The sequence below is a fragment of the Thermaerobacter sp. PB12/4term genome, from assembly GCF_003403315.2.
GTDB lineage: Bacteria > Bacillota > Sulfobacillia > Thermaerobacterales > Thermaerobacteraceae > Thermaerobacter.
Genome location: NZ_CP048407.1, coordinates 346,029 through 403,699 on the forward strand (window position 1 = coordinate 346,029; position 57,671 = coordinate 403,699).

The 57,671-nt window shown below is 72.3% G+C and carries 47 protein-coding genes and 1 tRNA gene (2 of these 48 cut by a window edge); 30 read left to right on the top strand and 18 right to left on the bottom strand.

Features of this window, described 5'->3' with window-relative positions:
- Positions 1-452, bottom strand: partial view of a DMT family transporter gene (locus DYI95_RS01460; RefSeq protein WP_116901286.1) — the 5' portion only. Its footprint begins 454 nt before the window's first position; the window shows 452 of its 906 coding nt (coding positions 1-452); the start codon lies at positions 450-452; the stop codon falls past the left edge of the window.
- A 281-nt stretch (positions 453-733) separates the two neighbouring features.
- Here DYI95_RS01460 and DYI95_RS01465 point away from each other — a divergent pair, with 281 nt between their 5' ends.
- The gene (locus DYI95_RS01465) at positions 734-1,168 is read left to right on the top strand and encodes a CBS domain-containing protein (protein ID WP_243149793.1); all 435 of its coding nucleotides are present in this window, start codon (positions 734-736) and stop codon (positions 1,166-1,168) included.
- Positions 1,169-1,303: 135 nt separating this feature from the next.
- On the opposite strand, the gene DYI95_RS01470 is transcribed toward DYI95_RS01465, so the two are convergent.
- From DYI95_RS01470 to DYI95_RS01495, 6 genes are all read right to left on the bottom strand, one after another.
- Complete coding sequence (locus tag DYI95_RS01470; protein ID WP_203530674.1) at positions 1,304-2,620, bottom strand: tetraprenyl-beta-curcumene synthase family protein; 1,317 nt, start codon at positions 2,618-2,620, stop codon at positions 1,304-1,306.
- Positions 2,621-2,893: 273 nt separating this feature from the next.
- Positions 2,894-3,127 (bottom strand): hypothetical protein, encoded by a 234-nt coding sequence (locus tag DYI95_RS01475; protein ID WP_116901153.1) that lies wholly within the window; start codon positions 3,125-3,127, stop codon positions 2,894-2,896.
- Positions 3,128-3,240: 113 nt separating this feature from the next.
- Positions 3,241-3,894, bottom strand: a complete 654-nt coding sequence (gene hpt / locus DYI95_RS01480; protein ID WP_116901152.1) for a hypoxanthine phosphoribosyltransferase — start codon at positions 3,892-3,894, stop codon at positions 3,241-3,243.
- 201 nt (positions 3,895-4,095) lie between these two features.
- On the bottom strand, positions 4,096-6,675 hold the full coding sequence (locus tag DYI95_RS01485) for a transglutaminase domain-containing protein (RefSeq protein ID WP_116901284.1): 2,580 nt from the start codon (positions 6,673-6,675) through the stop codon (positions 4,096-4,098).
- Positions 6,672-8,591: a DUF58 domain-containing protein gene (locus DYI95_RS01490; RefSeq protein WP_116901151.1), complete on the bottom strand. Its 1,920-nt coding sequence runs from the start codon at positions 8,589-8,591 to the stop codon at positions 6,672-6,674. Before DYI95_RS01490 ends, DYI95_RS01485 begins: the two co-directional genes overlap by 4 nt.
- 34 nt (positions 8,592-8,625) lie before the next feature.
- A complete protein-coding gene (locus tag DYI95_RS01495; protein WP_116901150.1) occupies positions 8,626-9,618 on the bottom strand; it encodes a MoxR family ATPase in 993 nt (330 codons plus the stop codon).
- A gap of 268 nt (positions 9,619-9,886) precedes the next feature.
- Here DYI95_RS01495 and DYI95_RS01500 point away from each other — a divergent pair, with 268 nt between their 5' ends.
- The 4 genes from DYI95_RS01500 (at position 9,887) to DYI95_RS01515 (ending at position 13,257) form a co-directional block, all read left to right on the top strand.
- Positions 9,887-11,104 carry a DUF309 domain-containing protein gene (locus tag DYI95_RS01500; protein WP_116901149.1) on the top strand — a complete coding sequence of 406 codons (1,218 nt, stop codon included), beginning with the start codon at positions 9,887-9,889 and terminating at the stop codon, positions 11,102-11,104.
- Between the two features lie 194 nt (positions 11,105-11,298).
- Positions 11,299-11,760: a thioredoxin-dependent thiol peroxidase gene (gene bcp / locus DYI95_RS01505; RefSeq protein WP_116901148.1), complete on the top strand. Its 462-nt coding sequence runs from the start codon at positions 11,299-11,301 to the stop codon at positions 11,758-11,760.
- Between the two features lie 512 nt (positions 11,761-12,272).
- Positions 12,273-12,366 (top strand) — tRNA-Sec (locus DYI95_RS01510).
- Between the two features lie 210 nt (positions 12,367-12,576).
- Complete coding sequence (locus DYI95_RS01515; RefSeq protein WP_116901147.1) at positions 12,577-13,257, top strand: TIGR00266 family protein; 681 nt, start codon at positions 12,577-12,579, stop codon at positions 13,255-13,257.
- Positions 13,258-13,414: 157 nt separating this feature from the next.
- On the opposite strand, the gene DYI95_RS01520 is transcribed toward DYI95_RS01515, so the two are convergent.
- From DYI95_RS01520 to DYI95_RS01530, 3 genes are all read right to left on the bottom strand, one after another.
- The gene (locus tag DYI95_RS01520) at positions 13,415-14,338 is read right to left on the bottom strand and encodes an alpha/beta fold hydrolase (protein ID WP_203530675.1); all 924 of its coding nucleotides are present in this window, start codon (positions 14,336-14,338) and stop codon (positions 13,415-13,417) included.
- A gap of 190 nt (positions 14,339-14,528) precedes the next feature.
- Positions 14,529-15,563, bottom strand: coding sequence for a DUF1002 domain-containing protein (locus DYI95_RS01525; RefSeq protein ID WP_116901282.1), 1,035 nt, complete (start codon positions 15,561-15,563; stop codon positions 14,529-14,531).
- A 221-nt stretch (positions 15,564-15,784) separates the two neighbouring features.
- Positions 15,785-16,390 carry a DedA family protein gene (locus DYI95_RS01530; protein ID WP_006904493.1) on the bottom strand — a complete coding sequence of 202 codons (606 nt, stop codon included), beginning with the start codon at positions 16,388-16,390 and terminating at the stop codon, positions 15,785-15,787.
- 773 nt (positions 16,391-17,163) lie between these two features.
- On the opposite strand from DYI95_RS01530, the gene DYI95_RS01535 reads away from it, so the two are divergent.
- On the top strand, positions 17,164-17,763 hold the full coding sequence (locus DYI95_RS01535; RefSeq protein WP_116901146.1) for a hypothetical protein: 600 nt from the start codon (positions 17,164-17,166) through the stop codon (positions 17,761-17,763).
- A gap of 164 nt (positions 17,764-17,927) precedes the next feature.
- Here DYI95_RS01535 and DYI95_RS01540 read toward each other — a convergent pair whose 3' ends face one another.
- On the bottom strand, positions 17,928-18,977 hold the full coding sequence (locus DYI95_RS01540) for a SpoIID/LytB domain-containing protein (RefSeq protein ID WP_116901145.1): 1,050 nt from the start codon (positions 18,975-18,977) through the stop codon (positions 17,928-17,930).
- A gap of 296 nt (positions 18,978-19,273) precedes the next feature.
- Positions 19,274-20,179, bottom strand: coding sequence for a stage II sporulation protein P (gene spoIIP / locus DYI95_RS01545; protein ID WP_116901144.1), 906 nt, complete (start codon positions 20,177-20,179; stop codon positions 19,274-19,276).
- A gap of 156 nt (positions 20,180-20,335) precedes the next feature.
- Here spoIIP and DYI95_RS12890 point away from each other — a divergent pair, with 156 nt between their 5' ends.
- From DYI95_RS12890 to murD, 4 genes are all read left to right on the top strand, one after another.
- Positions 20,336-21,001 carry a small, acid-soluble spore protein, alpha/beta type gene (locus DYI95_RS12890; RefSeq protein WP_116901143.1) on the top strand — a complete coding sequence of 222 codons (666 nt, stop codon included), beginning with the start codon at positions 20,336-20,338 and terminating at the stop codon, positions 20,999-21,001.
- A gap of 128 nt (positions 21,002-21,129) precedes the next feature.
- The gene (locus DYI95_RS01555) at positions 21,130-21,870 is read left to right on the top strand and encodes an MBL fold metallo-hydrolase (protein ID WP_116901142.1); all 741 of its coding nucleotides are present in this window, start codon (positions 21,130-21,132) and stop codon (positions 21,868-21,870) included.
- A gap of 95 nt (positions 21,871-21,965) precedes the next feature.
- Complete coding sequence (locus DYI95_RS01560; RefSeq protein WP_116901141.1) at positions 21,966-23,153, top strand: pyridoxal phosphate-dependent aminotransferase; 1,188 nt, start codon at positions 21,966-21,968, stop codon at positions 23,151-23,153.
- Positions 23,154-24,803: a UDP-N-acetylmuramoyl-L-alanine--D-glutamate ligase gene (gene murD, locus DYI95_RS01565; RefSeq protein ID WP_116901140.1), complete on the top strand. Its 1,650-nt coding sequence runs from the start codon at positions 23,154-23,156 to the stop codon at positions 24,801-24,803.
- A 48-nt stretch (positions 24,804-24,851) separates the two neighbouring features.
- Here the strand turns inward: murD and DYI95_RS01570 are convergent, their stop codons facing one another.
- Together DYI95_RS01570 and DYI95_RS01575 are read right to left on the bottom strand one after the other, a co-directional pair.
- The gene (locus tag DYI95_RS01570) at positions 24,852-25,343 is read right to left on the bottom strand and encodes a hypothetical protein (RefSeq protein WP_116901139.1); all 492 of its coding nucleotides are present in this window, start codon (positions 25,341-25,343) and stop codon (positions 24,852-24,854) included.
- A gap of 36 nt (positions 25,344-25,379) precedes the next feature.
- Entirely contained in the window at positions 25,380-25,739 is a 360-nt protein-coding gene (locus DYI95_RS01575) for a YtrH family sporulation protein (RefSeq protein ID WP_116901138.1), read from the bottom strand.
- A 1,541-nt stretch (positions 25,740-27,280) separates the two neighbouring features.
- On the opposite strand from DYI95_RS01575, the gene DYI95_RS01580 reads away from it, so the two are divergent.
- From DYI95_RS01580 to DYI95_RS01595, 4 genes are all read left to right on the top strand, one after another.
- Complete coding sequence (locus tag DYI95_RS01580) at positions 27,281-28,384, top strand: hypothetical protein (RefSeq protein ID WP_147308132.1); 1,104 nt, start codon at positions 27,281-27,283, stop codon at positions 28,382-28,384.
- A 675-nt stretch (positions 28,385-29,059) separates the two neighbouring features.
- Positions 29,060-30,130, top strand: a complete 1,071-nt coding sequence (gene hemE, locus DYI95_RS01585) for a uroporphyrinogen decarboxylase (protein WP_116901137.1) — start codon at positions 29,060-29,062, stop codon at positions 30,128-30,130.
- A 144-nt stretch (positions 30,131-30,274) separates the two neighbouring features.
- Positions 30,275-30,706, top strand: coding sequence for a BrxA/BrxB family bacilliredoxin (locus tag DYI95_RS01590; protein ID WP_116901136.1), 432 nt, complete (start codon positions 30,275-30,277; stop codon positions 30,704-30,706).
- A 13-nt stretch (positions 30,707-30,719) separates the two neighbouring features.
- Positions 30,720-31,193 carry an OsmC family protein gene (locus DYI95_RS01595; protein WP_116901135.1) on the top strand — a complete coding sequence of 158 codons (474 nt, stop codon included), beginning with the start codon at positions 30,720-30,722 and terminating at the stop codon, positions 31,191-31,193.
- A 405-nt stretch (positions 31,194-31,598) separates the two neighbouring features.
- Here the strand turns inward: DYI95_RS01595 and DYI95_RS01600 are convergent, their stop codons facing one another.
- Entirely contained in the window at positions 31,599-32,489 is an 891-nt protein-coding gene (locus tag DYI95_RS01600) for a sulfite exporter TauE/SafE family protein (protein WP_116901134.1), read from the bottom strand.
- A gap of 414 nt (positions 32,490-32,903) precedes the next feature.
- Between DYI95_RS01600 and DYI95_RS01605 the strand changes: the two genes are divergently transcribed.
- The 9 genes from DYI95_RS01605 (at position 32,904) to DYI95_RS01640 (ending at position 45,972) form a co-directional block, all read left to right on the top strand.
- On the top strand, positions 32,904-36,497 hold the full coding sequence (locus tag DYI95_RS01605; RefSeq protein ID WP_116901133.1) for a DNA polymerase III subunit alpha: 3,594 nt from the start codon (positions 32,904-32,906) through the stop codon (positions 36,495-36,497).
- 199 nt (positions 36,498-36,696) lie between these two features.
- Entirely contained in the window at positions 36,697-37,215 is a 519-nt protein-coding gene (locus DYI95_RS01610; RefSeq protein WP_116901132.1) for a phosphatidylglycerophosphatase A, read from the top strand.
- A gap of 774 nt (positions 37,216-37,989) precedes the next feature.
- A complete protein-coding gene (locus tag DYI95_RS12895; protein WP_305849865.1) occupies positions 37,990-38,598 on the top strand; it encodes a hypothetical protein in 609 nt (202 codons plus the stop codon).
- Entirely contained in the window at positions 38,484-39,044 is a 561-nt protein-coding gene (locus tag DYI95_RS12120) for a DUF2520 domain-containing protein (protein ID WP_243149903.1), read from the top strand. Before DYI95_RS12895 ends, DYI95_RS12120 begins: the two co-directional genes overlap by 115 nt.
- 62 nt (positions 39,045-39,106) lie before the next feature.
- Positions 39,107-40,075 carry a 3-methyl-2-oxobutanoate hydroxymethyltransferase gene (gene panB, locus DYI95_RS01620; protein ID WP_243149794.1) on the top strand — a complete coding sequence of 323 codons (969 nt, stop codon included), beginning with the start codon at positions 39,107-39,109 and terminating at the stop codon, positions 40,073-40,075.
- A 118-nt stretch (positions 40,076-40,193) separates the two neighbouring features.
- Positions 40,194-41,078: a pantoate--beta-alanine ligase gene (panC, locus tag DYI95_RS01625; RefSeq protein WP_116901122.1), complete on the top strand. Its 885-nt coding sequence runs from the start codon at positions 40,194-40,196 to the stop codon at positions 41,076-41,078.
- Positions 41,079-41,588: 510 nt separating this feature from the next.
- Positions 41,589-42,785 carry a sporulation protein YhbH gene (gene yhbH / locus DYI95_RS01630; protein ID WP_116901120.1) on the top strand — a complete coding sequence of 399 codons (1,197 nt, stop codon included), beginning with the start codon at positions 41,589-41,591 and terminating at the stop codon, positions 42,783-42,785.
- The gene (locus tag DYI95_RS01635) at positions 42,782-44,044 is read left to right on the top strand and encodes a SpoVR family protein (RefSeq protein WP_116901119.1); all 1,263 of its coding nucleotides are present in this window, start codon (positions 42,782-42,784) and stop codon (positions 44,042-44,044) included. Before yhbH ends, DYI95_RS01635 begins: the two co-directional genes overlap by 4 nt.
- An 8-nt stretch (positions 44,045-44,052) precedes the next feature.
- Positions 44,053-45,972 (top strand): PrkA family serine protein kinase, encoded by a 1,920-nt coding sequence (locus DYI95_RS01640; RefSeq protein WP_116901131.1) that lies wholly within the window; start codon positions 44,053-44,055, stop codon positions 45,970-45,972.
- A 131-nt stretch (positions 45,973-46,103) separates the two neighbouring features.
- On the opposite strand, the gene DYI95_RS01645 is transcribed toward DYI95_RS01640, so the two are convergent.
- A complete protein-coding gene (locus DYI95_RS01645; RefSeq protein ID WP_040826433.1) occupies positions 46,104-46,310 on the bottom strand; it encodes a DUF1657 domain-containing protein in 207 nt (68 codons plus the stop codon).
- Between the two features lie 175 nt (positions 46,311-46,485).
- Here DYI95_RS01645 and pfkA point away from each other — a divergent pair, with 175 nt between their 5' ends.
- The 6 genes from pfkA to DYI95_RS01675 all read left to right on the top strand — a co-directional run bounded on the left by pfkA (position 46,486) and on the right by DYI95_RS01675 (position 53,735).
- A complete protein-coding gene (gene pfkA, locus DYI95_RS01650; RefSeq protein ID WP_116901118.1) occupies positions 46,486-47,445 on the top strand; it encodes a 6-phosphofructokinase in 960 nt (319 codons plus the stop codon).
- Between the two features lie 33 nt (positions 47,446-47,478).
- Complete coding sequence (gene pyk / locus DYI95_RS01655; RefSeq protein ID WP_116901117.1) at positions 47,479-49,284, top strand: pyruvate kinase; 1,806 nt, start codon at positions 47,479-47,481, stop codon at positions 49,282-49,284.
- 178 nt (positions 49,285-49,462) lie between these two features.
- Positions 49,463-50,566 carry an Mrp/NBP35 family ATP-binding protein gene (locus DYI95_RS01660; protein ID WP_006904459.1) on the top strand — a complete coding sequence of 368 codons (1,104 nt, stop codon included), beginning with the start codon at positions 49,463-49,465 and terminating at the stop codon, positions 50,564-50,566.
- A 413-nt stretch (positions 50,567-50,979) separates the two neighbouring features.
- The gene (locus DYI95_RS01665; protein WP_116901116.1) at positions 50,980-51,963 is read left to right on the top strand and encodes an alpha/beta hydrolase; all 984 of its coding nucleotides are present in this window, start codon (positions 50,980-50,982) and stop codon (positions 51,961-51,963) included.
- A gap of 148 nt (positions 51,964-52,111) precedes the next feature.
- Positions 52,112-53,326 (top strand): aspartate kinase, encoded by a 1,215-nt coding sequence (locus DYI95_RS01670; RefSeq protein ID WP_116901115.1) that lies wholly within the window; start codon positions 52,112-52,114, stop codon positions 53,324-53,326.
- Between the two features lie 94 nt (positions 53,327-53,420).
- On the top strand, positions 53,421-53,735 hold the full coding sequence (locus DYI95_RS01675) for a hypothetical protein (protein ID WP_116901114.1): 315 nt from the start codon (positions 53,421-53,423) through the stop codon (positions 53,733-53,735).
- Positions 53,736-54,447: 712 nt separating this feature from the next.
- Here the strand turns inward: DYI95_RS01675 and DYI95_RS01680 are convergent.
- Positions 54,448-54,990, bottom strand: a complete 543-nt coding sequence (locus DYI95_RS01680; RefSeq protein WP_116901113.1) for an 8-oxo-dGTP diphosphatase — start codon at positions 54,988-54,990, stop codon at positions 54,448-54,450.
- A gap of 226 nt (positions 54,991-55,216) precedes the next feature.
- Positions 55,217-56,404: a VOC family protein gene (locus tag DYI95_RS01685; protein ID WP_116901112.1), complete on the bottom strand. Its 1,188-nt coding sequence runs from the start codon at positions 56,402-56,404 to the stop codon at positions 55,217-55,219.
- Positions 56,405-56,728: 324 nt separating this feature from the next.
- On the opposite strand from DYI95_RS01685, the gene DYI95_RS01690 reads away from it, so the two are divergent.
- Positions 56,729-57,671: the 5' portion of an FAD-dependent thymidylate synthase gene (locus DYI95_RS01690; protein ID WP_116901111.1), read on the top strand. 1,079 nt of this gene lie beyond the right edge of the window; the window shows 943 of its 2,022 coding nt (coding positions 1-943); the start codon lies at positions 56,729-56,731; its stop codon lies off the right edge, out of view.

Consider the following 57,671-nt stretch of genomic DNA (forward strand, 5'->3'; position numbering starts at 1 on the left):
CCGGCCGGTACGGCCAGCCGGCCCACGGACCCGCCCGTGGCCAACAGCAGCGTGCCGCCCAGCGCCAGCAGCAGGGCGGCCACCTCATGGTTGCGGGGCCGGCGCCGCCAGCGCAGCACCTCGTACACCGTGACGAAGGCCGGCCCGAGGTATTGGAGGAACGTGGCCGTGGCCGCGTTGCCCAGGGCAATGGAGGCCATGTAGCTGTACTGAACCCCGACCAGGCCGCCCAGGGCGAAGGCGACCAGCTGCCGGCGGGACGCCTCGTCCCGCCAGGGCGCCAGGCGGTCGCGGGCGCCGAGCCACGGGCTGGCCAGAAGCAACACCACCCCCGCCACCAGCATGCGGGTGGTGACCAGCCACTGGGGGGTGACGCCGTAGCCCTGCATCAGCTGCTGGGCGGCAGTGCCGGAGAGGCCCCAGAGGCCGGCGCCGGCCAGCACGCCGGCCATGGCCCGCCGCACCTGGGCGGCGGTGCTGCCCGTGCTCGCAGGGAACCCGGTCGGGGAAAGGGCCTGGGGAGATGCCATGATGGCTTGGTGATTCGTGGCCCCGGCCCGGGATCCTGCCGGTTGGGCAGGCCCGTTTCGCGGGCCCGTGTCACGGCCGCCGGCGGCCCCGCCCGGGCGGCCCCGGGTCGCCAGCGGCGCCCGGCGCAACCCGGCCGGCCCTGGCCCGGGGCGCCCCCCCAGCCAGCCTGGCCGGTCGCGGCTGGCGTAAGATGAAAGCGGTGATGGCCGTGAACGTGGCCTTTTTTCTCCTGCCCAAGTCCGACGTGGTCTGGCTCAGCCCCCGCAACACCCTGCGCCAGGCCATGGAGCGGATGGAGCACCATCGCTACACGGCGGTCCCCCTGGTCGACGACGAAGGCCGCTACGCCGGTACCCTGACGGAAGGCGACCTGCTCTGGTACATCAAGGGCACCCGGAACTTCTCCTTCGACCGGGCCGAGCGGATCCTGGTGGCCGAGGTGCCGCGGCGTTTCCGCTATGAGCCCGTCTCCATCTACGCCGAGGTGGCCGACCTGATCCGGCTGGCGGCAGCCCAGAGCTTTGTTCCGGTGGTGGACGACCGCGGCCTGTTCATCGGCATCGTGCGCCGGCGGGAGATCATCGAGTACTGCGCCCGGCTGCTTTTCGAGGGCGGTGCCCCAGAGGGGGCGGGCTAGACTGCACCCCGGCCGGTTCGGTGGGCCGGGACCGGCGCCTCGCCGGCTGAAGCGTGCCGTCTCCTGGCCGCCGGCCTGCTCCAGGTCGGCCTGACGCCGGGGCCTGCCAGGGGGCCTGCCCCCGCCGCCGGGCCCTTACAGGCGCCGCCAGCGCCGGACGAACCGGCTGGCCGCCAGGCACAGGCGGGCGCCGGGCCCGCCGGCGGCCACCAGCTGGCGGGCCACGGGTTCCAGGCCCTGGCGCGCCACCTTGGGGTCCGTCAGGTACAGGCCCAGCAGGCCGTCGACCACCAGCCGGTGCAGGGCGGCATCCGGCAGAAGTTCCGCCTGCCGGGCCGCCTGGCGGGCAAAGGCGGCGAGACCGGCCGCTGCCCGCTGGGGGTCGCCGTAAGGCCGGACCAGGTTGAGGTCGCCTCCCGCCCGGTCCTCCGCCTGGTCGATGAGGTAATCCAGCAGGATGTGCAGCCCGCCGATCCAGGGGAAATAGGCGCCGGCCAGGGCCTTGACCCGGGCCGGCGACGGCTCGGCAGCCAGCAGGGCTTCCCGGAACAGGGCGAAGACCCCCAGGGTCGAGCCGCAGGCGGCGGCGAACTCCCACCAGGCCAGCCGTTCCTGCCACGGCCCCGCCTCCCGCCGGTACCAGGCCGCCAACCGGGCCAGGCGCCCTTCCCGGTCCCCGTGCTTGTTCACCTGCAGGTCGCTGTACAGGGACACCAGCCGCTGGATCGTCCCCGCCACCTGCGGGTAACCGGGGAAGCGGGCCAGGGCCTGCTGGCAGGCCGCCACAAGGGACTCCAGGTAGCCACCGTCGTCCCGGTGGGGGTGAAGGCGGTAGTAAGACCGGCCGTCGCGGGCAGGGCCGGGGGAGCGGGACGGGAAGCCTGGGGCGGCCCGGCGCCCGGGCTCTTCGGGCCCGCCGGACAGGAGCTTGGCGGGCAGGGGACCGCCTGGTAAAGGCCCGCCGGGCAGGGGCCTGCCGTCTCCCCCGCGCCGGGGCCTCCCAGGCCCTGCCGGCAGGGACCTCCCGGGCACCGCCACGGCGTCCAGCATGGCCTGATGCAGCTGCCGGTAGTCGGCCGGGTCCAGGCTCTCGCTGCGGTCGCAGAGGTTGTCCAGGTAGTCGCTAATGGTTTGCAGGGCGACCACGGCCTCGATCAGCAGCGGCCGCCGGTGCGCAGGTACCGCGGCGGCGAAGACCGCCCCACCCTGGCAGTGGAAGCGCTTGGTCCGCAGGCTGGCCAGGGCCTGGCGGCGCAGCTCGGGGTCCGGGATGTGGCTCGCCCGTTCCTGCCAGCGGTGGAGGAGCCGGTCGACCGCCGGCAGGACGGCGCCCACGTAGACGGCCAGGAGAGCGGCCTCCCCGGCGAAGAGTCCCAGCGGCCCGAGGGCCGGGGCGCGCCCGCCGGCCGCGGCCTGGGGAGTATCCTGCGGCGTGCCCGTGCAGGTGTCCATGGAATTAACATGCCCCGTTGTTGGCCTGCGCCGCGTCCCAGGGGACAGGATCTTGGCAGGAAAAGGGCGGCGCGGCCCGGAGGCGGGGCCGCGCCGCGGGGCCGGGTTCGTCCCGAAAAGGTCCCTGGCGCGTGTCAAGGACGGCCGGTCGGCATGCTGTCGTCTGCGGCAGGGGACTGGCCTGCCGGTGCAAGGGCGGCTGCCCGGCGGGCACCATCGCGCCGGGTTCGCCGCCCGGGAAGGGCGGGCACTGCCTGGCCGGTGGCCTTGGGCCTACTCGCCCGAGGCGCTGCGCCGGCCGGTGGCACCGTTGCCGCTGGAGGCCAGGAACCGGGCGGGATCGACCCCCGGCGGGGGATCCCACGGTTCGACGTCATCGGATGTGCATTCTTGCTCGTGACCGGATTGCCAGCGTACGCGGATGGATTGGCGGGAACTGCGGAGCCGGACGATGATCCCCAGCTCACCGGACCGGCGGTGGCGCACCCACTGGCCGCGACGGAACACGGCATCGCCCCCTTTCCGGTAATCGGGCTTTGCCAGTATAGACTTCGGGGCCAGGGGGGCGGTTTCCTTTTACTGGGGCAGCCTGGGCGCCGGCGGCCCGCCGTCGACCCCCGTCAGTCCTCCAGCCGCACACACGCGATGTAGGGCAGGTACCGGAACTGCTCGGCGTAGTCGATGCCGTAGCCCACCACGAACTCGTCGGGGATGGTGAAGCCCACATACTCCACGGGCACGTCCACCACCCGCCGCTCGGGCTTGTCCAGCAGGACGCACGCTCTCAGGGAAGCGGGATCCTGGGCCAGCAGGTGTTCCCGCAGGTAGCGCAGGGTCAGGCCCGTGTCCACGATGTCCTCGATGAGCAGCACGTGCTGGCCCCGGATGGGCCGGTCCAGGTCCTTCAGGATGCGGATGATGCCCGACGTCTGGGTGGCCGAGCCGTAGCTGGAGACGGCCATGAAGTCGACCTGCAGGGGGACCCCCTGTTCACCCAGGGCCCGCACCAGGTCGGCGGTGAAGACGAAGGCCCCCTTGAGGATCCCCACCACCGTCAGGGTGGGAAGGCCGCCATGGCCACCGGCCGCCCCCTCGGGGACCGGGCCGGCGGCAACCCGCCCGGCAGTTTCGTAGTCGTGGCGTATCCGTTCCGCCAGCTCCCGCACCTTGCGGGCGATGGCCTCCTGGGAGAAAAGGATCCGGTCGATCCGGGCCTTGCGCGGGGCCGCGGGCGGCATGCCGCCCGTGACGCCGCCCGTGTCGTCGCCGTGCATGGTTCACGCTCCTCCGGGTCGGGGGAGCCGGTCACCGGCTGCCGGCCGCGGGACGCAGTCCTCACCGGTCCCCGGCCCCCGTGGGACCGATCCACCAGCGGTGGAATCCACGGACGATTGTGGCCCATGAACCCGCTTCTGTCCAGGCACCATTAACTTTTGTCGGCCCGATCCGGTTTGCCGTTCGGAAACCGCCGCCTGTCAGGGGCCGGCCCGGTGACGGGGGCCGGGACCCGCCGGACGGCCGGAACCGGCACGGGGGCCGGCCGGCACCAGGCGCGCCCTCCGGGGAAGCCGCGCTTTCACCGCTACCGCCAGGGCGGTGCCCCATCTCCTGACCCGCCGTGCCGCGGCCTGGGCCAGGGCGGCGGTATCCGGCACCAGCAGCACCCATCGGAACCGCCAGCCAAAGTGGCGTTCCAGATCGCGGCGCAGGGTGCGGGCGATGTCCCGCACCGCCTCGCCGGACAGGGCGGCGGGCTCCGGCGCATACCGGGCGCTCTCGTAGAGGGTGGCCAGCCGCTCCCAGGCCGGCGCCAGCTGGGGCAGGCGCCCCTGGAGCCAGCCGGCGTACTCCCGTGCCGTCATGGCCGGAGGCCGCCCGTAGCCCAGGCGATCCAGCCACCGCTCCACCCGGACGAACACGGCCCTCGCCGCCCGGGCCGGGTCGGCCGGAAGCCCCCGGCGGCGCCGCCGCCAGAGCACGGTGGCCGCACCGCCGGCCAGCAGCCCCCCCAAGGCAAGCCCTGCTGCCCACCCCCAGGATGCTCCCTGGCGGGCACCGGCTCCGGCACCGTCCCTCCGCGCACCCGGTGCCGGGGCAGGCTCCGCCGGGTCCTCCACCGGTTGGGGTCGCCGGGTGGGGAGCGGCAGCTCAGGGCCGGTGGCTCCCTCGTCCCCGCCGGTCCCGGGGCCTTCCCCGGTCGAAGCGGGCAGCAGCGGGCCTTCGGGGTAGGCCGGCGTGGGCTCCAGGGGGATCCAGCCGTAACCGGGGATTAGCACCTCCGGCCAGGCGTGGGCCTGGGCGTAGGTGACGGGGTAGGTCCCCGGCCGCCCTCCCGTGGGGATCACAAAGCCCTCCACCCACCGGGCAGGAAGCCCGGCGCTGCGCAGCAGCACCACCGCAGCCGAGGCGAAGGCGACACAGTACCCCCGCTGCAGGTCGAAGAGGAAGAAGTCAACGAAATCCCGGTCCCGGGGCATGAAGGGCATGTTGGGGTCGTAGCGGAAGCCGCGCAGGTAGCGCTCGATGGCCCGGGCCTGGTCATAGGCGTTGCCCTGGCCGGCCGTCAGCCGGGCGGCCAGATCCCGCACCCGCTGGGGAAGACCCTCGGGCAGCTGCAGGTACACCCTCAGGGCCGGGTCGTCCCGCCACCGGGGATTGAGGGCTTCCGCCCGGGCGGCCGCCTCGCGGGCCGCGGCCGGGTCAACCCGCGGCACCAGCGACCGGACGGTGTAGGGCTGCTCCACGGGGTGGAGGACCATCAGGACGCTGTCGGCGGTGCGCATCACCGGGTTCTCCCGGCCGGGGTCGTAGTGGATCCCCGGCTGCGGCCGCTCGACCAGGGGCGGCCGGCCGTCGACCTCCCGAACCTCAAAGGCACCGTAAAGATACGGGTGAACCGGCACCTGCGGCGTGATCTCCTGCTCCAGGGTCCGGGCATCGCGCAGCACCGGCAGCGGGGCGCCGGGGTCGCCGTAACCGTTGACATGGTACCAGGCGTCGCCGCCGGGGCCGCCCCCGGCCAGCCAGCCGGACAGGCCCTGCCGGCTGGCCCAGGCCACGTCCACCGGCGGGCCCCAGGAGCGGCCGTCGTAGGCCACCCGCACCGGGCCGCGCAAGTAGACCGTGGCCGGGATGTCCTCCCCCGCCAAGCGAACCTCAAGCAGCGGCGTCGGGTCGGGGAAGAAGGGCCCGCCCAGGAACTGGCGGGAAGCGGCGGTCAGCCGGCCCGCCGCACCGGGGACGGCACCCCAGCCGCCGGTCCGGTCGGCCACGGTGAAGGGCAGCAGCCGGTTGGCCACGCTGGTGACGGCGACCCAGTCTGCGGCGGGTTCGTCCAGGAAGGGGACGGCACCGGCCAGCAGCGCCGCCACCAGGATCACCGCCAGGGCCTGGACCGCCACGGGAAGAGCCAGCCGGCCCGGCACCGCCCGCCGGGCCGGCCCGGCGCTGGCTCCCCGCGCCAGGGCCACGAAGGTAAAAGCCAGGCACAGGTAGGCCAGCAGCGCCCCTTCCGGGCGGGGGAGGTCGCCGTAGAACCAGGCCAGGAGGAGCAGGAGGCCGCCCGCCACCGGGGGGACCAGGGCGAGGCCGGGGCGCCGGGAGGCCAGGAAGACCAGGCCCAGGTGGAGCCCGGCCACCAGGGCGGTTCCGCTCCACAGGAGATCGGAAGGCAACTGCTCGTAGGCCCCGAGCCACAGGTCCTGGAGAACCGGCCCCCAGCGGGCGGCCATGCCCGCCCCCAGCCCCGGGACCGCCCCGTCCAGGAAGGTGGCCAGCCGCTCGGGATGGCGCAGGGCCAGCCAGCCCACCCATGCGGCTGCACCCCCGGCCAGGGCGAGGAGAAGCCAGGGGAAGGTGAGGGGCGCCCACAGCAAGGCTGCCAGGGCCAGGACCAGGTCCAGGGGCTCGGGCTGGAGCGGCGGCCAGCCGAGGAAAGGCATCAGGCCCCGCACCAGGGCCAGGGTGCTGGCGACACCCGTGACCACCAGGAGGGCATACCACGGGCTGAGCACCGGCACCCGGGCCGGCCCGGGACCGGCGGGCGTTCGCCTCATGACCACCACCCCCGGGTGCGGGCGATGGGGGCCGCAGCATCCTGCGCGGACCGGCGGAGCCCGGTTCCCCCTGGCCGAACCCGGCCGGGCGGGGTGCCCGGCCAGGGGACTGCCGGCCCCGACGGCCCGGGCCCGCCAGGGCTGGGGTGCTGGTGGGTCCGGCGCCCTGCTCCACCAGGGGGCGGGGCAAGGGGCCCGCGAAGCCCGGGGGGGCCGTCCGCTCCTTGCGGGCCGGCCGGTGCGGCGAGGGGGGGCTCCGCCGCCCCGGCACCCGCTCCGGGGCCCGCCGGCCATGGCAGCGGATGGATCGCCACCCCTTCCGACAGCAGCCAGCGCACCAGGGCGGGATCGACACCCGGGATGCCGGCGCTCGCCCCGGCGGCGCCGCCCGCACCCGGCGGAGACGGGTCGGAACCTTCGCCCGCGCTCCCATCGGCCGCTGCAGGAGGCCCGCCGGAAGGAAGCCCGGGACGGCCGCCCCCGGCTGCCGGCGTTCCTTCCCGGGTGGCCGCGGCAGGTGCCGGGGCGGTGACCGCGGCCGCCGCGCCCCCGTCCTGGTGCAGGCACCACACCCCGACGGCATGGCCCTGGCCCCGCAACTGGACCAGCACCCGGCCCAGGCGCCGGTCCAGCTGCGGCGTGACCACCAGCACCGCCGACCGGGGGGTCAGCCAGCTCCGCTGGGCGGCGAGAAAGTCGGCCAGCGGCATGGTGCCGGGCTGGTTCACGTCGACCAGCCACTCCAGCAGGCGCCGGTATTGCTGCGGTCCCCGGCCCGGCGCGAGCCGGTGGGGCCGGCCGGTATGGGCGGCCGCGGCCACCACCAGCTCGCGGTGGAGGGCCAGGGCCGCGATCCCCGCGGCCACGCCCGCCACCCCCTCGCTGATGTCCAGGGGGAGCGGCTCTGGGCCCGGCCTGGTGAGAGGCGGCTCAGCCGCGGCCGCTCCCGGGCCCGTCACCGGTGCCCGCGCCGGCCCACCCCTCAGGGGTTTCCCTGCCGTCGCCATGCCGGCAGCCAGCGGTCCGCCCAGGCTCGCCGGGAGTTTCGGGCCCGCCGGGCCGGCCGGTTCGTCCGGTGACGCCCGGCGGCCGCCCGTCCAGGGGTCACCCTCGGCGTAGAGGTCGAGGAACAGGAAGCAATCCGTCGTCGCCCGCAGGTCGAACTCTTTGACGTGCAGCTCGTCCAGGCGGGCCGACACCTTCCAGTGGATGTGCTTCGGGTTGTCTCCCGGCTGGAAGGGGCGGACGTCGGCCAGGCTGGAGGGGTCCTGCCAGGCCCGGGTGTCCACCCGCTGCCGCCCGAAGGGCTGGCGGGGAAGGACGGGCAGCCCGTCCACGGGCACGGGCCGCGGGTACACCACCAGGACCGGCTCGGCGAACACGGCCCGCCGCACCCGGAACAGGCCCAGGGGTTCCTGCACTTCGACCACCACGGGTCCCAGGCGATACCGGCCGCGCCGCGGCAGGAGCACCGCTTCCCGGTGCAGCAGGTTCCCCAGGGGTCCCAGGCTGCGGTAGAGCACCCGGCCGGGTGCCGGCCAGGGGCTGGAGCGGCCCTTGCCGCCGGTGCCCGCCTGAACCCGGGGGGTGGCGTCCCCCGGGCCCGGCGACCAGCCGCCCGGCCGGAGCGGCTCGTCCCAGGCAGGCAGGGCGATGGCCAGCCGCGGTACGGGCAGGACGGACTCGTTGTGAACGAAGACCTCCAGCTCCACCCGCTCGCCCGCTACGGCCCGGCCCCGGTCGACCCGGGCCTCCACGTCCAGCCCGCGCGCCAGCAGCCAGGCCCAACCGGCCCCCAGCAGGTGCAGCGCCAGCAGGAACTTGAACAGGAACCAGGGTACGGGCCCGCCGGTGGTCAGGGCAAAGACCAGCGCCGCCAGCGTCCACAAGGGCAGGCCCCAGCTCTGCAGCCGCATGGCTCGCCTCCCATGGCTCGCCTTCCACAGCCTTCTAGAGCCGGCCCAGCAGCCCGCCGATCCGGCGCTCCCTCCGTTGTTCCACCCGGCGTTCCACAGGTGCCGGCACGTGCTCCAGCACCTCCCGCACCACGGCCTCGGGATCGGTGTCCTGCCACCGCGCCTCCGGCTGCAGCACCAGCCGGTGGGCCAGCACCAGCGGAGCCAGCTCCTTGACGTCATCGGGCAGGACGAAGCACCGGCCGTCGATGGCGGCCAGCGCCTGGCTCAGGCGGTACAGGCTCAGGCTGGCCCGGGGGCTGGCGCCCAAATAGACGGCGCTGTGGACCCGGGTGGCCTGGATGATCCGCACCAGGTAGTCCTTGACGCTGTCGTCCACGTGGACCTGGGTGACCAGCTGCTGCAGTTCCAGGATCTCCTCCGCCGTGGTCACCGGCTCCAGGCCGTCCACGGGGCGGCCGCCGTGGTGGAGGTCCAGGATGGCCCGTTCTTCCGCGGGGTGCGGGTAACCCAGGCGAATGCGCAGCCCGAACCGGTCCAGCTGGGATTCCGGCAGGGGGAAGGTACCCTCGTACTCGATGGGGTTCTGGGTGGCCAGGACGAAGAAGGGCCGGGGCAGGGGGTAGGTCTGCCCGTCCACCGTCACCTGGCCCTCCTCCATGGCCTCCAGCAGGGCCGACTGGGTCTTGGGCGACGTGCGGTTGATCTCGTCGGCCAGGACCACCTGGCTGTGGATGGGCCCGGGCCGGAAGGTGAACTGGCGCGTGGCCGGATCGTACACGGCCAGGCCCGTGATGTCCGAGGGCAGCAGGTCCGGTGTGAACTGGATGCGCCGGAAGGTACAATCAATGGAGCGGGCCAGGGCCCGGACCATGGTGGTCTTGCCGACGCCGGGCACGTCTTCGATCAGCACGTGGCGGTTGGCCAGCAGCGCGGCCATAAGGTAGCGGATCTCGGCCCGCTTGCCCACGATGGCCCGCTCCACGCTGGCCAGCACCCGTCCTGCCACTTCTTGCACGCGTTGCATGGGCCACCTCGGTTCGCAGGGGAATGGATCGGGAAGAACCCGCGCCGCGCCAACCTCGCGCCCCCCGGCCCTGAAGACCCGCGCGGTCGCGGCCGGGGTGCAGCGAAGGCCGGCCCTAGGTCCAGCAGGGATCCGCCCGGGGCACGGCCGCGGACCGCGGCGGAACCCTGGCAGTAGCTTTCCACTTGCGAACAGCTATTCCCTGCGCCCGGGTTGCAGGTTTGCCGTGCCAAACCCTGCCCGGCGCCCATGGGGAGGAGGGAAGACCGTGGCCGGAACCGGGGCCGGGGACGTGCGGTTCGACTACGATGCGGTGTTCGACCCCGACGACTATCTGTACTTCTATGAACCCATCCTGACTCCCGAGCGCAACCAGCGGGAGGTGGCCCTGGTCTGGACACTGCTGGACCTGCGGCCGGGAGAGGCGGTGCTGGACCTGGCCTGCGGCCACGGCCGGCTGGCGGTACCCCTGGCCACCCTGGGTGCCCGGGTGACGGGGCTCGACCGCAGCGCGGGGTTCCTCGCCCGGGCGCGGGAGGAGGCGGCCCGCCAGGGTGTGGAGGTGGAATGGGTCCAGGGCGACATGCGCCGGCTGCCCTGGCGGGACCGGTTCGATGCCGCCTTCAACGTGTTCACCAGCTTCGGCTACTTTGCGGACGAAGAGAACCTGGCTGTGCTGCGGCAGGTGGCGCAGGCCCTGCGGCCGGGAGGCCGGTTCCTCCTGGAGACGGTGTTCCGGGACGCCGTGCTGGCCCGTTTCGCCCCCTACAACGTGGTGGAACGGGGGGACGACGTCCTCATCGACGCCCACCGCTGGGATCCGGTGACGGGGCGGATGATCACCCGGCGCACCGTCCGGCGGGCGGGGCAGGTACGGCGGGGGGAGTTCTTCGTCCGCCTGTACACGCCGCCGGAGCTGGCGACCCTGTTCGAGCAGGCAGGGCTCGAGGTCACGGGGTTCTATGACGAGACGGGAGCCGCCCTGTCGGCCCAGAGCCGGCGCCTGGTGGTGGTGGGCCGCAAGCGGCCGGCAGGCCGCCGGGTGCAGGGGGGCGGGGCGGAGGGAACCCCGCCGGGGGCCCTGGTGCCGGCGGCCCTAGCCGAGTTCCTCCGCCTCTACCATGCCGGCCGGTTCTTCGAGAGCCACGAGGTGCTGGAAGAGGCCTGGCACCGCACCCGCAGCGATTTCTACCACGGGCTCATCATCCTGGCCGCCGCCTTCGTGCGGCGGGACCGGGGAACGCCCCGGGGCGTGCGGCGCAACCTGGCCAAGGCCCGCCGGTACCTGGAACGTTATCGTCCCCGCTACCTGGGGCTCGACGTGGAGGCCGTCCTGGCCTTCATCGACCGCCAGATCCCGGCGGTGGAACAGGCCGGCGACCCCGAGGGGGATGCGCTGCGCCGGCTGGTGCCGGACCTGCCCCTTCCGGTTCATCCCGGCTGGGTGCGGGGGGACGAGCCGGAGTGGCAGGACGAGGTGGTGTAGGGAGAGCGGTGGCGGGGCTTGCGGAGGCTTGCGGCCTGGCCTGGGCGGCCAGGTTCGGAAAGCGGCTCCCGCCGGCGGGCGGTGAACGGGTCCGATAGAATGGGTTCGGCAAAAGGCGGGGAACGTCCTGGGCGGCACTAAGAAAATCCGCGTGCCGAGGTAACAAAAGCCACGTGCTGGGGAGGGACAAGCCCATGGTGAAGGTGGGCGAGCAGGCGCCGGACTTTACCGCCGTGAACGACCGCGGGGAGACGGTGCGGCTGTCCGATTTCCGCGGCCGCAAGGTGGTGCTGTACTTCTACCCCAAGGACGACACACCCGGCTGCACGCGGGAAGCCTGCAGCTTCCGGGACGACTATGGGCAGCTGCAGGAAGCCGGCGCGGTGGTACTGGGGGTGAGCCCGGATCCGGTGGAATCCCACGTTAAATTCCGGGAGAAGTACGGCTTGCCCTTTCCGCTCCTGTCGGACCCCGATCACCAGGTGGCCGAGGCCTACGGGGTCTGGAAGGAGAAGCGGATGTACGGCCGGACCTACTGGGGCATCGAGCGGACCACCTTCGTCCTGGACGAGGAGGGCAAGGTGCTGGCGGTGATCCGGGGCGTCAAGCCCGAGGAGCACCCGCGCCGGGCCCTGAAGGCGCTGGGGGCGGCCTAGGCAGGCCCGGGCGGGGCCGGTGGGGACGGTCGAGCCGTGGGGCCGAGGGGCTGGGGCGGATGGTGGCACCGGTGGAGCGGCCGGGTCAGGAGGACCGCGACCTGCTCTGGTGGTGCATCCGCGAGACGCCGGCCGCGGTCCCGCTGGGTGAAGGGCCGCCGGGTGGGCTGCCGGCGGTACCGGTGCGGTGTACCGGGGCGGGGCCGGGTCTTGTGCGCGGGATGGCCTGTCGCCGCCAGCCGCCGTTTGTACGCTGGGGAGGCCGCTCGCTGCGTACCCCTGCTTGTACGCTGCTTGTACGCGGCTGGCGCGGTCGCCGCGGGCCGCCGCTCGGGCAGGGGATGGGCGGTGGCCGTCTGGCGCTGATGGACCGCGGGATGGGCGGTGGTGTCCTGGCGCTGCTTGAGCGCGGGATGGGCGGTCGCCGCCTGGTGCTGCTAGTGCGCTTTCCTGGTGTTGCCTTGCTGTCCGAGGATGTCGATTGCTAGGATGGGGGCGGCGGTCGCCGTCGAGGGAGCAGCTGGTGACTGGTGTCGCCCCTGGTCTTCAAAACCAGTGGGGGGCGGCGATACCGTCCCCGGTGGGTTCGATTCCCACATGCTCCCGCAAGGTTGGCATTCCGTGGTGCCAGTGCACCGTGCGTCCGGCGCACCGTGCCGGCGGCACGCCGTGCAACAGGATCCGCGTGGTGAAGGGCCATGCCCGGGGCGGCGTCCCTTGGCATGGCCCTTCACCTTACCTTCCTCGCGGCAGGGGCCCCGAGGCGGCTCGCCGAATCCATGGAGTGGAAAGGTTCTCCAGAGGGAGGGGCGGCCCTTGCAATACCGGATCCTGCACCAGCCCAGCTACGCCCTGGCCATCGTCGAGCTGGAGCCGGGAGAGGAACTGCAGGCCGAGCCTGGGGCCCTGGTCTCCATGAGCGGCAACGTATCCCTGCAGGCGGAGGCCCGGGGCGGGCTGCTGGGCGCCCTGAGCCGCTCCCTCCTGGGCGGGGAGTCCTTCTTCACCAGCCGGTACCGGGCGGACGGGGCGCGGGGTGAGGTGATGCTGGCCCCCGCGTTGCCCGGCGACATCACGGTGCTGGAGCTGGCCGGCGAGGTCGTGTACCTCAAGTCGGGTGCCTTCCTGGCCGGGGCCACGACCCTGACCGTCGACGCGCGCTGGGGTGGTGCCCGGGGCTTCTTCGGCAGCGGGGGGCTCTTCCTGCTGCGGGTCGCGGGGCACGGGCCCCTCTTCATCAACAGCTACGGGGCGCTGCACCGCAAGGAGCTGGCACCAGGCCAGCGCTATGTGGTCGACACCGGCCACGTGGTCGCCTTCACCGACGGCATGGCCTTCCAGGTGCGAGCGGCCGGGAGCGGCTGGTTCAGTTCCATCGCCAGCGGCGAAGGCCTGGCCTGCGAGTTCACCGGACCCGGCGCCGTCTACATCCAGACCCGGTCGGAGGCCTCATTCCTGGGCTGGCTGATCCCGAAGCTCCCGTCCAGGCGGGAATGAAGGCCTCCGTCCAGAAGGACGCCAGAGACGGGTGCCCGGTGAAGAACGCTCCGGAGAGGGACAGCAGGCGAGGGACCGCGGGCGGAACCCGGTCCCCGGCCCGTGCCCTCCCGTCCATCCGGGCTCCCAGGTACGGGGCGGCTCCCGGATACGGGCGCTAGAATCCGAGGAACCGCCGCACCTCCGCCGCGTAGCGCTCGGGCTCCTCGATGTCGGGGAAGTGGGCGCTGCGCTCGAAGATCACCAGGCGGCCCTGAGGCAGCCTGGCACTGATGTCCCGGCAGAGGTCGACCCCGACGTTGCGGTCGTGCAGCCCCACCATGACCAGGGCGGGGACCGGGATCCGGGACAGCGCCTCCATCCGGCTGGGGGGCTGGGGCTGGGCGGCCAGGGCGCGTTGCATGTCGCCGGTGTTGACGAGCCCGCTTTCCTCCCACAGCCGGCGGTTGAGCCGGGCGGCGGCGGGGTCGAAGAACAGGAAGCGGTCCACCGTTTCCGTGTCCACCAGGTTCCAGGCCTGCTCCAGGCGGGCCGGGGCCGGATCGTCCCCTGCAAGGAGCCGGGCGATCCGGTCCTTCAGTTCGCCCGTCGCCACGTGGTAGAAGCCGTACAGCTGGATCCATGCCAGCCGCACCGGGTCGCAGAAGGTGGGGGCCTGGAGGATCATCCGCTCCACGCGGCCGGGGTGGGCCAGGGCATACTCCAGAGCGAGTTCCCCGCCGAAGGAGAAGCCGAGGGGGATGAAGCGGTCCAGGCCCAGCCGGGCCCGCAGGCCTTCGAGGTCCGACACCAGCAGCGACAAGGAATAGCCGGCGGGGCTGGCCGGCCGGTCCGACCGGCCGCAGCCCCGCTGGTCGTAGTAGATCACCGTCGCAAAGGCCTCAAGGAGAGGGCCGATGGTGCGCTCGAAGTTGTAGACGTTGCCACCGGGCCCGCCGTGGATCACCACCAGCGGTGTCGTGCCCTTCGCCGCGCCGGCGATCCTGCACCAGTGGCGGATCCCGTTCACGGTGACGTAGAACGCGCCGTCCTCTAGCGGTGCCCCGGGCATCGGGCCGTCGTGGGATGGGCCGTCGTGCAACGCGCCTTGCTCCTTTCCGGCTGGTGGACGCTCCCCGCTCAGGATGACCGCTCGCCGCACAGGGGGCCAAGCCCCCAAGGGCAGGGGACCCCGGGCAAAGGCCCCGGGCCATGGATCCCGGGCGAAGGAACCCGGATCGGACCCGGGGTCGCCGGCCGGCCCCCCGGCGCTTCCTCTCCGCCCGCGCGGGTCACTGGCCGAACCAGCTGCGGACGGCGTCCACGGCCGCCAGGACCCAGTCCCACAGGCGGTTGAAGAAATCCCGGATGATGGGCGTGTCCTCGCCCAAGAAGCGGTTCACCTGCTCCCGCACCTGCTGCAACTGGGCCGTCACCGCCTGCCAGTCGATGCCGGCGTCCCGCAGCTTTTCCACCAGGGTGGCCAGTTCTTCCCGGAGGGCGTCGCTGAGCTGGATGCCCAGCTGCTGTTCCAGCTCGCGAATCAGGGCCAGGATCTCCTCCCGGCTGGTCGGCGGGTGCTCGGCCATGCGCTCCTTGAGCAGGGTCAGGAACTGGCTGGCCTTCTCGGGGCTTCCGATCTCCTGGGCGATGCGCACCATGACGCCGATCTCCCGGGCGCCCAGGTCCTTGCGCCCGGCGTCCAGGTTCTCGCCGGCGGAGACCTCGTAGGCCTTGTAGATGCCCGCCAGGGCGGCCGTACCCGAGACGTCGAAGGGCGCCGCCACGTAGACCACGGCGTCCTTCACCCCGGCGGTGGCCAGGGCCTCGGCGTACATCTCCGGCGCAACCCAGGTGATGTGCTTCGTCTCCACCCGGATGCCGCTGCCCGGCTCCGCCGGTTCGACCCGGACGGACGAGATGGCCCGGCTGCCCAGCTGCTCCCGCGGCACGTAGTCGCCCACCAGGGCCACTTCCTCCTGATGGGTCAGGATCAGGGGCTCGCCGTCCCAGGTGGCGGGGTCGAGGCCCAGGAGGCGCAGGACCTCCTGGCGCTGGGCTTCCGTCAGGTCGGCCCCCAGGACGACCACGGCTTTCCCGGGGGCGGGCGCCTCCTGCGGGCTGGCCTCCGGTGAGCCCGCAGCGCCGGCGGGCGCACCGGCACCCGCTGGCGCGGCCGAACCGCCCGCGCCGGTGGACGGGCCTGCGCCCGAGGACGCCGCGGTCAGGGCGGGCGCCAGCGTCATCAGGACGAAGGAGGCGACCAGGGTCAGCACCAGGGCGACCCATACCCAGCGCAGCTGCTGTTTCCGCCTGCCGGTTCCCATGGTCATCACCTCGCCGTTGCTTGCTGCGCCGCCTGCCGTGGCCCGGCCGGCCGCCGCCCCGCCCGGGACGGCCCGGCCGGCGTCGCTCCCGCGGGGTGATCCGGTCCCGCGTCGCTCCCGCTCGGGGCGATCCGGCCCGCGTGCCCCCGCCTGGCGTGACCTGCTGCGCCAGGCTCGGCAGGGCGCCGTCAGGCCAGCAGGCTGCCCGCACCGGGACCTGCTCAGCGCCGGGGCCATCCCGCCAGGCGCAAGCCGATGCCCACGGCGGCGGCCGCCAGGATCACCACCAGCAGCACGTGCTGGTAGACCCGGACCCACTCCTGGACCAGGGGCCAAGCCGCACCCAGGGCCGCCCCTGCCGCGGCCAGGGCGGTGTTCCACACCAGCGTGCCCAGGACGGTGTAGACCACGAAGACCGCCGCCGGCATCTCGGCGATCCCGGCCGGAATGGAGATCAGGCTGCGCACGATGGGCACCACGCGCCCCGCCAGCACCGCCCAGGGCCCGTGGCGGGAAAACCACGCCTCCGCCTTTTCAACCTGTTCGACATGCACGCCCAGGTAGTGGCCGTAGCGCCGGGTCAGGGCCTCCAGGCGCCGGCGTCCCAGGACGCGGCCCAGCCCGTACAGGACCAGGGCCCCCAGCACCGAGCCCGCCGTCGAGGCGGCGATGACGCCCGGCAGGGTGAGGACGCCCAGGCTGGTGAGGAACCCGGCAAAGGGGATCACCACTTCCGACGGAATCGGCGGGAACAGGTTCTCCAGGGCCACCACGGCCACCAGGCCAAGGTAGCCCCAGCGCTCCACCACCTGGGTCAGCCAGTCCACGGCCTGCCCTCCTTGCTCAGGGCTGCGCGGCCCCCGGAGGTGGGGCACCGCCTTGTCCACGGGCTGGTTCATCCTACGCGGCCTGTCCCCGATTCTTGCCTGGTTCTTTCCCCGGTTCCTGCCGGGTTCGGCCGCGGGGTTGGGCCGCTTGACTGGGCTGCCGGGCAGGCCGGCCTTGGGCCGGCTGCCGGGTAGGGCGGCCGCCGCCGCGACCCGTGGCGCCCCGTCCATTATTGCGGAGGAACGCCCCCCGGCCAAGCGGGCAGCGGGGGAGCCCTGCACCGCGCCGTTCCCCTGGTCGCGCCGCAGGGGGCCGGTCCGGGAAGCGGTCCCGGGCCGTCTGCGGGAAGGACCGCATCCCAATGCATCCGGTCGTGCTACAACTGCACCGGGCTTCCGGCCCTGCCACCTCCGGTCCACCTTCCGGGCGCCCCCGGGCTCTGCGCTGTGCCTCCGCTGCCTGGGCCGGGCCGCCAGGGAGGGACCGGGCGGCCAGGGAAGGAGCGGAGGGCGGCGGAATATGGCACAATGGGCGCGGCGGGGCGGCCCGTGGGGTGGACGGCACGGGCCGCCGGGGCGCCGGGCGGCCCGCGTCAGGGCAAGAGCCGCAGAACGGGCGGCGGCCTCCGGGACCGCTTGCGGTTCCGCTGGGCGTGACGTCTGCGCCCCAGACCCCGCTGCGGCCGCTACGGCCCGGGTTCCGCGGATCACGGCTTGCCCGAAGGACCCAGGAAGACAGGGCCACAGGACCGAGGGCCAGAGGAGGGACCGGCATGCCAGGGGGCTGGACCACGCTGCTCGTCACGGCCGCGGTGCTGGCGGCGCTGGTGCTGCTGGGCCGCTCGCTCTTGCGGGCGCGGCCACGGCTGGAGGCCATGCGCCGGCAGCGGGAATGGGAGGCGAACCGGCAGGCCGACCGGGAGGCGGCGCGGCGCGTCCTGTCCGTTCCGCCCGGGGAGTGGCCGCTGCTGGAGCGGCTCCCCGAAGGGGTACCCGACCGGCCGGCGTATTATGCCGCCCGCTGCACCCTCCTCCAGGAACGCCCCGGCGGGGGCTATGGCTCCCTGGCCCGGGGCTGGCTAGTGGTGGGGCGGGACAGCCTGTTCTTCCATCCCGACGAGGGGGCCCCGGACACATCGCCCGACGCCCCCGGCGCCTCCCACGGCGGCCCCGGGACCCTCACGGCAGGCCCCCTGGACATTCCCTACGCCGCCATCGAGCGGGTCGACTCCCCCTACGTCAACGTGCTGGAGGTCATCGAGCAGGATCCGGTGACGCGGGTGTGGGTCACCCATGCCTTCCGCCTGAACCGGCCCCTGGTGGTGGCCGCCTACCTTTCCCGGCTGGCGCACTTCGAGCTGATCCTGTCCTGACGGCGTGGCTCCGCGGATGCCGGGGATGCCGGCGAGCCGGCATCGTGGGCAGGTCCGGCCTTCGGGCTCCGGGTTCGCGGTGCAGCTGGGGCGTAGCGGCGCAGCCGGTGCCGGTGCACGACCTGCCGGTACAGCTGCGCTGCCAACCGGTCCAGCCGCATCCCTTACCGGTACAGCTGCACCACGGCGGTGCCTGGGTAGTAGTGGGCCAGGATGTCCCGGTAACCCCGCCCCTGCCGGGCCATGGCCTGGGCGCCCCACTGGTCCAGGCCCACGCCATGACCCCAGCCCCGGCCGCGGAAGATCCACACCCCGCCTTCCAGCGGCTCGATCTCGATCAAGTAGGTGGACTTGAGCCGGTTGGGCCCGATCTGCCGCCGCAGGGTGGCGGCGTGGACCAGGCGCGGCCCGATGCGCACCAGCACCGCCCGCCCCGAGGGCCCGCGGCGGGCGATGGAGACCTGCTGGACCAGGGAGGGGGCCACCCCGGCGACCCCTGCCAGCTCGCCGGCCGTCAAGGCCACCGACCAGCGCCGGATGAAATCGGGCGCCGCCCGCTCACAGGGCGAGGGGACGGGGCGCAGGTAGGGCGCCTGCCGGTCATCCCCCGGGAAGGATTCCCTCAGCCCGGCGGTGCGGTCACCCGCACAGGCGCTGAACAGGGCAACGATGGGTTTGCCATCGTAAACCACTATCTCCCCCCGGGTGGCCTTGACGGCCGCAGCCACCGGGGGCGGGACCACCGGGTTGAAGGCCTGCGCTTCGGCGGGGTCGGTGGAGGTGTCGGTGCCGTACAGCCGGCGAGGCGTCGACTGCTCGCCCGCCAGCAGCAGGGACACGGTGTAGGTCCGGGCGGCCACCGCCTGGGCCCGCAGGGCGTCGGCATCCCATGAGGGGACGGCCTCGCCGGCCACCACGTGGGCGACGTACTCTTCCATCGGCATCGCCCGGGGCCCGCCGGCGGCATGGTCGAACACGGTGATCTGGGGTTCCCGGGCGAAGCGCCGGGCGATGGCGGTATCGACCCGGCCCCGGCCGGCAGCGCCGTCGCGGGTGCCAGGTCCCTCCTCATCTCCCGTGCCCGGGGCGCCGGGCCGGGCCCCGGACAGGGGCGGCTTGGTGGCAGGCCCTCCGGCCAGCGGCGCCGGACCGGCGGCCAGCAGGGCCTGCACCAGCACCAGGGCCACCAGGGCCCAGGCGGCGACAGGCGGCAACAGGTTCCTCCCACCGGGCCCGGGTGCCTTCCGCGGTCGGGCCCGGTGGTCTCCCGTCCCGGGTCCGGCGCCGCCCCCGGCGGCGCCAGGGCGGGCATGACCGGTCATCCCACATCCCCCGGCCATAACCTGGGGCGAAAGGGTGCCCGGACATACCCGGGGCCTACCCCGGGCCCCGGCCTGCCCGTCCGGAGGCGGGGGGTGGCGGCGGGGAGCCAAGGATGGGCAACGGGCGGGGGACTTGCGCTGGATGCCGCAACGGGTGCCCCAAGGCCGCGGCGCTCGAGGCCGTGGCGCTACAGCCCGGCGGGCGGGCCGTACCCCAGCAGCGCGCCGCTCCCGGGTGGCGGCAAGAGGGTCGGCCGGGCGGGAGCCCCGTCCGGCCGGATGGACAATGCTTCGACCAGGGCGTCGGCCACCCAGCGGGCCGTGCGCAGCGACTCGGCCAGAGTGTTTTCCGCGCCGCCGATCTCCACGATCAACGATCCCGGCAGAAGATCCTGGTTGTAGTGCCACGGTTTGAGGGCGATGCCCCGCACCAGCTGCGGGTGGATGCGCCGCAGGCGGCCGGCCAGTGCCTCGGCCAGGGCCAGGTTCTGGTGCCAGCCCGGGTGGCCGGCTCCGACCACCAGCAAGACGCCGGCGGCCGGCTGGCCGCCCACCTGGACCCGGGTGCTGACGGCGTCGCGATGGATGTCCAGGGCGATGCGCAGGGTGGGATGCCGGTGCAACAGGTCCTGAAGGCCCGCCCGGGCGCGCTCGTAGGCATCGTCGCGGCCGGCGGCGTCATACACCGTGCCCGACCAGATGACGTCAAGGCCCCGCTCGGCCAGGCGCCGGGCCACCGCCTGCCCCAGGGCCCGTACCGAGCGCTGGGCGTCGCGGGTGAAGGCGTCGCGGTGGATGTCCCGGTCCGGGCGGCGGCCGGCCGGCAGGTCGGGCAGGAACCCTTCCGTCGCGTGGGTGTGGTAGACCAGAACCAGCGGCCTTTCGCCCCACTGCAGGGTTTCCGGTAGCGACCGGGCGCGCCACCAGAGGGAAGCGCCCACCACCACGGCCACCGCCAGAAGGACCCACAGGACGACCCGGCCTCCCGGCCCCGCCAGGAGCCCGGCCGGCAGGGGCCCCCGCAACCCGCGGCCTGGGCCGGTGGACGAACCTGCCATGCGCCGCACCCCCACCGGCGGCCCAATGACCCGCATGCCGCCTGCCCCTTACCTCTATTCCAGGACCCTGCCGGCCATGTCAGAGCCCGTCCCGCAGCCCGCCGCGGGCCGCGACGTATGGCCTCAGCGGCGGTTACGGTCAGATTACAGCCGCTCATCAGAGCCAAACTAAGGCACCGGAGGTGGGAACCGATGCAGCCTGCGGAACCCGCCGGCCGCCCGGCGGGCTGGACGGATGACGAAGCAAGCGGCGCGGCAGGTCATGCTGCGCCGTCGCAAGAACTCAGCGGTGCCGGCGCGCCCGCCCCCGAGCCCCAGGGGGCGGCCGCCGGCCGGGCCGGCACCCCGGAGGGGGCCATACGGGCGCCCCAAGCCCCGGCCGCGGCCGCCGGTCTTGAGGATGCGCCCAAGGCGGAAGGCCACCCCGCTGCAGGCGTCCCGGCCGGCAGCCCGCAGGGGGAGGGGCTGGAGGCGGCCACTTCCTTTCCGGCGGAACCGGCGGCCGTGACCTCGCCCTGGGCCGGCATCGAGCTGCCGCCCACCGCCACCTCCCGGCGCCGGCGCAAGCGGGGGCACCGGGGCGGGGTGGGGCGGCGGGGCGGCCGGCGCGTGGCCCAGCCCAACCCGGAGGACGACCCCCTCTACCCGTTCAAGGTCCAGGCGGCGCAGGAACTGGGCTTGTGGCCGAAGGTGGAGGCCGAGGGCTGGGGTGCCCTGACGTCCCTGGAGAGCGGCCGCATCGGCGGCTACATGCAGCGCCTGCTGAAGGAGGCCGTCGAGGAGGGCCGCCTCTCCGCGGAAGAGATGCAGCGCCTGCTGCAGCAGCGCAGGATTCGACCGGCCTCCACGGAAACCTAACGGAAATCCCGAGGACCCTTCCCGAAATCCGAGAACCCTTCCGGCGCCCGTGCCGGACGGAGGGCCTGGCGTCGAGGACGTCGCCGGGTCCGTGGTGACGGGGGGCGGAGACGAGGAGGCGGCGGCCCATGCGCCTCACCATCCTGGGCCGGGACGGGCCGTACCCGGGTCCCGGAGGTGCCTGCGCCGGCTATCTTCTCGAGGGCCCGGAAGGCCCCGTGTTGCTGGATTGCGGCCCCGGGGTGGTGGCCCGCCTGCGCCAGCGGGTCGACCCGGCCGGGCTGGCGGCGGTGTTCTACTCCCACTACCACCCCGATCACAGCAGTGACCACTTTGTCTTGCGGTACGTGCTGGACATCGCCCGCTACCTGGGCCGGCCGCGGCCGCAGCCCATGCCGCTGTACGGGCCCGCCCGGCCGCCGGAGCTGGCGGGACGCATGCCGTACAAGGACGTGTTTGCACCGCATTTCCTCGAATCCGGGGACCGGATCACGGTGGCGGGGTGGGCGGTGGAGGTGCGGGCCACCGACCACCCCCTGCCCTGCCTGGCCTCCGCCTGGAGCGCCGGGGGGCGGCGTCTGGTGTATTCGGGGGACACGGGCCCGGAGGCCGCCGCCCAGCTGGTCGAACTGGCCCGGGGCGCGGACCTCCTGCTGATCGAAGCCAGCCTGCTGGCGCGGCGGGGCGACCGGGCGCCGGGCCACCTGACCGCCCGCCAGGCGGCGGAGATCGGGCAGGCGGCCGGGGTGAAGCGCCTTCTTCTCACCCACCTCCTGCCCGAGTACGATCCGGACGAGGTCCTGGGGGAGGCCCGGGAGGTGTTTCCCGCCGCCCAGCTGGCAGAGCCCGGGGCGGTGTTCGACCTCTGATCCCGGGCACCTGGCCAGGGCACCGGGACGGGCGGCCCGGGCCGTCCCATGGCGAGGCCACTCACGAGCACACTCCAGGGAGAGGATGAGCCGCGATGCACCTGTCGACCCGAGCTCGGGGCATCCAGCCCTCGGTGACCATCACCATCGACGCCCGTGCCAAGGAACTCAAGGCGGCGGGGGAGCAGGTGATCAACCTCAGCGCCGGCGAGCCCGACTTCCCCACCCCGCGCCACGTGCGGGAAGCGGCCAAGGCCGCCATCGACGCGGGTTTCACGCGCTACACCCCGGCCGCCGGCATCGCCGAACTGCGGCGGGCCATCGCCGAGAAGCACCGCCGGGACAACGGCCTGGAGTATGCCGAGGACGAGATCGTCGTCTCGGCCGGCGGCAAGCACGCCCTGTTCAACGCGTTCATGGCCATCTGCGATCCCGGGGACCAGGTGATCATCCCCGCGCCCTACTGGGTCTCCTACCCGGAGATGGTGCGGCTGGCGGGCGGCGAGCCGGTGATCGTGGAGACCGGGCCCGAGACCGGCTTCAAGCTGGCGCCCGAGGCCTTGCGGCGGGCGCTGACCCCGCGCAGCCGGGCCCTCATCCTCAACAGCCCCAGCAACCCCACGGGCACGGTCTACACCCGCCAGGAACTGGACGAGCTGGCCGCCGTGGCGGCGGAGGCGGGGCTGTGGATGGTGACGGACGAGCTCTACGAGCATCTCATCTACGAGGGGGAGCACGTGTCCGTCGCGGCCCTGCGCCCTGAATACAGGGAGCGGGTGATCCTGATCAACGGCGTCTCCAAAGCGTACGCCATGACGGGCTGGCGCATCGGCTGGGCGGCGGCCCCGCGGCCCGTGGCCCGGGCCATGGCGGCCATCCAGTCCCAGGCCACCTCGTCGGTCAACTCCATCGCCCAGAAGGCCGCGGTGGCGGCTTTGACCGGCCCGCAGGACGAAGTGGCCGCCATGCGGGAGGAGTACCGGCAGCGCCGGGACCTGCTGGTGGAGGGGCTGTTGCGGCTGCCGGGGATCGAGGTGCTCCGGCCGGCGGGGGCCTTCTACGTCTACCCGTCGGTCCGGGGACTTCTGGGCCGGCGGCTGGCCGGCCGGACCGCCGGCGACGACGTGGCCCTGGCGGAGCTCTTGCTGGACGCGGCACGCATCGCCGTGGTGCCGGGCACGGCCTTCGGCACGCCGGGCTACCTCCGGCTCTCCTACGCCACCTCCCGGTCCGACCTGGAAGAGGCCCTGCGGCGCCTGGAGCGCCTGCTGGAGGGAGCCTGAATGCCGGCGGAGGGGCACGCGGGGCCGCCACCGGCGGCAAGGGGGGTGCCGCTCCCGCCAGGGAGCATGGTGCGGCAGCCCGAGATGAGGGCGGCAGGGCGGCCGGGGCACGGCGCCGCCGGGCTGGCGGTGGGGCACCCGAGCCGGGGGCCTGGAGAGCCCGCGGCCCGGCCCCCGGGGGAGCATGGGGTCCGGCGTCCGGGAGCCACGCCGCCCCTGGCCGGTCCGGTGGCCGTGGTGGGACTTGGCCGCAGCAACCGTGCCCTGGTCCGGTACCTGCTGGACCGGGGCATTGCCGTGGTGGGCTGCGACCGGGTGCCACCGGAGCAGGCGGACCCGGAGATCCACCAGCTGGCCCGGGCCGGGGTCGAACTGCACCTGGGGCCCGGCTACCTGCGCGTCCTCCAGGAGCGGCCCTTCGGCACCGTGTTCCTCACCCCGGGGATGAAGAAGGACCTGCCGGAGATCGCCGCCGCCCGGGCCGCAGGGGCTGCCATCCGCGGCGAGATCGACCTGTTCCTGGAACGGTGCCGGGGCAGGGTCCTGGGGGTCACCGGCAGCGCCGGCAAGACCACCACCACCTCCCTGCTGGCCGAGGGGCTGCGCCAGGCGGCGGCGCCCGGCGGGCCGCTGGCGGGCCGCCCCATCTTCGTCGGCGGCAACATCGGGCGCCCCCTGATCGAAGAGGTCGACCGCATCCCGCCCGAGGCCCTGGTGGTGCTGGAGCTCTCCAGCTTTCAGCTGGAGCTCTGCCACCGGGCGCCCGACGTGGCCGTGTACCTCAACCTGCGGCCCAACCACCTGGACATCCACGGCACCATGGAGGCCTATGCCGCGGCCAAGGCCCGCATCGTCGAGCTCCAGGAGCCGGACGGCTGGGCGGTCCTCAACGCGGACGAACCGGCCCCGGCCGGGCTGGCAGGCCGGGCGCCCGGCCGCGTGGCGGCCTTTGCCGCCTCGGCCCGGGCGGCGCGGGAGCTGGCGGAGCGGGAAGCGGCCCGGCGGGGCGGGCCGGTCCGGGCGGCCTACCTGGCGGGTGAGCGGCTGGTGGTGTGGGACGGGTGCGGGGAGCGGCCCCTGCTGGAGGCGGGCGCCATGCACCTGCGGGGCGCCCACAACCGCCTCAACGCCCTGGCGGCCATCCTGGCCGGATGGGTGGCCGGTGCCGATCCGGCCGGCATGGCCCAGGCCGCCGCGGCGTTCCGCGGGGTCGAGCACCGGCTGGAGCCGGTGCGGGAGCTGGACGGGGTGCGGTACTACAACGACTCCATCGCCACCGCCCCCGACCGGACCCTGGCGGCCCTGGAGGCTTTCACCGAGCCCGTGGTGCTGATCGCCGGGGGCTATGACAAGGGCATCCCCTTCGATCCCCTGGGGCCGACCCTCTGCCGGCGGGCCCGGGCGGTGGTGCTGCTGGGCAGGACGGCGGAAGCGATCCAGCGGGTGATCGAGGAGGCGGCCCGGCGGGAAGGCAGGGCGCCGCTGATCCGGCGGGTGGCCTCCCTGGAGGAGGCGGTGGCGGAGGCCCGGCGCCTGGCTCGGCCGGGCGATGTGGTGCTGCTGTCCCCGGCCTGTGCCAGCTACGACATGTTCCGGGACTTTGCCGAGCGGGGCCGGCGGTTCAAGGAGCTGGTGATGGCCCTGTCCTGACCCGGGGGCCCGGCCGCGGGGGCCCAGGGCCGGCTCTGCCCCTTCCCTTCAGGGCCCGTCCCGGCTTCCCGCACCGGGGGCGGTGGGGACCGGTTCGACCCGCAGGCGCAGCAGGGCGCGGGGACCCAGGACCATGCTCTCCACGGTGATCCGGTAGAGGGTGTCGCCCACCTGCAGGCGGCGCCGGTCGAACAGGTCCCGCACCACCGCCGGGCTGAGGTCGTAGACGTCCTCCCCTACCAGCCGCTGGGCCAGCGGGTCCAGCTCCTGCCGCAGGACCACTTCGGTGGCGGGCGGCAGCCGCTGGCCCCGGGCGTCCACCAGCTCCAGCCGGGTCTCGTACACGGCGACGGACGTCGGCGGCTCTTCCCGCAGGCGGGCCAGCTCGTTCTCCGCCTCGGCCAGTTCCCGCAGGAGGTCGGTGGCCAGCAGGGTCAGGGTGTCGACCCGGCGGGCCGCCAGGGGCAGGGTCAGGCTCGCGCCCAGGAAGGCGCCGACGGCCAGGGCGGCCAGCAGCCGCAGGCGGGGCGACGGGGACACGGCAGGGCTTCCTCCTGACGGGTGACCGGCGCCGGTTCAGGACCCGGGGGGCGACCCGGCCAGATAGCGCAGGGCGACGTAGGCCAGGTGGGCCCCGGTGAAGGCGCTCAGGATCAGGAGCAGCTGGGTGGCGGCGACCCCGAAGGACCGGCCCAGGATGCCCGACTCCAGGTGCTGCAGGGCCGTCAGGGTCCCGCCCAGGGCGGCGAAGGTGCCCCAGAGCTTGAGCCGGCTGGCCAGGTCGGGCAGGGAGCCCACGGGCAGGCTGCTGGGCGCATCCAGGGGCACCTGGACGAACAGCAGGCGGGCCAGCCCGCCCGCCAGAGACCCGCCCACTACGATCCCCGCGGCGACGCACGCCACGTACATCAGGTGTCCGAGGGACAGGCGCGCCATGGTGGGATCCCTCCACCCGAGCCTATGCCCGGGGGCGCCGGACCAGAAGCTCGGCGTGGCCGCCCCAGCACGCGGCCCCTCTTCCGGGCCGCGTGCTGCCTAAAGTTTCGGTAGGTGCAGGTGGCGGAAAAGCGAGACTTTCGGCCGCTGGAGGTGGCCGTGATCCAGGCGACGCAGGAGGCCGCGCGACAGCTTGTGGTCACGCCCTGGAAGCGCTGGACCGGCAGCTGATGGAGCAACAGGACCGGCGACAACCCGAGTGCGTCAAGAGCGGTCACGGAGCTTGGTGACGTGGAGGGCGCGATCCAGTGGGAGCGACGGTATGACCAGGACCGGCAAAGCGGAGCACGGCGGTTCTTGCTGGGGGAGGTACTGGGATGGAGCCGCGGCCGCCGTATTCGCCCCTGGTGCAGGAAGGATTCAGCTGTGTACGCAGGCACCCTATGCCGCGGCGATGGACTGGCTGGGGGGGTGAACATGCGGGGCCGTCCGGCTGGGCGCCATGCCGCCGTGGGCGGACGTGCAGGCGGACGGGGCCCGGGCGGACCACGAGACAGAGGCGCAGCGGGAGGCGGGGTTGGAGCGGGGCGACGTCCCCGTGGTGAGTCGGCCGGCGGCGACTGTGGATCTGGAGTTTGGCAAGCTGTGGGTCTGGGGTCGGCGGCGAGGGCCTGTTGATGCGGTCATCCGACGCACTCTGCTAAACTTCGACATCCTACCTGTGTTAGCCTTGCTCCAGAAAACACCTTATGGCCCTGGTCGTTTATGACAACTGTTTCTCCGTCTAGACGAGGTGACTGTTGGACGCAGACGGAAGGGGTGATTGCCTACCCAAAGCACCGCTCGCCCACAGGTTACGAACCGAGCCGGGGTCTAGAAGGCCGTGGGGAAACCGGCTCGGTGGCGTGCTGAGGTTGATACGAGCCCAGCACTTAGTGAGTTTATTGCAAGAGCGACATAGCGACGTCACCATGCATAGCCCGTCCCAGAGCACAGAGGCAACCCGTTGTGGCAGCGGCCGACGCGGATGACCTCTGGCATGCCCCTAGTGGCTACGGGCGCATTATACGGGTCCCATTCAGAGGCGGGTGGGTCCGCACGTCCCACCATTCCGCGGGGCGTGCGGTGGTCTACGCCAAAGACGAACCCGAGGCTCCGCCTCCCGGACCTTTATGCGGTTCGTTCCGGCGCTCGGTTTGCTCCTCCAGCAGGCATCATCCATTTTGGAGGAAACGGGCCATGTGCTGGTTTGTCCTGCTAAGCAACGTGGCATCGTCATGTCCTGTAGGGATCGCAACCGTTAAGGTGCTGAATTTTCTTGGGGATCGCCGATTATCAAGCCGCACTTCAGGCATGACTTAACCATTACGGCGTGTGTCCTACAGGAAGGGACGACAGACAATGATGAGACTCTTTCTAATTTTAATTCTGTTTTAGTCCTGGTTGTGGCCCCATTTGGATTCAGCCTTGCCCATACTTCTACGATTTCTTCGTGGAACTCCGCTAATGCCACATATGAGCCTGATCGGGGGCTGTATGAATTGTTTTCGTTTGAAAGCGGTTCTGATTACTACGTGAGATGCGACTCTAATTTTACTTACAGTTCATCCGATATCAACGCCATCCAGTCTTACTATCGCAATAACAGCCACTATCCAGGAGCTGACTGCACTGATATGACGTCAGCATGGCTTGACCACTGTTCGTCCTTAACCACCTTGCCAGATGCGCATTTTGATCAAGATGACGATGACGGTAATGCCTTATGGGAAGAGGCAGAGGTAACGTCAGAATCCCCGCTTTCGATCAAAGCTGGTCTTGAATACACATGGAGGGCACAGTTTTGTGATTTTTCCCTGTTCGGGAATATGACAGGGGAGATGCAACATACATTTCATGAAAGTTATTGGTCAAGTTTCTGGCGTGAGTATCAAACTCAATACTGGACGGGGTATGGAACAACAGACGGCGTAAATACTTATTATACCCATGGTGGACACACGGCTGACCTTATTGCTAACCATACCTTCGCTAGTTCGAATCGTCGTCAGAACGAGGCCTTCGCTCGAGACCCCGTACCGGTTTGGCGTGCCGACGAATCGGCAAGAGTCAAGGCGGTGGCAATTAAGGACAATGAACTGAGCAAGGAAATCGAACTCAATGTTGCGGGGCCGAGAAATGCGGATGAACTTAAAGGATATGTACGAGAAAATGAAGAACTTATCAATTCATTGGGTGGCGCGCCTGGATCCCATCGTGTGATGATTACATTCAATAAACCGATGTCATTGACTGAATTCTCGGATTTTGTGTTATCTAATAATATATCACCAGTTTCCGTTGAATTGCGTTCAACTAATTCTGACGGGTTGCGTGGTACAATATACGTGAAAGGCGCTTTGAATCTAGTTAAAGCCGTTCATGATATAGCACCAGACCACGTCGTGCATGGTGTTATTGCAGTGGACGCTGTACTTCGAGCGGACAAAGATCGCATTCTTGACCTCAGCCATGATAGTAATGTAGCACTGATTGACGTTCATCCGTCCATTGCATACTTGGAATTTATTCGGCAGCGTGGCATTGCAGAGGGGCAACATGTTGACATAAATGTTAAATCCATTGCTTGGTGGCTTGGTTTATGATATATATGACAGTCGACCTTAATCCCGTCATAGGGACAGCTTGCCGCCATCCCTATTTTGACGTGGAACCGAGGTGTGTGCTTCATGAAATACGTTAGGCATTTTGCCTGGGTCGCGGCCGCATATCTAACGTTCGTGCAATTGAGATTCAACCATATGTTAGCTACAGGAAATCCGCTCGATATGTTTCAGCGGGGTAGTGGAATAGGTTTTGAGGTATGGCCGTTCATCTCCATGGAGCGGTTGCGGTCGGACGAGATTGGCGCGTTTTTCTCCCTAATAAATTACCTTTGCTTAGCCTTGATCGGGGTGCTTGGACTGTCGCTGGTGTACGCTGATGCAAAGACGCGGCAAGAAAAAGGTAATGCGCCGGATTAGCCTGGTGATTGCCGGCCGGTCAACGGGTCCGCCCTCCATGCCGAAGGGCACGCCCAGCGTGGGGGAAAGGTTCGACAAGAGCGGAAGCGGACACCCCCGACTCCGCGGCGCCCGGGGAAGGGGCCGCTGGCGACAAGGGTTTCCGTCGCCTGTCCCGACGGTCAGGGCGTAGTGCCAGTAGATGGGCGATCAAGCGGTTACCCACCGGCGGGAGACCCCGGCTGGTTCGTCCGGCAGGCGGCAGGCTGCGGGGTGCTACAATGGCAGTAGATCCGCCGACAGCCAGGAGGGGTCCCGTTGACGCCCAGCCAGCGCTTCCTCGCCGCCTGCCGGCGGCAGCCCGTAGACCGGACGCCCGTGTGGTTCATGCGGCAGGCGGGCCGGATCTTCCCGGAGTTCCGGGCGCTCCGGCGGCAGTACGGCTTCGTCGAGCTCATGCAGCACCCCGACCTCTGCGCCGAGATCACCGTGATGCCGGTTGAGCGGCTGGGGGTCGACGCGGCCATCCTCTTCGCCGACATCATGACGCCGCTGGCGCCCCTGGGCGTCGACTACCGCATCGAGCCGGGGGTAGGCCCCGTGGTGGGCCGGCCCCTGGGTGCGGCGGCTGACCTGGAGAGGCTGCGCCGGTTCGACCCCCGGGACGAACTGGCCCCCGTGCTGGAGACCATCCGGCTGGTGCGGCGGGCCCTGGGCGACCGGGTCCCCCTGATCGGGTTCGCCGGCGCACCCTTCACCCTGGCCTGCTACCTGATCGAGGGCCGGCCGTCGCGGGAGTACCACCGGGCCCGCGCGCTGATGTACGGCGATCCCGCCTTCTGGCACGGGCTGATGGAGCGGCTGGCGGAGACGGTCCTCGACTACTTGCGGGCCCAGGTGGAGGCCGGGGTGCAGGCGGTGCAGCTCTTCGACTCCTGGGTGGGTGGACTGGGGCCGGCAGCTTACCGCCGGTTCGTCCTGCCCTACTCGCGCCGGGTGCTGGAGGGGCTGGCCGGCCTGGGGGTGCCGCGGATCCACTTCGGCACGGGCAATCCGGCCCTGCTGCCCCTGCTGGCCGAGGCCGGGGCCGACGTGGTGGGTGCCGACTGGCGGGTCGACCTGGACCGGGCCTGGGAGGCCATCGGTCCCGACAAGGCGATCCAGGGCAACCTGGATCCCGCGGCGCTGCTGGCCCCCTTCGACCAGGTGGAAGAACTGGCCCGGGAGGTGCTGCGCCGGGCGGCAGGGCGGCCGGGGCACATCTTCAACCTGGGGCACGGGGTGCTGCCCGAGACGCCCGTCGACCACTTGCGGCGGCTGGTGGACCTGGTCCACCGGGAAACGGAGCGGCCTGCGGAAGCGGAGGCCCGGCCGGCGGCGGGGGTCTAGGGGCCGGTTCCAGGGGCCAGGGGTTCGACCGGAAGGGGGGGGTTGGGCGAACCCGTTGCCGTCGCACCGTAGCGCCAGCAGGTCGCCGGGCCAGGACCGGGCAGGCCCCCGGGAAGGACCGGCTGGGGACAGGGAGGGATCGCCATGAGCATGGAGATGCTCGACATGTTCTTTGCACCCATGCGGGAGGAACTGGTCCGCCTGGGCTTCACCGAGCTGCGGACGCCGGAAGAGGTGGACGCGGCCATGGCGGAGGCGGTCGAGGAGGAGACCACCCTGGTGGTGGTCAACTCCATGTGCGGTTGCGCCGGCGGCATCGCCCGGCCGGCGGTGGCCATGGCCCTGGAGCATGAGAGGCGGCCCCAGCGGTGGCTGACGGTCTTCGCCAGCCAGGACCGGGAGGCCACGGCCCGCATACGGGAGTACTTCACGGGCCAGCCGCCGTCCTCGCCGTCCATCGCCCTGCTCAAGGGCCGGCAGCTGGTCTACATGCTGCACCGCAGCGACATCGAGAACCGCACGGCGGAGGAGGTGGCCGCCGACCTCAAGGCCGCCTTCGACCGCTTCTGCGCGTGACGGAGGCATGCCCATGCGGCACGGAACGGTGCGCTGGAAGGGCGGGAGCCGCTACGTCGGGGCCAACGACCTGGGCCTGGAGGTGCCCTTGCAGGGGGCGCCCCGGGAGGGCGAGCGGCGGGAGGCGCCGTCGCCCAAGGACCTGGTGCTGCTGGGGCTGGGCGGCTGCACGGCCATTGACGTGGTGGAGATCCTGAACAAGATGCGTCAGCCCTTGGGCTCGCTGGTCATCGACCTGGAGGCGGAGGAGCCCGAGGAGCACCCCAAGGTGTTCCGGCAGGTGCGGCTGGTGTACCGCCTGGAGGGCCACGGCCTGGATCCCGAGCGGGCCGTCCGGGCGGTGACCTTGAGCCAGCAGAAGTACTGCGGCGTCAGCGCCATGATCGGCCGGACCGCGGTGATCCACTACGCCGTGGAGGTCAACGGCGAGCGGGTGTACGAGGGCACGGCCGGCCTGGCGGCGGCCGGTACGGCCGACGGCAGCTGACCCGGCTGGTCCGAATCCGGCGGGCCCCGGGCGATCCGGTGCGCGGAGCCCGCCGGGGCGGCTTGGTGAAGGAAGAAGCGGCGCGTCACCCCGAGCACCCGGCGCTCGGGGCGACGCGCCGCGTTGGCGCCGCCACGGGTCCTCCGCCGCGGGTCTCTCCGGCCGGAGGGGTCCTCCGGCCGGAGAGACCCCCGCTGAGGCCCTTCCGGGTCCGGGCGGCGCCGTCGCCCGAGCCCGGCTCCCCCACGGGTACGCCGCCTCCCAGCTTCCTGCCGCCGGCCTGGGGTGCTGGGGCGGCTTGGCCTCCCACGGGCCGGTGGCGCAGCGCCGTCTCGTTGCGGCGGCCCCGCGGTGCTGGAGCGGCTCCGGCAGCGGCTTCAAGGGGGCGGCTCGGTCCGGGACGGATCAATCCGTGGCGGGGTGCTGGACCTGGGAGGCGGCCTGCCGGCGGCTGCGCAGGGCGGCCTGCACCAGGAGCCCCAGGCAGACGGCCGCCACCAGGGCGTAGGCCAGCAGCCGGGTCAGGCCCGTGATGCCCGCGGCCCCGAAGAGGGTGCGCAGGTTGACCAGCAGGACCGCGGTCCCCACCATCACGCCCAGCACCTGGGCCGGCAGCCTGCGGGCCATCCAGGCCGCCAGGGGCGCTGCCACGGCACCCCCGGCCACCAGGGCGGCCACCTGCAGCCACGCCACCCCCTCCCAGCCCAGCGTGAGGGCAAAGCCCAGGGTGGCCGACACCGCCACGGCGAACTCGGCGATGGACACCGACCCCACCACCTGGTGGGGCGGCAGGTCACCGCGCACCATGAGCGCCGGGGTGGCGATGGGACCCCAGCCGCCGCCCCCCGTGGCGTCCAGGAGCCCCGCCACGAACCCCAGCGGCATCACGTACCGCAGCCGCAGCCGCGGCGGCCGCCGGTGGCGCGGCATGGCGGCCAGGGTAAACCGCACCAGGATGTACACGCCCAGGATCAGGAGGAACCCGGCCACCACCGGCCGCACCCGCTCCGCCGGCAACGAGGCCAGCAGCACCGCACCGAGGAAAGCCCCCACCGCCCCCGGCAACACCAGGCCGCGAACGGTGGGCCGGTGCCAGTTGCCCATGCGCCAGTGGGCGAGACCCGACACGGCGGTGGTAATGGTCTCGGCCAGATGGACCGACGCCGAGGCGGCGGCGGGCGCCAGGCCGTAGAGCAAGAGCAGCGACGACGACGTCACCCCGTAGGCCATGCCCAGGGCCCCATCCACCAGCTGGGCGATGAGGCCCACCAGGGCAAACACCAGCAAGCGCTGCAAAGGGCTACACCTCCCCAGGCGACGGGCTCCAGGCGGTGGGACCGTCGGCCGCCCGTTGCCCGCGGGCGCCCGTCCCGGCCCGGGCGGGCGCCGGAGCCGGGCGGGGCGGGCGCGTGTCACGGACCACCCTATGGACCGCCCGCAGTGCCGGTGCGTGTCCGGAGCGCCCAACGGTCGCCCGGGCTGGCCGGAATGCCTGGGAATTCTGATTTGCTTCGTCATGGTGAAGCGGCGGCCGGAAGGGAGTGGGCTCTGCCTGCGGGCGGCTGCAGGCTCAAGGGTTGGGGCCGGGGGTGCGGCGGTGGTGGGCGGCGCGGGCGGGCCGGGAACCCCGGCCCGAGGCGAGGGGGCCGCCAGGAGCCTTCATGGCCCGTGGCGAAGGTGGACAGGAACCGGTCAAACGGAGGGGTGGCGATGGAACCCTTCGTCCACCTGCACGTCCACAGCGAATACAGCCTTCTCGATGGCGCCGCCCGGGTCGGCGAGCTGGCCGCGCGGGCGGCCGAGCTGGGCATGCCCGCCCTGGCGCTGACGGACCACGGCGTCATGTACGGCGCCATCGATTTCTACAAGGCGTGCAAGAAGCACGGGATCAAGCCCATCATCGGCTGCGAGCTGTACCTGGCCCGGCGCACCCGGCACGACCGGGAGCCCAAGCTGGACGACCAGCCCTACCACCTGCTGGCCCTGGCCCAGAACGAGACGGGCTACCGCAACCTGATCCGCATCGTCTCCCGCGCCTATGCCGAGGGTTTCTACTACAAGCCGCGGGCCGACCGGGAGCTGCTGGCCCAGTACAGCGAGGGCCTGATCGTCACCTCGGGCTGCATCGGCAGCGAGATCCCGCGGCTGCTCCTGGAGGGGCGGGAGGAGGAAGCGCTCCAGGCCGTGCGCTGGTACCTGGAGGTCTTCGGCGACCGCTTCTACTTCGAAATCCAGGACCACGGCCTCCCGGAGGAACGCAGGGCGTACGCCCGCATCCTGGAGCTGGCCCGGCGCTTCGACGTGCCGGTGGTGGCGACCAACGACGTCCACTACCTCAACCGGGACGACGCCGCCGCCCACGAGGTGCTGCTCTGCATCCAGACGGGCAAGACCCTGGACGACCCGAACCGCATGCGCTTTGAAGGGCCGGAGTTCTACCTCAAGACGCCGGAGGAGATGGCCGCCCTGTTCCGGGACGTGCCGGAGGCCCTGGCCAACACGGTCAAGCTGGCCGAGCGCTGCCAGCTGGAGTTCGAGTTCGGCCGGTTCCTCCTGCCCCACTACGAGGTGCCGGAGGGGCACGATGCGGCCTCCTACCTGCGTTACCTGTGCGAAAGCAAGCTGCCCGAGCGTTACCCCAACGCGGGCAGCGAGGTGCGGGACCGGCTGAACCACGAGCTTGAGGTCATCACCCGCATGGGCTACCCGGCCTACTTCCTGATCGTGTGGGATTTCGTCGACTACGCCCGCCGCAACGGCATCGCCGTGGGACCGGGCCGCGGCTCGGCGGCGGGCAGCCTGGTGGCCTACGTGCTGGGGATCACCGACATCGACCCCCTGCGCTACAACCTGCTCTTCGAGCGGTTCCTCAACCCCGAGCGGGTCACCATGCCCGACATCGACATCGACTTCGACGACCACCGGCGGGACGAGGTCATCGAGTACGTGGTGCGCAAGTACGGCCGGGACCGGGTGGCGCAGATCATCACCTTCGGCCGGATGCTGGCCCGGGCGGTGATCCGCGACGTGGGCCGGGTGATGGGCCTGCCCTACGGCGAGGTCGACAAGATCGCCAAGATGGTCCCGGCCCAGCTGGGCATCACCCTGGACCAGGCCCTGGAGTCGAGCCCCGAGCTCAAGCAGGCCTATGACCAGCAGCCGGTGGTGCGCCAGCTGGTCGACATGGCCCGCAAGCTGGAGGGGATGCCCCGCCACGCTTCGGTCCACGCCGCCGGCGTGGTGATCGGCCGGGACCCGCTGATGGAACACGTGCCCCTGCAGCGGATGCAGGACGGTTCCACCGTCACCCAGTTCCCCATGACCACCCTGGAGGAGCTGGGCCTGCTCAAGATGGACTTCCTGGGCCTGCGCACCCTGCACGTGATCCAGGAGACCGAGCAGATCATCCACCAGACGGGGGCGCGGGACGTGCTGGCGGAAGAACCCGGCCCGGCCGGTACGGGTGGCCCGGCCGGGCCGGGCGGGGCGGGTGGCGGCCCCGGCGGGAACGGTACCGCCGCCCGCCGGGCTTTCCGGGTGCGGGACATCCCGCTGGACGACGCGGCGACCTTTGAGGCCATGAGCCGCGGCGACACGGCCGCCATGTTCCAGGTGGAGTCGTCGGGATTCACCCAGATGCTGCGATCCCTCAAGCCGTCCAGCATCGAGGACCTGATCGCCGCCGTAGCCCTTTTCCGCCCCGGGCCCCTGGGCAGCGGCATGGTGGACGACTTCATCAAGCGCAAGCACGGCCAGGTGCCGGTCGAATACCCGCACCCGTGGCTCGAGCCGATTCTCAAGGAGACCTACGGGACCATCGTCTACCAGGAGCAGGTCATGCAGATCGCCAGCGTGATGGCCGGCTTCACCCTGGGCGAGGCCGACCTGCTGCGCCGGGCCATGGGCAAGAAGAAGCCCGAGGAGATGCAGAAGCAGCGGGAGAAGTTCCTGGCCGGGGCCGCGGCCAAGGGCATCGACGCCGAGTTGGCAGGCCGCATCTTCGACCTGATGGAGTACTTCGCCGGGTACGGGTTCAACAAGAGCCACTCGGCCGCCTACGGCTACCTGGCCTACGTGACCGCATACCTCAAGACCCACTACCCGGCGCCGTACATGGCGGCCACCCTGAGCAGCGTGATGAGCAACTCCGACCGGGTGGCGGAATATATCGCCGAGTGCCGCCGCCTGGGCATCCCGGTGCTGCCGCCCGACGTCAACCAGAGCGAGGCCCGCTTCACCGTGGTGCCCGACCCCGGTGCACCCGGCGGCCAGGCGATCCGCTTCGGCCTGGCGGCGGTGAAGAACGTGGGCTTCGGCGCCATCGAGTCCATCGTCGCCGCCCGGCAGAAGGGCGGGCCCTTCCGCTCCCTGGACGACTTCTGCCGCCGGGTCGACCTGCGCCAGGTCAACCGCCGCGCCCTGGAGAGCCTGATCAAGGCCGGGGCCTTCGACAGCCTGGGCCAGCCCCGCGCCCGGCTGGTGGCGGGCCTGGAAGAGGTGATGAACCGGGCCCAGCGCTGGCAGAAGGAACGGGAGACGGGCCAGGTGTCCCTGCTGGACCTGACGGCGGTCCTGGTGGGGGCGGGCGGCCGTGGCGGCGGCGGTGGAACCGGCTCCGGCGGCGCCGCCGCCGGCGACCTGGAGGTCACCGAGCTGCCGCCGGTGGACGAATGGCCGCCCAACCGCAAGCTGGCCATGGAGAAGGAGGTGCTGGGCCTTTACCTGTCGGGCCACCCCCTGGCCCACTACCAGCGGGAGCTGGCCCGGCGGGTGACCGCCACCACCCGCCAGCTGGCGGACCGGGAAGACGGCGCCCGGGTCCAGGTGGGCGGCCTGGTGCAGGGGATACGCCGCATCACCACCCGGGGTGGCGATTTCATGGCCTTCGTCCAGCTGGAAGACCTGGAGGGAACGGTGGAGGTGGTGGTCTTCCCGCGGACCTACGCCGACGCCGCCGAAGCCCTGCAGGAGGATGCGGTGATCATCGCCCGCGGCCGGGTCGACCGCCGGGAGGAAGAGGAACCGCCCAAGGTGGTGGCCGAGGAGATCTGGCCGCTGGTGACGGGCAAGCGGCTGGTGGTGGCCCTGCCGGACGGCGGGCCCGACGCCGTGGAGGGCGTGCTGGCCCGGGTGCGCGGCGCCTGCCAGCGCCATCCGGGCACCTCGCCGGTGGTGCTGGTCTTCCCGGGGCGGGACCACGCCCTGCAGGTCGACGCCCAGTACTGGGTGACGCCCCGGGCGGAGCTTCTGCAGGACCTGGCCCGGGTGGTGGGCGACAGCGGGTTCTACCTGGACGATCACTGACCGCCCGGCGACAAGGCGCCGCTGCGGTCCGCCGTTCAAGGCATGGGGCACGGTCCTGCCCCTTCGCGGCGGCCACACCGGGTGGGGGGCCGGCCGGACCGGTGCCCCGGGGCGGTGCACGTCTCCGGAGACAAAGGGGGCCCGGCAGCGGGATCCAAGGAGCATGGGGCGAGGGAGGAATCGGGGAGGAGGGGTCGGATTGGCCGAAAGGGCGCCGAAGGTCTCCGGGCCGGTCCGCCTGCGGGTGGACCACCGGGCCGAGGTGATCCGCCGCCTGGAGCGGCGGGGGGTCACCCTGCGGGACATCGCGGAGATCGTCCTGGCCATTCAGGAGAAGTACGTGCCGGGCATCACCCTGGAGCAGTGCCTGGCCAGCGTGGAAGCGGTGATCGCCAAGCGGGAGGTCCAGCACGCCCTGCTGACGGGCATCGCCCTGGACGAGGCGGCGGAGCAGGGGCTGCTGGAGGAGCCGCTGCTTTCCATCCTGCGCACCGACGAGCCGCTCTACGGTGTGGACGAGGTCCTGGCCCTGGCCATCACCAACGTGTACGGGTCCATCGGCCTGACCAACTTCGGCTACCTGGACAAGGTGAAGCTGGGGGTCATCGAGCGGTTGAACAACGAGAAGAGCCAGGGGCGGGTGCAGACGTTCCTGGACGACCTGGTGGCCGGCGTGGCGGCGGCTGCCGCGGCGCGGATCGCCCACAACGAGCCCTGACGAAGCTGCGGCCGGGACGCGGCTCCGGCCGCAGCGGCCGGGGTGAGGCTCCGGCCAGAACGGCCGGGGCGGCGCGGCCCCCGGGCCGGGCGGCCGGAAGGAACCCGGGTCCGGCCCGCAGGAGGGAACCCGGGCCGGGCGGGGAAATGGGCACCAGCCGCCCTTGCGGAATCCGCCGGGAGCCGGGCGCCGGGGGCCGGCCGCTGGCGGCTGGGGCCGGGGGTCCGGGGGCCGCAGGCCGGAGGCCCGGAAGAGGGAACCGGCTCCTTGAAGACGGCGGTGGAGGCTTGTGACCCTCCCGGGCGGCCGGCGGGGCGCATGGCCCCCCTGGGCGGCCGGTAAGGGGGGGTGCCGGCAGCGCCGGCCCGCCGGGCGAAGCAAACGCTGTTCCCGGCGGTGGGTTTGGCATGGTGGCCGTCGCCCCCAGCGACGAGCCCCGTCGCCGGCCCGGCGGGGTCCGGGAACGCAGCACCAGCCGGCCGCCGCCGGCGGCGGGCGCAACGGTCGCCGGAACGGGGACGGCGGGAGGGGCGCGCGGTGGAACGCGAGGGGCAACAACTCGGGGACGGCCACGGGACATGCCCCGGCGAGCGGGTTAGGGGCGCGCGGCACGGGGAGCATGGGGTGGAATACTCCCCGGACGGGCCGGTTCGGCCCCGCGGGCACGGCGGGGCCGAACCGCCCGGGGAGCACCGGGTGCCGTTCCGGCCCGAGCCGCCCCTCGAACCTTCCGGTACACTAGGACCTTCCGGTGCGGCGGGGGCCGGGGCGCCGGTGGGGGAACGAGGGGAACCCCCGGCCATCCTGCTGGCCGGTCCGGGGCGGGCCGGTTCGAGCCTGGCCCTGGCCTGGCACCGGGCGGGCTGGCCGGTGGCCTGGGTGACCGGCCGCCGGGACGAACCGGCCCGCCGGCTGGCGGCGCAGGTGGGCGCCCGGGCCATCGGCTGGCAGCAACTGCTGGGGGAAGGGCTCCCCGGTCCCTGGCCGCCCGTGGTGGTCCTGGCCGTGGCCGACCGGGCGGTGGCGGAGGTGGCCGCCCGGCTGGCGGGCCGGCTGGGGGCCGTGCCGAAGGCTCTTCGCCCCCGCTACGCCCTGCACCTGAGCGGCGCCCTGGGGCTGGAGCCCCTGGCGCCCCTGGCCCGGCTGGGGCTGGCCACCGAGGTGTTCCATCCCCTGTTGCCCCTGCCAGGTGGTCCCGCCCTGCGGCGGGACCACCTGGCAGGGGGTACGCCACGGTGGTGTACGACCCGGGCCAGAACCGGGCCCCGGTGGGCCCGGTTCTGGCCCGGAGGCTGGGCGCCACGCCGGTCCTCTGGCCCGGCGCCACGGCCCGGCAGCTGGCCCTGTACCACGCCGCCGCCACCCTGGCGGCCAATGGGGTGACTGCCCTGCTCTGGGCCGCCCGGGAACTGCTCCGCCTGTCGGGGTACCCCGGCATGGCGATGGCCGCCCGGGTTGCCGCCGGCCAGGACCCCGGCCGCGGCGCGGAGCCCGGTTCCACCACCGCCGCCGGTTCCTCCTGGGGTCCCCTGGAGGTCCTGGCGCGGGCGGCGCTGGAGGCGGCGGCGGAGAGGGGGCCGCTGGCCGCCTTGACGGGCCCCCTCGCCCGGGGAGATGCCGCCACGGTGCGGCGCCACCTGGAGGCGCTGGCGGGCGGGGCCGGCGCAGGCGAAGGGCTGGGCGCCTTCGATCCCGGGCCCGCGGGTCGTTACCGGCTGGCGGCCACGCTGGTTCTGGCCGCCGCCTCGGCCCGCCCCGGGGACCCGCCTGCCGGCCTTGAAGACATTGCCCGCCTGCTGGGGGCGGGCGGGGAGATGGCCGGCCGGTGAACGGTCCCGGCCGGAACCCGGTCCGCAATCATCCCGAGGGCCATCCCGTGGGGGGAAGCATCATGGCGTCGCGGGTTACTGTGCGCACCGTCCTCGAGTACAAGGAACAGGGCCGGCCGGTGGTCATGGTCACGGCCTACGACTACCCCTTCGCCCGGCTGGCCGACGCCGCCGGCGTGGACATGATCCTGGTGGGCGATTCCCTGGGCAACGTGGTGCTGGGCTACCCGGCCACCGTGTTCGTCACCCTGGACGAGATGGTGCACCACACCCGGGCGGCGCGCCGGGGGGTGGAACGAGCCTTGCTAGTGGCCGACATGCCCTTCTTGACCTTCCACCTCTCCGTAGATGACGCGCTGCGGGCAGCGGGGCGCCTGGTGCAGGAAGGGGGTGCCGAGGCCGTGAAGCTGGAGGGGGCCGGCCGCGTGCTGGAAGTGGTCCGACGCCTGACCGACGCGGGCATCCCCGTGGTGGGGCACCTGGGCCTGCTGCCCCAGCGGGTGCATGCCCTGGGCGGCTACCGGGTCCAGGGCCGGGACGAGGCCGAGGCCCGGCGGCTTCTCGACGATGCCGTCGCCCTCGAGCAGGCCGGGGCCTTCGCCCTGGTGCTGGAGATGGTGCCCCGGGAACTGGCCGCGGCCATCAGCCGCCGGTTGCGGATACCCACCATCGGCATCGGGGCCGGGCCGGACTGCGACGGCCAGGTGCTGGTGCTCCACGATCTGCTGGGCCTGACCCAGGGCCGCGTCCCCCGCTTCGCCCGGCGGTACGCCGAGCTGGGGCAGATCGCCCTGGAGGCCCTGCAGCGTTACGCCGCCGACGTGCGCGCTCGCGCCTTCCCCACGGACGAGCACAGCTACCACATGGCGGCGGGGGAGGCCGGGTCCCGGGCCGGCGATGCGGCCACCGGCGCCGGCGATCCTGGGGGTTCCCGGTCACCCGCCCCGTCCGGCCCGGGCGAGGAGGCGCCCCGGGGCGGCCGCCAGGCCAGGGATGCCTCGTACGGCGACGCGCCCTACGGGGACCGGTAGTGGTGCACCCGGATCCCGTGCCCACAACGCGACCGGTGGGCCGCCAGGCTCCACCCTGCGGCGTCCGGCAGCGGCGCACCTGGATCGCACCCGGCAGCCACCGGGAGGAGGGACCCCCATGGAACTGGTGCAGGACATCGCCACGCTGCGGCAGCACATCGCCCGCTGGCGCCGGGAGGACCCCGGGGGCCGGGTGGGCTTCGTCCCCACCATGGGCTACCTCCACGACGGGCACCTCTCCCTGATCCGCCGGGCCCGGGCGGAGTGCCGCCGGGTGGTGGTGAGCGTGTTCGTCAACCCGCTGCAGTTCGGCCCCCACGAGGACTTCGCCCGCTACCCCCGCGACCTGGGGCGGGACCGGGAGCTGGCCTCCCAGGCCGGAGCCGACCTGCTGTTCCACCCGGCGGTGGAGGCCATGTACCCCCGGGGCGAGCCGGGGGTCTACGTCGATGTCGGGGACCTGGCCCGCCGCTGGGAAGGGGCCCGGCGGCCGGGTCACTTCCGCGGCGTGGTCACCGTGGTGACCAAGCTCTTCCACCTGGTCCAGCCCGACCGCGCCTACTTCGGGCAGAAGGACGCCCAGCAGGCCATCATCATCCGGCGCATGGTGGCGGACCTGGACTTTCCCCTGGACGTGGTGGTCTGCCCCACGGTGCGGGAGCCCGACGGCCTGGCCATGAGTTCCCGGAACGTCTATCTGGATGCCGAGCAGCGCCGGGCGGCCCCGGTGCTGTACCGGTCGCTCGAGGCAGCCCGCCGCCTGCTGGAAACCGGCGAGCGACGCCGCGACCGGGTGGTGGCGGCCATGGAGGCCGTCCTGGCCGCCGAGCCCCTGGCCGAACCCGAGTACGCGGACGCCGTCGCCGCGGAGACCCTGGAGCCCGCCGATCCGGTGGAGGGCGAGGTGCTGCTGCTGGTGGCCGCCCGCCTGGGAGCCACCCGGCTGATCGACAACTTCTGGCTGGTGGTCGGCCCGGACGGCGTCCGGGACCGCTGGGCCTAGAGCACCGCCGCCGCCCGTGCATACACTGCAGTGAGACGCCGCCGGCCCATGGGGCCCGGGTGCCGGGCCCCCGGGAGCAGGACGCTACGGGCCCGTGCCGCCCCCGTGCCGGGCCCCGGGGCGGCCCGGCCCGCCGGTGGCCGGCCCGCGGTGCAGAACCCCCCGCGCCGGGACGCAAGACGGGGGACCGGTGGCGCGGGAGCACGGGTTCCGGCTCCGTCCGTCCCCAGGTGCCCCGGGACGAACTCCCTGGGATTTCCACCTCTGCTGGCCGGTTCTTCCCCCCACGACGAGCCCCGCTTACATAACGGCCCCGGGCGACCCCGGGCGGTCCGGGACGCCCAGGATCTGGATTGTCCGGCCCGCATTCGCCGCCACCCGGGCCCATACATCCGGAAAAACCCCCACCCTCGCCGCTGGCCTGGACCGGCGCGGCGGCAGCCCGCCGGTCGTCCACCGAACGGCCGCTGCCCGGAAGGGGCCCGTACATACCGCGAGGGGGTGAGGTCCATGCCGCGGGGCGTGATCGACTGGTCCCTGCACCGCAAGGGGCCCGTCGACCAGGCGCGGCACCAGGAAAAGGTCCGCGCCGCCATCCGAGAGAACCTGGCCGATCTGATCACCGACGACTCCTTGTTGACCACCGACGGCCGCCGGGTGGTCAAGGTGCCCGTGCGCTCCCTGCGGGAGTACCGGTTCCGCTTCAGCACGATCAACAACCCCCAGGTGGGGCAGGGGCGGGGCGGCAGCCGCAAGGGGGACGTGCTGGCCCGCCAGCCCGGCCAGCCGGGCGGGCAGGGCGACCCCCACGGGGCGGGCCAGGGGCCGGGAACCGACTACTACGAGACGGAAGTCACCCTGGACGAGCTGGAGTCCATCTTCTTCGAGGAGCTGGAGCTGCCCGACCTCAAGCCGCGCCGGCAGCCGGCCCTGGACGCCCGCCGGCCGCGGTTCACCGAGGTGACCCGGGCCGGGCCCCTCAGCCGGGCCGACCTGCGCCGTGCCCTGAAGGAAAACCTCAAGCGCCACGCCCGCCAGGGCGAGGCGCGGCTCGGCCCCTTCCGCCGCGAGGACCTGCGCTACCGCAGCTGGCGGGACGACCCGCGGCCCCATGCCCGGGCCGTGGTGGTCGCCATGCGGGACGTCTCGGGCAGCATGGGCGAGTTCAAGAAGTGGATGTCCCGGACCTTCTTCTTCTGGATGAACCGGTTCCTCCAGAGCCGCTACGCCGATGTGGAGCGGGTGTTCATCACCCACCACACCGAGGCCCAGGAGGTCGACGAGGAGCGCTTCTTCCACCTGGGCGAAAGCGGCGGCACCCGGGTCTCGTCGGCATACCGCCTGGCCCTGGATATCGTCACCGGGCGCTACCCGCCCGACGGCTGGAACATCTACGCCATCCACTTCTCCGACGGCGACAACTGGGGGGAGAGCGACAACGGGGTGTGCGTCCAGCTGGCGCAGCAGCTGGCCGACCTGTCGAACCTCTTCGCCTACGGGGAGATCAACGAGAGCGGTTACCGCTCCCCGCTGATGACGGCCTTCGAGCGGGTGCGCCACCCCCGGTTCGTCCGGGTGAAGATGAGCCGGCGGGAGGACATCTACCCCGCCTTGAAGGCCATCTTTCGCGCCCAGCCCGGCGGGGCCGGCCTGGGCGCGGGCCCGGGAGCGGGCGCGGGGCCCGGCGGGGGAGGTGAGGGACCATGAGCAGTCCCGGCGTCACCGCCTCGGGCCCCGGGGCCGAGGGGCTCCTGCCCCACCTGGAGCGGATCTGGGCCGTGGCCCGGGACCTGGGGTTCGACCCCCTGCCCACCCACTTCGAGGTGGTGCCGGCCCCCGTGGTCTACGAGGTGGCGGCCTACGGCCTGCCCGGCCGCTTCACCCACTGGAGCCACGGCAAGGCCTACCACTTGCTGAAGACCCGGCACGACTACGGTCTGCACCGCATCTACGAGCTGGTGATCAACGCCGACCCGTGCCAGGCGTTCCTCCTGGAGAGCAACAGCCTGTTCGAAAACCTGTTTGTGGCGGCCCACGTGGCCGGCCATGCCGACTTCTTCCACCACAACGTGTTCTTCCGCCGGGCGGGCCGCGAGATGGCGGGCCTGGCGGCCGTTCACGCCGAGCGGGTGCGCCGCTACGAGTACGATCACGGGGTCGAGGCGGTGGAGCGGGTGCTGGACGCCGCCCTGGCCCTGGAGCCCCACACTGACCCCTGGCTGGCGGAGGAGCAGCAGGTCCCGCCCCTCCGCCCCGGCGAGCCCTTTGAGGACGTGCTGCTGTTCATCCAGCACCACGCGCCCCACCTGGAGGACTGGGAGCGGGACCTGCTCGCTATGGTGCGGGCCGAGCGGCTCTACTTCTGGCCCCAGATCCGGACCAAGGTGATGAACGAGGGCTGGGCCTGCATCGCCCACAGCCGCATCCTGCGCCGGCTGGACCTGCCCGACGGGGACTACACCGAGTTCGCCCGGCTCCACGCGGCCATCCAGGCCTCGTCACCCTTCGCCTTCAACCCCTACGCCGTGGGCTACCACACCTGGGAGCGGATCCTGGCCACCCGGGGCTGGGACGAGGCCCGGTTCATCCTGGAAACCGAGGACGACGTGGCCTTCCTGCGCAACCACCTGGACCGCCAGGTGGCCGAAGCCTGCGACCTTTACATCTACGCCCGCCAGGGCGACCAGTGGGTGATCGTGGAGGACGACTGGGCCCGGGTGCGGGACCTCCTGGTCTTGAGCCGCGTCCGCGGCGGGTTCCCGCTGATCGCCGTGGTGGACGGCGACTACCGGGGCCGGGGTGAGCTGCTGCTGCGGCACATCTTCGACGGCCGCGAGCTGGACCTGGATGAGGCCCGGCAGGCGCTGGCCCTGGTGGAGCGCCTGTGGCGGCGCCCCGTCCACCTGGAGACCCGGGCCGGGGGGCACGACGTGGTCCTGTCGGTGCCCGCGGGAGACAAGGGGTGAGCGCGACCATGGGGACGAACCTGCACGAGCTCCTCCGCCGCCACCGGGAAGAGGAGGCCCGCCTGCGCTGGGAGGGGACCTTTGCCGAGTACCTGGAGATCGTGCGCCGGCGGCCGGAGGTCGCCCGGCTCAGCCACGCCCGGCTCTTCGACATGCTGCGGGCGGCGGGGGTGACGGAGGCGGAAGAGGGCGGCGACGGCGAGCGGCGGCCGCGGCAGATCCACTTCTTCGACGGCCAGCTCTTCGGCCTGGAGGAACCGCTCAACCAGCTCTACGACTACCTGGAGTCCGCGGCCCGGCGGCTGGAGGTGCGCAAGCGCATCCTGCTCCTCATGGGGCCCGTGGGCGGCGGCAAATCGACCATCGTCACCCTGCTCAAGCGCGGGCTGGAGCGCTATACCCGCACGGAAGAGGGGGCGGTCTACGCGCTCAAGGGTTGCCCCATGCACGAGGAGCCGCTGCACCTGATCCCCGAGTCCCTGCGGCCCCAGGTCAGCCAGGAACTGGGCGTGCACATCGAGGGCAGCCTGTGCCCCGTCTGCCGCTACCGGCTGGAGGAGGAGTACGGCGGGGACATCGCCCGCTTCCCGGTGGAGCGCATCGTCTTCTCCGAGGCGGGCCGGGTGGGAATCGGCACCTTCACCCCGTCCGACGAGAAGTCCCAGGACATCGCCGAGCTGGTGGGGTCCATCGACCTCAGCACGGTGGGCGAGTACGGCACCGAGTCCCATCCCCTGGCCTACCGGTTCGACGGCGAGCTCAACGTGGCCAACCGCGGGCTGATGGAATTCGTCGAGCTGCTCAAGGCCCAGACGGAGTTCCTCTATGCGCTTCTCACCCTCTCCCAGGAGCAGTCCATCAAGACCGGCCGGTTTGCCATGATCTACGCCGACGAGGTGGTGATCGGCCACACCAATGAGGCGGAATACCAGGCCTTTGTCAAGAACGAGCGCAACGAGGCCCTGATCGACCGGATGATCCTGATCAAGGTGCCCTACAACCTGCGCCTGTCGGAGGAGGTGAAGATCTACCGCAAGCTCCTGGCGGAGAGCGACCTCCAGGGCGTGCACATCGCGCCCCACACCCTGGAGGTGGCGGCCATGTTCGCCATCCTGACGCGCCTGGAGCCGCCCAAGCACCCCAACCTGACCCTGATGAAGAAGCTCCGCCTGTACGACGGCCAGCCGGTGGAGGGATTCAGCCCGCGGGACGTGCGGGAGATGCGGGAGGCGGCTGAGCGGGAGGGCATGACCGGCGTTTCCCCCCGCTACGTGATCAACTGCCTGTCCAGCGCCGTGATCCGGGCGGAGAACCGCTGCCTGGGGCCCCTGGCCGCCCTGCGCGCCCTGCGGGACGGCCTCGACCACCACACCGGCCTGACCCGGGAGCAGCGGGAGCGCTACCTCAACCTGATCCACGAGACCCGGCGCGAGTACGACGAGATCGCCAAGAACGAGGTGAACCGGGCCTTCGTCTACTCCTTCGAAGAAACCGCCCGCAACCTGTTCAACAATTACCTCGACCACATCGAAGCCTTCTGCAACAAGACGAAGCTGCGCGATCCCATCACCGAGGAAGAGCGGGATCCCGACGAGAAGCTGATGCGCTCCATCGAAGAGCAGATCGGGGTGCCCGAGAGCGCCAAGAAGGCCTTCCGGGAGGAGATCCTGCTGCGGCTGTCGGCCCTGGCCCGGCGCGGGCAGAAGTTCGACTACACCTCCCACGACCGGCTGCGGGAGGCCATCGAGAAGAAGCTGTTCAGCGACCTGCGCAACGTGGTGAAGATCACCACTTCGGCCGCCCACCCCGACGAGGAACAGCTCAAGCGGATCAACCAGGTGGTCCAGCGGCTGTGCGACCGCCAGGGCTACTGCCCGGCTTGCGCCAACGAGGTGGTTCGCTATGTCGGACAGCTGCTGGGCCGGTGACCGGCGCCCGCAAACCGGACCCGCAGCGAGCAAGCGCGCGCGGGAGCCCGGCGGGGCTCCCGCGCACTGTCTTGCCCGCCCGGTGGGCCGGCGGGCGGGCGGTGAGGCGTGATCCACGGTACGGCCGGCGGTTACTTCTGCTTGTACTGGGGCTCCTGCTGCTGGATCTGCTGCAGCCGCTGCTTGAGGCCGTTGACGGTCTGCTCCATCTGGTTGGCCAGGTCCCGGAACAGCTGCTTGGCCTGCTGGTCCTGGGTCTCCAGCTGGTAGCTCTTCAGATCGGCAAGGATGCTCTCGGCGCTGGCCAGCGTCTGCTGCATCTTCAGGCCGACCGTCACTCCGCTCACCTCCCGGCTCTAATGTCGGCGGGCACGGCACGGGGCATGTCCGGCAATGGGTTGCTGTGATGCCGCGGGACAAGCTGCGCTACCATGGAAGGGTCAGGGCGAGGACGGCCGGCGGAGAGGCAGGGTGAATACGGCCGGCTGCCGGCCGGCAGGGGGAGGGCAAGGCGTGAAGCGCATCGCACTTCTGACCAGCGGCGGGGATGCGCCCGGGATGAACGCGGCCGTGCGCGCCGTGGTGCGGCGCGCCCTGGCCAGCGGCTGCCAGGCGGTGGGCGTGCAGGAAGGCTACGCCGGCCTGATCGAGGGGCGCATGGAGGAACTGGACCACCGCGCCGTGGGCGACATCATCCACCGCGGGGGCACCATCCTGCGCACGGCGCGCAGCCAGGCCTTCCGCACGCCGGAAGGCCAGGAGCGCGCCCTGGAACAGCTGCGCCGGCACGGCATCGACGGCCTGGTGGCCATCGGCGGCGACGGCACCCTGCGCGGCGCGCTGGCCCTGCACCGGCGCGGCTTCCCGGTGGCCGGCATCCCCGCCACCATCGACAACGACCTGGCGGGCACCGACGTCACCATCGGCTTTGACACGGCGGTCAACACCGTGCTCGAAGCCATCAACCGGGTGCGGGATACGGCCACCGCCCACGGCCGGACCTTCGTCATCGAGGTGATGGGGCGGCATAGCGGCCAGATCGCCCTGATGGCCGGCCTGGCCGGTGGTGCCGAGTCCATCCTGGTCCCCGAGGTACCCTACGACCTGGACGACATCTGCGCCCGCCTTCTGCGCGGGCGCCAGCGCGGCAAGCGCCACAGCATCATCGTCGTGGCGGAGGGCGCCGCCCGCGGCTTCGAAGTGGCCCAGGCCATCGAGGCCCGCACGGGCCTGGAGACCCGGGTCACGGTCCTGGGGCACATCCAGCGAGGGGGCACGCCGTCGGGCCGCGACCGCCTGGTCGCCAGCATCCTCGGGGCCGCGGCCGTGGAGGTCCTGCTCGGCGGCCGGTCGGGCGTCATGGTGGGCGTGCGGGGCGACGGCTGGATGGCCACCCCCATCGAGGAAGTCCTGGCCACGCCGCGCCCGCTGCCGGCGGGGTGGATGGAGCTGGCCGAGGTCCTGGCCCGCTGACCCCTTGACTCTCGCGTCACCGAGGTGATCCCCGTGGAGTACCGTCGGACCAAGATCGTCTGTACCCTGGGCCCGTCCACCGATGATCCCCAGGTCCTGCGCCGCCTGCTGGAGGCCGGCATGGATGTGGCCCGGATCAACCTCTCCCACGGCACGGCGACCGACCACCGGCGGCGGGTGGAGATGCTGCGCCAGATGGCGGCCGAGCTGGGCCGCCACGACGTGGGCATCCTGTTCGACACCCGGGGACCGGAGGTGCGGGTCGGCCCGCTGCCGGGCGGCGCCCTGGAGCTGGACGGCGGCCAGCGGGTGGCCCTGGCCGCGGCGGAGCACGGAGAGGCGCCGGGCGGCTTGGAAGGCACCGGGTCCGGGGGGCGGGCGCCGGCCGGCTGCCCGGTGATCCCCGTCTCCTATAGCCGGGTGGCCACCAGTGTGGGACCCGGCGACCGGATCCTGCTGGACGACGGCAACCTGGTGCTGACCGTGGAAGAGACGGACGGCGTCTACGTGTACTGCCGGGTGGACGCCGGCGGCCGCCTGCTCCAGGGCAAGAAGGCCACCCTGCCGGCAGAGAGCCTGGATCTGCCCTACCTCAACGAAGCGGACCGGGCCGACGTGCGCCTGGGCATCGAGCTGGGCATCGACTTCATCGCCGCCTCCTTCGTGCGCTCCGCCGCCGACGTCCACGCCCTGCGGCGGGTGATCGAGGAAGCCGGAGGCGACCAGTGGGTCATCGCCAAGATCGAGAACCGCCTGGGCGTGGAGCGGCTGGACGAAATCCTGGCCACCGCCGACGGCATCATGGTGGCCCGGGGCGACCTGGGCGTCGAGCTGCCCGTCGAGGACATTCCCCTCCTGCAAAAGCAGATCATCCAGGCGGCCAACCGGGCGGGCAAGCCGGTGATCACAGCCACCCAGATGCTGGAGTCCATGGTCCACCGCCCGCGGCCCACCCGGGCCGAGAGCACCGATGTGGCCAATGCCATCCTGGACGGCACCGACGCCGTCATGCTGTCGGCGGAAACGGCGGCGGGGCAGTACCCTGTGGAAGCGGTGGAGATCATGGCCCGCATCGCCCGCCGCACGGAGGCCGCCCTGGACTATGCCCAGCGGCTGGCCCGGACCGGTCAGGAAGAACACCGCACGGTGACCGACGCCGTCAGCTACGCCTCCTGCACCGCCGCGGAAGACCTGGGGGCGGCGGCCATCCTGACCGCCACCCAGTCGGGCTACACGTCGCGGATGATCTCCCGCCACCGGCCGCGCCAGCCCATCGTGGCCATCACCCCCAGCCAGCGGGTGGCTCGCAAGCTCAGCCTGATCTGGGGCGTGCGGGCCCTGGTCTCCGCGCCCCAGCACGACGTGGACGGCCTGATGGAGCAAGCGATGCGGGGCGCGGTGGAGGGCGGGTTCGTCCGGCCGGGGGACCTGGTGGTGATCACCGCCGGGGTGCCCGTGGGCCAGCCGGGGACCACCAACATGCTGCAGGTCCACACCGTGGGCCAGGCGGTGCTGCGAGGAACCGGCGTCGGCCAGGGCAGCCATACGGGGCCCGTGCGCATCGTGCGCGACCCCGAGGCGGCGGGTCCCTTCCACGGCGGCGAGGTGCTGGTGGCCCTGAGCACCGACCGCGACTTCATGCCCCTGATCGAGAAGGCGGGGGCGCTCATCACCGAAGAGGGCGGGCTGACCTCCCATGCGGCCATCGTCGGCCTGCACCGGGGCATCCCCACCATCGTGGGGGCGGCGGGTGCCCTGGAACGCTTGCAGGACGGCGAGACGGTCACCGTGGATGCCCGGCGCGGCCTGGTCTACCGCGGTTGGGCCCGGGTCGGCTGAGGACCGCGGCCCCTGGGCCCGCCGCCCGCCGCGGGTTCCCCGGTGACCGGCCGGAAGGGCCTGGCCCTGCCCCCGCGGTGTCCGCCGGGCTCCAGGTGGACGGCCCCGGCGGGCTGCCGGCGGGCGCGGGCCCCCGGGGCTGATACAATGGAGGCACGGAGAAAGGGGGGACGGCACCGTGTCCCAAGTGACGCGGGAACAGGTCCTCAGCGCCCTGGCGCAGGTCAAGGACCCCGAGCTGAACCGCAACCTGGTCGAACTGAACATGGTCCGCGACCTCCAGATCGACGGGGGCCGCGTGGAAGTGGAGATTGCCCTGACGGTGCGGGGCTGCCCGCTGCGGTACGAGATCAAGAAGGACGTGGAGGCCAAGCTCCAGGCCATCCCCGGGGTGACCGAGACGGTGGTCCACCTGGGGGCCATGACCGACGAGGAGCGGCAGCAGCTGATCGAGAAGTTCCGGCAGCCCCGCCAGCCCAAGTCGCGCATCATGGCCGACGACTCCCAGACGGTGATCCTGGCCATCTCCAGCGGCAAGGGCGGCGTGGGCAAGTCGACGGTGACGGCCAACCTGGCGGCCGCCCTCCACGCTTTGGGCTACAAGGTCGGCGTGCTGGATGCCGACATCTACGGCTTCAGCATTCCCGGCATGCTGGGCATCGAGGGGCGCAAGCCCGTGGCCTTCAACAAGGCCATCGTGCCGATCCCGGCCCACGGCATGCAGGTCATGTCCATGGGCTTCTTCGTCGACGCCGACACGCCCCTGATCTGGCGGGGACCCATGCTGATGGGCGCCGTCGAGCAGTTCCTGGCGGACGTGCTGTGGGACGATCTGGACTTCTTCCTGATCGACCTGCCGCCCGGTACCGGCGACGTGCCCCTGAGCATCCTGCAGAAGCTGCCGCGGGCCCAGGTGGTGGTGGTCACCACGCCGCAGCCCGCGTCGGTGACCGTGGCCCAGCGCACGGGGATCATGGCCCGCAAGGTGCAGCATGAGGTGCTGGGCGTCATCGAGAACATGTCCTACCTGGTCTGCTCGAACTGCGGCGAGCGCCACGAGATCTTCGGCCGGGGCGGCGGCCGGCAGCTGGCGGAGAAGCTGGACACGCAGTTGCTGGGCCAGCTGCCCATCCAGGAGGAGCTGCGGGAGGCCGCCGACGCCGGCAAGCCCGTGGCGCTGTACGCGCCGGAAAGCCACGTGGCGAAGGCGTTCCTCGACCTGGCCGGGCGCATCGCCCAGCTGACCCTGCCGGCCGAGCGGCTGGCGGCGGCGTCCCGGTAGAAGGGTGCATGGGGGCACCGCACTCACGAGACAGGACGCGGCCCCTTCAAACGGACACGATCCCTGCTTGATGGGGCGCCGTACGGGCCGCGTCTTGGGGGCGCCGCCTGCTGCACCCCGCCGAGCGGGGGACCTGCTGCATACCGCCGAGCAGGGGATCGTCCCGTGGGCCGTGGCCATCCCACTTGCGACCCCATCGCAAAGCTCGCGTTCCGCTCCAGCCGGCCGGGCGTCACCGGAGGATCCCGGTGACCCGGCCGGTTGCCGTGTTTTGCCGCAGGCGGAAGGTGGTTTCCGCCACCGGGTCGAACCCGTTGGCTAGTTCGCATGGATGGCAAGGCGGGTCTCATCGTGCAGCCGGGGCAGCCGGGGTAGCCGGACAACCGGCTGGAACGCCAACCGGGGGATGACGGGTGAGAGGGGACCTGGGCGACCTGGGGGTCGGAACGGGCCGCAGGCCGCGCCTGCGGCGGTGGCTAGGGTGGAGCCTGGTGGCGCTTCTTGCGCTGGCCATGGCGGCCTGCGTGGCCATTTCCTGGCAGGTGGGGCTGGGGCTGATCCATCCCGAGCGGGAGCCCGTGACGGCCGATCCCGCCAGCCGCGGCCTAGACTATGAGAACGTCGCCTTCACCAGCCGCGACGGGATCCGGCTTGAGGGCTGGTTCCTCCCCGCGACGGGCGGCGTGGCCCCGCGGACCGTGATCTTCGCCCACGGCTACGGGAAGAACCGGCTGCAGGACGACGTGCCCGCCCTGGACGTGGCGGCGGCCCTGGTCCGGGCGGGGTTCAACGTCCTGATGTTCGACTTCCGCAACAGCGGCAGTTCGGGCGGCGACCGCACCACCGTGGGCCAGGAGGAGGTGCAGGACCTGGCCGCGGCGGTGGAGTGGGTCCGCGCCACCTACGGGCCGGACCAGGCGGTGGGCCTGCTGGGCTGGTCCATGGGGGCGGTGACGGCCATCCTCACCGCGGGCGGGGCCGAACCGGTGCAGGCCGTGGTGGCCGACGCGCCCTTCGCCGACCTGCGCACCTACCTGGAGGAGAACCTGTCCCACTGGACCGGCCTGCCCGAGTTTCCCTTCAACTGGCTGATCCGCACCCTGCTGCCCCCGCTGGCTGGCGTCCACCCCGAGCGGGTGCGGCCCTTGGAGGCCGTGACCCGGATGGCGCCCACCCCCCTGCTGCTGATCCACGGCACCGCGGACACGGTGATCGGCCCCCACCACAGCCGCCAGCTGGCCCTGGCGGCCGAGCGCTCGGGGGTGCCGGTGGAGCTCTGGGAGGTGGAGGGGGCGGGGCACGTCAAGTCGTACGCCACGGCGCCGGAGGCGTACCTGCAGCGGGTCGTCGCCTTTTTCGAAAGCCACCTGGGCGGCCCGTCCGGCCGGCAGGGGTAGGACCTCCCCGCTCGCCAGCCGGATGGAAGTACCTTCCGTACCTCTCAAATGCCCAGCATCCCGGAACCACCACGAGACCTTTACACGGATGCCGCCGGGCGAAACAATACCGGACAAGGACTCTGGCGTTGGGACGGAGGAATGAGCCTTGTCCCTGTGGGTGTGGAAGTTCGGCGGCAGTTCTGTGGCGGGACCGGACCGCATCCGTCACGTAGCCCGGCGGGTGGCGGAGGCCCGCAAGGAAGGGCACAACCTGGTTGTCGTCGTCTCGGCCATGGGCGATACCACCGATGACCTGATCGCCCTGGCGCGGCAGCTCCATTCCGAACCTCCCGCGCGGGAGCTGGACGCCCTCCTGGCGACCGGCGAGCAGGCCAGCGCCGCCTTGCTGGCCATGGCCCTGGACGCTCTGGGTGTGCCGGCCCGTTCCTTTACCGGCTGGCAGGCGGGCATCCAGACCGAGGGTGCCCACGGCAACGCCCGGGTGCGGGCCATCGCCGCCGAGCGGCTGCGGGAGGCGCTGGCGGCCGGGTTCGTCCCCGTGGTGGCGGGCTTTCAGGGGCTCAACGCCGAGGGGCACGTGACCACGCTGGGACGCGGGGGATCCGACACCACCGCGGTCGCCCTGGCGGCGGCGCTGGAAGCCGAGCGCTGCGAGATCTTCAGCGACGTGGAAGGGGTCTTCACCGCCGACCCGCGGGTCGTGCCCGGCGCCCGGCTGCTACCCGTCATCTCGTACGACGAGATGATGGAGCTGGCTCGCCTGGGCGCTCAGGTGCTCCACCACCGGGCGGTGACCTGCGCCCAGCGCCACGGCATCGTGATCCATGCCCGCTCGACCTTCTCGGACCACCCGGGGACGCGGGTGGTGCCGGCGGGTACCGTCGAGCCCGACCGCCCGGTCAGCGGTGTCACCTCGGATCGCCACGTGGCGCGGCTGGCCCTGGTCTCGGTGCCCAACGTGCCGGGCATCGCCCACCGGGTGTTCAGTGCCCTGGCCGAGGCCGGGATCAACGTGGACATGATCAGCCAGTCGGTGGCGCGCAACGGCCACCAGGACATCGCCTTCACCATTGCCGACGGTCACCTGCCCGTGGCCCGCCGCGTGCTGGAACCGCTGGTGCGGGAGTTGCCGGCCCAGCGGCTGGTGGTTGACGACGGCATCGCCAAGGTGAGCGCCGTGGGGGCGGGCATGGCGACCCAACCCGGCGTGGCGGCCACCATGTTCGGCGCGCTGGCGGGGGCCGGGATCAACATCGAGATGATCAGCACCTCGGAGATCAGCATCTCCTGCCTGGTCGCCCGGGAACAGGTGGACGAGGCGGTGCGGGCGGTCCATGACGCCTTCGACCTCGGGCGCTGAGGCAAAACAATGAAATTGACACTCTCGCTACCATGGGCACTGTCTGATAACCCTTCTCACTAAGTTTCAGGGAGGGCAGGGTAACCCGGGGCAGATGGATGCCCTGCGCCGGCTCTGGTGGGCCGACTCGGGAGGCCGGGCCATCCCCGGGGAGCTGGGACGGCCCTACCGGCCGGGCCTGCCGCGAGCCTGGTGCGGCGGGAAGCGGGTGGCCGCACCGGCCCAGCGGACCGGCGCCCTGGGCGCAGGTGGCCGCAGCGGGCTGCTCTGCGGCCCTTGCGGCCGGCCGGGCGGGTTCGGCCGGCGTGGGCCGGGCCGGCCGAGCCGGATCCGCTGGTCCACGGGGGTCCGGCCGGGCGGGATCCTGCGGCGCATGGAAGCGATTGGCGAACACCAGGGCGGCGGGTAGTCCGGCGCCTTCCCCCGGTCCGGGGTCGAGCAGCAGCACGGCGTTCTCAAGAGGTGGAACCAGCGGGCGGCCGGCCACGGTCATGGCCAGGAGGGGACCGGTGAGGACGGCGGCTCCGTAGTGCTTGTGCCACTGGGAGGCCACCGCCTCCAGGGGACCGCCCCACCGGTCCTTCAGGCGCTCCACCAGCTGCCGCACCAAGGCCGGATCATGCAGAGCCGCTGCCGGCACCGCGGGCCCCCGGTCTGGGAAGGGCTGATCCGGTGGCCAGGCTTCGCTTGCAAGCCCGGCAAGAAAGAGATCCAGCCGGCGCCGGGTTCCTGGCGCCAGGGGCAGGTGGAACAGGCTTGCAAGGGCGGCCGGTACGGCCGTGGCCGGCGTACTCATACGCCGATGATACTGCAATCCGTTCGCAAAAACCAGGCGCCGGGCCCGACCAGCGCGGTGATCCGCCAGGGGCACGGGCTACGGATGGCCGTGGGGCCAGCGACTTTCCCCACGCGGTCTCGCCGGTGCCCCAGCTGCTGGGCCAAGCCGGGGGTGTGGTCCAGATCCTGCATGATGCGGATCACCAGTCGGTGCCGCTGCGGCCGGTGGTGCCCAAGTGATGTGGAGAAACCCGGCCGGTCCGGCCCGGCCCGGCCGCCCCGGGGTTCCCCCTGCAGAGGATGTCCGGGCGGCAGCCGGGCTCAGGGACCAGGGGCAAGGCCTGTCACGGCCGGTGGCCGGGCCTGCCGTCCAGCGGCGCGGCCGCCGGGAGACTGAGCAAGGGAGCGACCCGGTGGTGCTCCAGCCTGTCGCCGCGGTAAGCGGCGATGAACACGAAGGGCGGCTCGGGGGCCAGCATCCGCGGTAGGAACAGGGGGATGTTGCCCACCACCCGCGGGTCCTCCAGCACCTGCTCCACCGGCCACCAGGCCAGGCGCCCTTCCTCCGAGGCCAGCAGCTCGCCCGCGGCGGTATGGGCGAGGAAGGTGTAGATCATCTGGGGCGGCCAGGCCCCGTCCAGCTCGTGGAAACACAGGATCGCCCGCAGGGAAGGATCCTGGAGGACGAGCCCCGTTTCCTCGGCAAACTCCCGGACGATACCCTGGATGGGGTCCTCCCCGGCCTCCAGCTTGCCGCCCGGCGCGTTCCAGCGCCCCGCGTTGGGCGGCTTGCGGCGCTCCAGCAGGAGCACGCGGCCCTGGCGGACCAGAAAGCCCAGGGTGAAGACCTCGAAGACGTGGCGCGGTTTCGGTGCCGTCGTGGTCATGGGTACTCTGTTCGGCCCGCCTCCGTCGAATCCTGTTGCTTCCGACGCCCGCGCTGGGCCGCTGTGCTGGCGGGCCGGGTCGGGTGGTGGCGATTTCCCGGGAAATGTGCCGGTCCGGGTCGCGCGGGCGCGTGCGGGTGCGGCCAGGGCAGGGCGCCGGGCGACCCGGCCGGCCGGGGGAAAGGTGGAACCGGTTTACGGCGTTCGGGGCCGTAGCCTGGGCCCATCAGGCAGGCGGCGCCGTCAGGTGCACCGGGATGCCACTGGGGTCCAGTACGGTCCAGCCCCGGGGCGATGGCCTGGCTTCCAGCCCCGCCCTCTGGATCCGCTCGAGCACGGTGGCCAGGGCGGCCTCCCCGGGGAGGGCCAGGGTGAAGCCGGCCAGGCCGGCGGCGCCGGGCGGCGGAGGGGGCGCGCCTTCCCCCGCCCAAATGTTCAGCCCCAGGTGATGATGGTATCCCCCGGCCGCCACGAAGAGGGCGCCGGGGAAATCCCGCTGGGTCACCTCAAAGCCGAGCACCCCGCAGTAGAAGGCCTCGGCGGCGGCCAGGCTGGCCACCTGCAGGTGGACGTGGCCCACCACCGGGCCGTCGTCCGGCCCCTCGTCCGGGGCCTGGTCCACGGCGCCGTCCCCGGCCTGGGGCACGGCGCTGGGCTGATTGGGGTGCCCATGGGGCGTGCTGCCGCGACCTGGCCTGGATGGGGTGGCGACGGCCGCCCTGGGGGTGTTCCCGGCCCTGGCGCCGTTCCCGGGAGCCGCGCCGGAACGTGAACGGCCGGCCGATGCCACAAGGGCGGTTGCCGCAAGATCATCCAGGTCCAGCGGGGCGGTATACATGGCGATGGTGCCGTCCGGCCGGCGAGGCCACCGGTCCCGGGGCCGGTCGCAATAGAGCTCGAGCCCGTTCCCCTCGGGATCCGCCAGGTACAGCGCTTCGCTGACGCCGTGGTCGGCGAAGCCCTGAAAGCGCCACCCGCACTCCAGCAGCCGAAGGAAAGCCCGGGCCAGGGCCCCCCGGCTGGGGTAGAGCAGAGCCACGTGGTAAAGGCCGGTGGTCCGGGGTGGGCGCGGCGGCGCCCCGGGGTCCTCTTCCAGGCAGATCAGCGGCGGTTCTCCCGCCCTGCCGGCCAGGCCTGTGACAACTGCCGCTCCCCCGCGCGGTTCGGCATCCCGGCGGAACCCGGCCGGGCCATGTACGGCTGCGCCGGGCGCCGCTGCGCCGCCGTTCTGGCGGTGTTCATCCGGGTCCACAGCCGGCTCCCTTTCCCCCGGCCGGGGCACCGGCACGGGGACCAGACCCAGCCGGTCGCGATAGAACGCCAGGGCGCGGGACAACTGGCGCACCCGCAGGTAGACCGGGCCGAGGCGCAGGCTGGCCGGCAGGGGGGTGGCCGGTGGGGGCGTGGGGTTCATGGCGCCGACACCTCCTCAGATTCTTCACCGGCCGTTGGATTCAGTGGTCGTTGCATTCAATGGTCATTCGCACGGGTTGGATGATGGGCCGGTGCTTACCGCCATTGTCGCCCATCGACGGCCGCCGTGTCGCGGTCCGGCAACATCGGGTTGGTCCGTCGGGGGCCGGGACCGCTTCACAGGAGGAGCGCGCCCGGCCCCCGAGCAGGCGTGGGATGAGGCGCAGGTGAGCGCTGCCCCCGGAGGCCGGAAGGGAGAGGGGGCGCCGGGGTCGAAAGCCATGACATTAACCCGGCACGTCAACCCGGCAAGGCGGTGTAAGGTTTGTCGACGGCGGCAGAGCGGTTCACACCACGCCAGCGGGAACTGCTGGCGCGGTTCGTCAGCAATTTGGACCAGAACGTGTATGCCATCTACAATCTGCCCGAAGAAGTCGTCGCGGTGATCTTCGCCTATGTGAGCCGCAGCCCCCGCAGCTTTCGCGAAAATCTCTTGCGCCTGATGGAAGACCCGGAGCTCAACCTGCTCGGCAGCCTCCCGTCCCAGCCCGAGCCGGCGGCCGCCGGCGGGCCGGCCTCTGCTGCCGCGGCGTCCGACCCGACGGGCCCGGACCCGGCCGGACCCGATCCGGCTGGCGTCCACCTGGACGGCCCGGTGACGCTGGCTCCGGAAGCGACGGGCCCGGCGGGCGTACAGGCGTCCGGCGAAGCAGAGGGGGCGGGGCGCCCCGCGGCCACCGCTGGGGTCCGTTCTGCACCCTCTGGGGTGCCCGCCGGGGCTCCGGCCCAGCCGGCCGCGGGGGACCGCCCGCCGGTCGCAGGTTCCCTGGCCGTGGCGGCGGAAAAGGCGCGCCGCTTCCACGAGAAATGGGTGGTCGGCTACGGCCACGCCTCGGTGGCCGAACTGGCCAAGGCCGCCGTCGGCATCGAGCGCATCTCCCGGCTGGCCAGCGCGCGCCTGGAGACGGCCAATCCCTGGCTCTCGTTCATCGAATACAGCCAGCGCTACCAAATGCCGCGGCGCGGCGCGTATGTGGTGCCGCCGGAGCTGGAGGCGGCCGGCGCGCCCGAGCTGCTGGCCGAGTTCCACCGCGTTCAGGAGGTCACCTACGACGCCTACCAGGAGCTGTTCCGCGGCCTGGTGGAGCACCTCGAACGGGTCGAACCGCCCCAACCCGGCGAGACGGCCCGGGCGCGGGCCAGCCGGCTGGAGAAGCAGGCTTTTGAAGATGCGCGCTACGCCCTGACCCTCGCCGTCGAGACCAACC

Excerpts from the sequence above, each read along its gene's own strand:
- DYI95_RS01635 (WP_116901119.1), top strand. The coding sequence starts at position 42,782 with ATGAGCAGTCCCGGCGTCACCGCCTCGGGCCCCGGGGCCGAGGGGCTC.
- DYI95_RS01595 (WP_116901135.1), top strand. The coding sequence starts at position 30,720 with ATGCGGCACGGAACGGTGCGCTGGAAGGGCGGGAGCCGCTACGTCGGG.
- DYI95_RS01605 (WP_116901133.1), top strand. The coding sequence starts at position 32,904 with ATGGAACCCTTCGTCCACCTGCACGTCCACAGCGAATACAGCCTTCTC.
- murD (WP_116901140.1), top strand. The coding sequence starts at position 23,154 with ATGCCGGCGGAGGGGCACGCGGGGCCGCCACCGGCGGCAAGGGGGGTG.
- bcp (WP_116901148.1), top strand. The coding sequence starts at position 11,299 with ATGGTGAAGGTGGGCGAGCAGGCGCCGGACTTTACCGCCGTGAACGAC.
- DYI95_RS01555 (WP_116901142.1), top strand. The coding sequence starts at position 21,130 with ATGCGCCTCACCATCCTGGGCCGGGACGGGCCGTACCCGGGTCCCGGA.
- hpt (WP_116901152.1), bottom strand. The coding sequence starts at position 3,894 with ATGCACGGCGACGACACGGGCGGCGTCACGGGCGGCATGCCGCCCGCG.
- DYI95_RS01590 (WP_116901136.1), top strand. The coding sequence starts at position 30,275 with ATGAGCATGGAGATGCTCGACATGTTCTTTGCACCCATGCGGGAGGAA.
- DYI95_RS01470 (WP_203530674.1), bottom strand. The coding sequence starts at position 2,620 with ATGGACACCTGCACGGGCACGCCGCAGGATACTCCCCAGGCCGCGGCC.
- panC (WP_116901122.1), top strand. The coding sequence starts at position 40,194 with ATGGAACTGGTGCAGGACATCGCCACGCTGCGGCAGCACATCGCCCGC.
- DYI95_RS01575 (WP_116901138.1), bottom strand. The coding sequence starts at position 25,739 with ATGGCGCGCCTGTCCCTCGGACACCTGATGTACGTGGCGTGCGTCGCC.
- DYI95_RS01525 (WP_116901282.1), bottom strand. The coding sequence starts at position 15,563 with ATGGGAACCGGCAGGCGGAAACAGCAGCTGCGCTGGGTATGGGTCGCC.
- DYI95_RS01495 (WP_116901150.1), bottom strand. The coding sequence starts at position 9,618 with ATGCAACGCGTGCAAGAAGTGGCAGGACGGGTGCTGGCCAGCGTGGAG.
- DYI95_RS01490 (WP_116901151.1), bottom strand. The coding sequence starts at position 8,591 with ATGCGGCTGCAGAGCTGGGGCCTGCCCTTGTGGACGCTGGCGGCGCTG.
- DYI95_RS01560 (WP_116901141.1), top strand. The coding sequence starts at position 21,966 with ATGCACCTGTCGACCCGAGCTCGGGGCATCCAGCCCTCGGTGACCATC.
- panB (WP_243149794.1), top strand. The coding sequence starts at position 39,107 with ATGGCGTCGCGGGTTACTGTGCGCACCGTCCTCGAGTACAAGGAACAG.
- DYI95_RS01640 (WP_116901131.1), top strand. The coding sequence starts at position 44,053 with ATGGGGACGAACCTGCACGAGCTCCTCCGCCGCCACCGGGAAGAGGAG.
- DYI95_RS01675 (WP_116901114.1), top strand. The coding sequence starts at position 53,421 with ATGGATGCCCTGCGCCGGCTCTGGTGGGCCGACTCGGGAGGCCGGGCC.
- DYI95_RS01465 (WP_243149793.1), top strand. The coding sequence starts at position 734 with ATGGCCGTGAACGTGGCCTTTTTTCTCCTGCCCAAGTCCGACGTGGTC.
- DYI95_RS01685 (WP_116901112.1), bottom strand. The coding sequence starts at position 56,404 with ATGAACCCCACGCCCCCACCGGCCACCCCCCTGCCGGCCAGCCTGCGC.
- DYI95_RS01535 (WP_116901146.1), top strand. The coding sequence starts at position 17,164 with ATGCCAGGGGGCTGGACCACGCTGCTCGTCACGGCCGCGGTGCTGGCG.
- yhbH (WP_116901120.1), top strand. The coding sequence starts at position 41,589 with ATGCCGCGGGGCGTGATCGACTGGTCCCTGCACCGCAAGGGGCCCGTC.
- DYI95_RS01485 (WP_116901284.1), bottom strand. The coding sequence starts at position 6,675 with ATGAGGCGAACGCCCGCCGGTCCCGGGCCGGCCCGGGTGCCGGTGCTC.
- DYI95_RS12890 (WP_116901143.1), top strand. The coding sequence starts at position 20,336 with ATGCAGCCTGCGGAACCCGCCGGCCGCCCGGCGGGCTGGACGGATGAC.
- DYI95_RS01680 (WP_116901113.1), bottom strand. The coding sequence starts at position 54,990 with ATGACCACGACGGCACCGAAACCGCGCCACGTCTTCGAGGTCTTCACC.
- spoIIP (WP_116901144.1), bottom strand. The coding sequence starts at position 20,179 with ATGCGGGTCATTGGGCCGCCGGTGGGGGTGCGGCGCATGGCAGGTTCG.